At 38.5% G+C, this 57,671-nt stretch carries 37 protein-coding genes and 1 tRNA gene (1 of these 38 running past the window's edge); 15 read left to right on the forward strand and 23 right to left on the reverse strand.

Annotation, left to right across the window (positions count from 1 at the left end; all coding sequences use genetic code 11):
• Positions 1 to 37: 37 nt before the first annotated feature.
• Entirely contained in the window at positions 38 to 568 is a 531-nt protein-coding gene (locus tag QME58_02955; protein MDI6802791.1) for a hypothetical protein, read from the reverse strand.
• A gap of 256 nt (positions 569 to 824) precedes the next feature.
• Entirely contained in the window at positions 825 to 1,394 is a 570-nt protein-coding gene (locus QME58_02960; protein ID MDI6802792.1) for a 3'-5' exonuclease, read from the reverse strand.
• Between the two features lie 256 nt (positions 1,395 to 1,650).
• On the opposite strand from QME58_02960, the gene QME58_02965 reads away from it, so the two are divergent.
• Positions 1,651 to 3,702 (forward strand): hypothetical protein, encoded by a 2,052-nt coding sequence (locus QME58_02965; protein MDI6802793.1) that lies wholly within the window; start codon positions 1,651 to 1,653, stop codon positions 3,700 to 3,702.
• Positions 3,703 to 3,764: 62 nt separating this feature from the next.
• Here the strand turns inward: QME58_02965 and hemN are convergent, their stop codons facing one another.
• On the reverse strand, positions 3,765 to 5,153 hold the full coding sequence (gene hemN, locus QME58_02970; GenBank protein ID MDI6802794.1) for an oxygen-independent coproporphyrinogen III oxidase: 1,389 nt from the start codon (positions 5,151 to 5,153) through the stop codon (positions 3,765 to 3,767).
• 109 nt (positions 5,154 to 5,262) lie between these two features.
• Here hemN and QME58_02975 point away from each other — a divergent pair.
• Positions 5,263 to 5,335 (forward strand) — tRNA-Met (locus QME58_02975).
• A gap of 366 nt (positions 5,336 to 5,701) precedes the next feature.
• Here the strand turns inward: QME58_02975 and QME58_02980 are convergent.
• The 14 genes from QME58_02980 to QME58_03045 all read right to left on the reverse strand — a co-directional run bounded on the left by QME58_02980 (position 5,702) and on the right by QME58_03045 (position 33,478).
• On the reverse strand, positions 5,702 to 6,520 hold the full coding sequence (locus tag QME58_02980) for a carbohydrate ABC transporter permease (GenBank protein MDI6802795.1): 819 nt from the start codon (positions 6,518 to 6,520) through the stop codon (positions 5,702 to 5,704).
• Positions 6,517 to 7,434, reverse strand: coding sequence for a sugar ABC transporter permease (locus QME58_02985; protein MDI6802796.1), 918 nt, complete (start codon positions 7,432 to 7,434; stop codon positions 6,517 to 6,519). Before QME58_02985 ends, QME58_02980 begins: the two co-directional genes overlap by 4 nt.
• Positions 7,435 to 7,437: 3 nt before the next feature.
• Positions 7,438 to 8,715, reverse strand: a complete 1,278-nt coding sequence (locus tag QME58_02990) for a sugar ABC transporter substrate-binding protein (GenBank protein ID MDI6802797.1) — start codon at positions 8,713 to 8,715, stop codon at positions 7,438 to 7,440.
• Positions 8,715 to 11,363, reverse strand: coding sequence for a glycoside hydrolase family 2 TIM barrel-domain containing protein (locus QME58_02995; protein ID MDI6802798.1), 2,649 nt, complete (start codon positions 11,361 to 11,363; stop codon positions 8,715 to 8,717). The genes QME58_02990 and QME58_02995 overlap by 1 nt, the downstream gene beginning before the upstream one ends.
• Positions 11,360 to 14,524: a discoidin domain-containing protein gene (locus QME58_03000; GenBank protein MDI6802799.1), complete on the reverse strand. Its 3,165-nt coding sequence runs from the start codon at positions 14,522 to 14,524 to the stop codon at positions 11,360 to 11,362. Before QME58_03000 ends, QME58_02995 begins: the two co-directional genes overlap by 4 nt.
• Positions 14,521 to 15,912 (reverse strand): glucoamylase family protein, encoded by a 1,392-nt coding sequence (locus QME58_03005; protein MDI6802800.1) that lies wholly within the window; start codon positions 15,910 to 15,912, stop codon positions 14,521 to 14,523. The genes QME58_03000 and QME58_03005 overlap by 4 nt, the downstream gene beginning before the upstream one ends.
• A 308-nt stretch (positions 15,913 to 16,220) precedes the next feature.
• Entirely contained in the window at positions 16,221 to 17,795 is a 1,575-nt protein-coding gene (locus tag QME58_03010; GenBank protein MDI6802801.1) for a glucoamylase family protein, read from the reverse strand.
• Positions 17,796 to 20,270, reverse strand: coding sequence for a glycosyl transferase family 36 (locus tag QME58_03015; GenBank protein MDI6802802.1), 2,475 nt, complete (start codon positions 20,268 to 20,270; stop codon positions 17,796 to 17,798).
• Positions 20,188 to 21,192 carry a PorV/PorQ family protein gene (locus QME58_03020; protein MDI6802803.1) on the reverse strand — a complete coding sequence of 335 codons (1,005 nt, stop codon included), beginning with the start codon at positions 21,190 to 21,192 and terminating at the stop codon, positions 20,188 to 20,190. Before QME58_03020 ends, QME58_03015 begins: the two co-directional genes overlap by 83 nt.
• 14 nt (positions 21,193 to 21,206) lie before the next feature.
• Positions 21,207 to 24,476: a hypothetical protein gene (locus QME58_03025; protein MDI6802804.1), complete on the reverse strand. Its 3,270-nt coding sequence runs from the start codon at positions 24,474 to 24,476 to the stop codon at positions 21,207 to 21,209.
• A gap of 7 nt (positions 24,477 to 24,483) precedes the next feature.
• Positions 24,484 to 27,147, reverse strand: coding sequence for a TonB-dependent receptor (locus QME58_03030; protein MDI6802805.1), 2,664 nt, complete (start codon positions 27,145 to 27,147; stop codon positions 24,484 to 24,486).
• 70 nt (positions 27,148 to 27,217) lie between these two features.
• Complete coding sequence (locus QME58_03035) at positions 27,218 to 29,107, reverse strand: T9SS type A sorting domain-containing protein (protein ID MDI6802806.1); 1,890 nt, start codon at positions 29,105 to 29,107, stop codon at positions 27,218 to 27,220.
• 73 nt (positions 29,108 to 29,180) lie between these two features.
• Positions 29,181 to 32,399: a T9SS type A sorting domain-containing protein gene (locus QME58_03040; protein ID MDI6802807.1), complete on the reverse strand. Its 3,219-nt coding sequence runs from the start codon at positions 32,397 to 32,399 to the stop codon at positions 29,181 to 29,183.
• A 41-nt stretch (positions 32,400 to 32,440) separates the two neighbouring features.
• Positions 32,441 to 33,478 (reverse strand): LacI family DNA-binding transcriptional regulator, encoded by a 1,038-nt coding sequence (locus QME58_03045; GenBank protein MDI6802808.1) that lies wholly within the window; start codon positions 33,476 to 33,478, stop codon positions 32,441 to 32,443.
• Positions 33,479 to 34,088: 610 nt separating this feature from the next.
• Here QME58_03045 and QME58_03050 point away from each other — a divergent pair.
• Both QME58_03050 and QME58_03055 read left to right on the forward strand, forming a co-directional pair.
• On the forward strand, positions 34,089 to 35,279 hold the full coding sequence (locus tag QME58_03050; GenBank protein ID MDI6802809.1) for a glycosyltransferase: 1,191 nt from the start codon (positions 34,089 to 34,091) through the stop codon (positions 35,277 to 35,279).
• 229 nt (positions 35,280 to 35,508) lie between these two features.
• Complete coding sequence (locus tag QME58_03055) at positions 35,509 to 36,873, forward strand: sigma-54 dependent transcriptional regulator (GenBank protein MDI6802810.1); 1,365 nt, start codon at positions 35,509 to 35,511, stop codon at positions 36,871 to 36,873.
• A 28-nt stretch (positions 36,874 to 36,901) separates the two neighbouring features.
• Here QME58_03055 and QME58_03060 read toward each other — a convergent pair whose 3' ends face one another.
• From QME58_03060 to QME58_03085, 6 genes are all read right to left on the reverse strand, one after another.
• Positions 36,902 to 38,881: a glycosyl hydrolase family 18 protein gene (locus QME58_03060; protein ID MDI6802811.1), complete on the reverse strand. Its 1,980-nt coding sequence runs from the start codon at positions 38,879 to 38,881 to the stop codon at positions 36,902 to 36,904.
• A 187-nt stretch (positions 38,882 to 39,068) separates the two neighbouring features.
• Positions 39,069 to 40,637, reverse strand: coding sequence for a glycosyl hydrolase family 18 protein (locus QME58_03065; protein MDI6802812.1), 1,569 nt, complete (start codon positions 40,635 to 40,637; stop codon positions 39,069 to 39,071).
• Between the two features lie 335 nt (positions 40,638 to 40,972).
• On the reverse strand, positions 40,973 to 42,874 hold the full coding sequence (locus QME58_03070) for a hypothetical protein (GenBank protein ID MDI6802813.1): 1,902 nt from the start codon (positions 42,872 to 42,874) through the stop codon (positions 40,973 to 40,975).
• Positions 42,875 to 42,927: 53 nt separating this feature from the next.
• Positions 42,928 to 43,746, reverse strand: coding sequence for a sigma 54-interacting transcriptional regulator (locus QME58_03075; protein MDI6802814.1), 819 nt, complete (start codon positions 43,744 to 43,746; stop codon positions 42,928 to 42,930).
• Positions 43,747 to 43,754: 8 nt separating this feature from the next.
• Complete coding sequence (locus QME58_03080; protein ID MDI6802815.1) at positions 43,755 to 44,663, reverse strand: hypothetical protein; 909 nt, start codon at positions 44,661 to 44,663, stop codon at positions 43,755 to 43,757.
• A 6-nt stretch (positions 44,664 to 44,669) separates the two neighbouring features.
• Positions 44,670 to 45,368, reverse strand: a complete 699-nt coding sequence (locus tag QME58_03085; GenBank protein MDI6802816.1) for a polysaccharide biosynthesis/export family protein — start codon at positions 45,366 to 45,368, stop codon at positions 44,670 to 44,672.
• A 441-nt stretch (positions 45,369 to 45,809) separates the two neighbouring features.
• On the opposite strand from QME58_03085, the gene QME58_03090 reads away from it, so the two are divergent.
• From QME58_03090 to QME58_03140, 11 genes are all read left to right on the forward strand, one after another.
• Positions 45,810 to 47,156, forward strand: coding sequence for a Wzz/FepE/Etk N-terminal domain-containing protein (locus QME58_03090; GenBank protein MDI6802817.1), 1,347 nt, complete (start codon positions 45,810 to 45,812; stop codon positions 47,154 to 47,156).
• A gap of 48 nt (positions 47,157 to 47,204) precedes the next feature.
• Positions 47,205 to 47,987 carry a CpsD/CapB family tyrosine-protein kinase gene (locus QME58_03095; protein MDI6802818.1) on the forward strand — a complete coding sequence of 261 codons (783 nt, stop codon included), beginning with the start codon at positions 47,205 to 47,207 and terminating at the stop codon, positions 47,985 to 47,987.
• 189 nt (positions 47,988 to 48,176) lie between these two features.
• Complete coding sequence (locus tag QME58_03100; protein ID MDI6802819.1) at positions 48,177 to 49,685, forward strand: O-antigen ligase family protein; 1,509 nt, start codon at positions 48,177 to 48,179, stop codon at positions 49,683 to 49,685.
• On the forward strand, positions 49,678 to 50,472 hold the full coding sequence (locus tag QME58_03105; GenBank protein MDI6802820.1) for a WecB/TagA/CpsF family glycosyltransferase: 795 nt from the start codon (positions 49,678 to 49,680) through the stop codon (positions 50,470 to 50,472). Before QME58_03100 ends, QME58_03105 begins: the two co-directional genes overlap by 8 nt.
• Positions 50,469 to 51,965, forward strand: coding sequence for a flippase (locus QME58_03110; protein MDI6802821.1), 1,497 nt, complete (start codon positions 50,469 to 50,471; stop codon positions 51,963 to 51,965). The genes QME58_03105 and QME58_03110 overlap by 4 nt, the downstream gene beginning before the upstream one ends.
• Complete coding sequence (locus QME58_03115; GenBank protein ID MDI6802822.1) at positions 51,962 to 53,149, forward strand: glycosyltransferase family 4 protein; 1,188 nt, start codon at positions 51,962 to 51,964, stop codon at positions 53,147 to 53,149. The genes QME58_03110 and QME58_03115 overlap by 4 nt, the downstream gene beginning before the upstream one ends.
• Positions 53,146 to 53,727 (forward strand): acyltransferase, encoded by a 582-nt coding sequence (locus QME58_03120; GenBank protein MDI6802823.1) that lies wholly within the window; start codon positions 53,146 to 53,148, stop codon positions 53,725 to 53,727. The genes QME58_03115 and QME58_03120 overlap by 4 nt, the downstream gene beginning before the upstream one ends.
• Positions 53,717 to 54,589 (forward strand): polysaccharide deacetylase family protein, encoded by an 873-nt coding sequence (locus QME58_03125; protein ID MDI6802824.1) that lies wholly within the window; start codon positions 53,717 to 53,719, stop codon positions 54,587 to 54,589. The genes QME58_03120 and QME58_03125 overlap by 11 nt, the downstream gene beginning before the upstream one ends.
• 8 nt (positions 54,590 to 54,597) lie before the next feature.
• Positions 54,598 to 55,962 (forward strand): GNAT family N-acetyltransferase, encoded by a 1,365-nt coding sequence (locus tag QME58_03130; GenBank protein MDI6802825.1) that lies wholly within the window; start codon positions 54,598 to 54,600, stop codon positions 55,960 to 55,962.
• A 3-nt stretch (positions 55,963 to 55,965) separates the two neighbouring features.
• A complete protein-coding gene (locus QME58_03135) occupies positions 55,966 to 57,027 on the forward strand; it encodes a glycosyltransferase family 4 protein (GenBank protein ID MDI6802826.1) in 1,062 nt (353 codons plus the stop codon).
• Between the two features lie 6 nt (positions 57,028 to 57,033).
• Positions 57,034 to 57,671 carry the start of a class I adenylate-forming enzyme family protein gene (locus tag QME58_03140; GenBank protein MDI6802827.1) on the forward strand. Its footprint extends 934 nt past the window's final position, so 638 of the gene's 1,572 nt are visible here — the first part of the coding sequence; the start codon lies at positions 57,034 to 57,036; its stop codon lies beyond the right edge, outside the window.

A 57,671-nucleotide genomic window follows, 5' to 3' on the forward strand; every position in this document is an offset into this window, starting at 1 on the left:
TGAATTCATTCATTTAATATCATTTAAATTAATGACACTATTTTTTCTTCTTGGCGATATTCTTCGTTTTTGGAGATGACTTTTTAATTCCTGAATTTCCGTGTCCAGAACCAGGCATTGAAACGGCAACAAGGTTTTCTCCAACTGCATTTATTTCATATGCTCCTGTTCCAACTTTATCTACTAAACCGTACTCTTTTGCATTAACCAATATTACATTAGGGTTTTTTGGTCTTTCTCTATTTGCTTTTCTGCTTGCTTCCATCAAATCATCCTTTGTAATTGCATTCTTTTTTTCAGAAGCAGGAGCTTCAAACTTATAGTAGTATGCAACAGCAGCAACTAACTGATTTGCCGATGTTGGATTTTTTTCTTCAAGGAATGTCTTTATGTCCTTACCTCCAGATGTAGGAGGCGAAGTATTTGGAGCTGGAAGCGGAGTAATTGATTTGATTCCAATTCTCTCGCTTGCCCACTTAATTATTTTTCCCCTTTCAGTTTCATCAAAGGGTTCCAAAGCAATACAAATAGCTCTTACTGCTTCTAAGTCGTCTGGTTTCTGTGACATAAGTTTTGATTTTTTTTAAGTTAATTTTTCTATCGGAAGTTTCAAGTTAGCACTGTCGCCAACGTGCTTTGTAAAAAAGACGTCCTGCTTGCAGGGTGATAAACTGTATATATTCCTTTATTTTCATCTAACTATAATCTAATTAAATTTATCTCTTTAGTCAACAATAAGGCCTACCGTGGAATCACTATTTTTCTGGTGTGAAGCTGTCTAAAAATTCTTTGTCAACCTTTTCGTTCTTTTTGAGCTTTACAGGTCAAATTTTCCCAATTCGTTTCAATTCCCAAAAGCATTTTGCAGTAGCATTAATGTCCACAGCAGCATTATGAGATTCTTCAAAACTTGTCCGGAAAAGTTTGTAATGCAACTCTGAAAGTTTGGGCCACTTGTAACCATAAGGTCCGTCAATTGCACAAAATTTTGTTGTGCTTTCCATTGTGCAAATTTTTCTCTTTGTTGCAATACTGTTTTGCATCCTATTTCTTAAAAATTCGGCTCCAACAATCTTTTCGTCAAAACTCATATTATGTGCTACAAGATAGTTAGCTTCATTAATTAGCGAATTGAATTCTTGTAAAACTAGCAAAATAGATTTCCCTTCTCGATTAGCTCTTTCTGTCGTAATCCCGTGAATTCTTGATACGTCAGAAGGAATTGTAAATCCCTCTGGTTTAATAATATAGTCATCACCAGAAATTTTATTTCCATTTTTATCATAAAATAAAAAAGCTAATTGAACCATACGTGGCCAATTGTTTAGGTCTGTTACTGGTGCTTTCCAATTTCTTGGTAATCCTGTTGTTTCTGTGTCAAAAAATAGATACATATTTATGTCTTTTAAGTTTCTGCCTACTCTAATCGGTTTTCAGCATCCCCGTTTTTTCCTGCGCGGCATTCTGTTACGCTTGCACTTATCTTTTGAATCACGCAATGCTTCCGTTAACTAACTGATTATTTCCTTTATTTTTATCTGCCCATAATCTAATTAAAATTATTACTTTAATCAACAATTTGCATCATATACCGAATTTCCATATCTTTTTACACGAATTTACTAATCCAATATCATAGGAGAATAAAAAATGAAACATCTATTAACCTTTGGAGTTGTTGTGTTTTTATCCATAATTCTAATATCGTGTCAAAAGGAAGAACAAGTTATGAAGATATCTGAACAGACGATCCAAAAAGTAATTCAGGATTTGAAAACAAAATATCCCAACATTGATGCAGCGAAAATCGATAAAGGTGTAAAACAGGCAGCCCAATTTTGGCGACAAGAAGACGGCACTGAAGAAGATTTTGTAAAAGTTTGTAGCGACTACTTTATAGGCGACCCGAAGTTGTTAGAAGAAACCTTTACCCGCTTACAGAAAAATTTTGAACTTGTTTATGGCTATATGACTGAGTTGAGTCGCGATGTAAGCATACCGCTTCACGAAGATACCGGCGAGTTGCTCCCAGTAGATTATTTGTTCGGCGAGTTTTCTCCGTTTGCGCATCTTCAGGACGATTTCTATAAAACAAAAATTGCATTTGTAGTGCTATTGAATTTTCCGATTACTACACTCGAAGAAAGATTGGAATCCGGAAACAACTGGACACGCGAAGAATGGGCAAAAGCACGTCTTGCACAGATGTTTTCTAAACGTGTTCCCGCAGAAGCAAATCAAAAAACAGCGCAAGCTTACAACAACGCTGAAAACTATATAAGTTCTTATAATATTATTATGCACAATTTGCTTAACGACAACGGTGAAAGATTATTTCCCGAAGGGAAAGTACTTTTAAGCCACTGGGGTTTACGCGATGAATTGAAAGCTCAATACGCAAACGCCGACGGGTTACCACGTCAAGAAATGATACGCACAGTAATGGAAAAAATTATCCGTCAGGAAATACCAAAAGCTGTCATCAACAACCCCGATTTGGATTGGACGCCATCAACAAACAAGGTCGCTCCTGCCCCAAATTCCAAACCCGAAACTAAAGCCGATGATACGCCCGAACAAAATACCCGGTATGAAATGTGGCAAAACATATTCAAAGCACAACGCGAAATAGACAAATACTACCCGCACCTTCCGACTTTAATGGACAGAAGATTTAAGGAAGACCGCGAAATTCCTGAAGCACAATTTGAGGAATTATTAAAATCTATTTTAAGTTCACCGCATATTAAGCAAACCGGCGAAGTGATTGAAAAGCGGCTCGGTCGGAAATTAAAACCGTTCGATATTTGGTATAATGGATTCAAAGGACAAGGAAAATTTAATGAAGCAGAATTGGATAAAATCGTGAAGGCGAAGTATCCGCATGTTGCTGCGTTCGAAAAAGATATGCCTAATATCCTTACAAAACTTGGTTTTTCTTTTGATATGGCTCAATTCCTTGCGAGTAAAATTGAAGTCGATGCTGCACGCGGTTCAGGACACGCGATGGCAGCAGGCAGGTTGGTAGATAAAGCCCACCTGCGAACGAGAGTTCCGAAAGATGGAATGAACTACAAAGGATATAACATCGCCTTACACGAATTAGGACATAACGTCGAGCAGGTGTTGTCATACAATAAAGTAGATTATACACTGTTGCGCGGCGTCCCGAACACAGCCTTCACTGAAGGATTTGCTTTCGTTTTTCAATCGCGCGATTTAGAGTTGTTGGGTTTTAAAGAAAAAGATGTCAACAAAGAACATCTCGATGCATTAAATTCTTTATGGCAAACATACGAAATCAGCGGTGTCGCACTTGTAGATATGTATGCTTGGAGATGGATGTATAAAAATCCGGATGCAACTCCTGCACAATTAAAGGATGCGGTTATTCAAATTGCTAAAGATGTTTGGAATGAATTTTATTCGCCTGTATTTGGAGAGAAGGATGTATTTCTCCTGGCGATTTATTCGCACACGATAAACTCCGGTCTTTATACTCCCGACTATCCGCTGGGTCATATTATTGCATTTCAGGTTGAAGAGTATTTGAAGAAAGGAAACCTCGCGAAAGATATGGAGAGAATGTGTGTACAAGGCGCAATAACGCCGAACCTGTGGATGGCAAAGGCAGTAGGTCAACCGATTTCAACAAAGCCAATGTTAGATGCAGCGGAAAAAGCATTGGCGGAAGTAAAATAAAAATTCAGTTAACCTCCCGAAGGTTGAGCAAGATTAAACAAATCAAACCTTCGGGAGAGTTACTATACCGTCCTTGAAAATATCGGTTTTTCTTTTACCATTTTTTTAATGTAGGCATCGAAACACATTGCTATCGTTCGAAGAACAAGCCGGCCCATACCTTGAATCAATATTTTGTCGTTTGAATTTACAACAATCCCCTCATCGATAAATTGCTGTAGGTCCACCAACGACTCCGAAAAATATTCATCGAATTTGATGTTAAATTTTTTCTCAATCTGATTTTTATCAATTTCTAAATCACACATAAGCCGGAGTATTACAAACTTTCGGATTACATCATCCTCGTTCATCCGATAACCGATATGTATCGGGAATTTCCCTTCATCTATGCTCTTATAGTATTCTTCAAGTGTTTTATAATTTTGAGAATAAACAGTTCCGAAGTGAGAAATTGAAGACATTCCGAAACCGAACAAATCGGCTTGGGCATTCGTGGAGTATCCTTGAAAATTTCTATAAAGAGTTTTATTCTTCTGAGCGATTGCCATTTCATCTGTTGGTTTTACAAAGTGGTCCATACCTATGTACACGTAACCGTTAGTTACTAACTTTTCGATTGTCATTTTTAATATCTGAAGTTTCGTGTCGGCTGTCGGCAACTCGGATTGGTTTAACAATTTCTGATGAGGTTTCAACCACGGTATGTATGCAAAGTTGAAAATGGCAAATCTCTCCGGTGAAATCTCGATCGCTTTATCAAGAGTTTTTTCGAACGACTCTTGTGTTTGTTTAGGTAGTCCGTAGATTAAGTCGAGGTTAATGCTTTTAATTCCAAGTTCACGTGCCCAGTTGTAGGCGTTCATTGTAATTTCTTCGGACTGAAACCGGTTTGACGCAACTTGGACTTCTTCGTTAAAGTCCTGCACACCGATACTTACTCTGTTCATCCCTACTTCACGGAATGCTTTCATGTGTTCGAAAGTTAAACCTCGCGGATCAATTTCTACACCGTATTCGATGTTCTGTCCGAAGTTAAATCTATCCTTTATATAATTCCCTACGTCTCTGATCTGTTCCGGATGAAGATAAGACGGAGTACCTCCACCCCAATGAAGTTGAACAACTTGACGTTGATGTGAGATGTATTTTGATACGGTCTCAATTTCCTTTTTCAAGTAACCGATATATTTTTTAAGATGCTCACTATTAGGAGTTATGATTGTTGTACAGCCGCAGAAATAACAGAGGGTATCGCAGAAAGGAATGTGAAAATATAGAGACAATGGATGAGTACTGTTTGAATTGTTTTGAATTAAATCCTCTTTAAACCATTGAGGTGTATACTCTTGAGTGAATAAAGGTGCAGTCGGATAGCTCGTATATCGAGGACCGGGTTTATCGTACTTTTTTAAAAGACTTATATCTATATTTGCAAATATTGAATTCATTTGATTACTAATAATTTTTTGATGTATAAAATTAGGAATAAATTGAGTGAGAGGCAAATTTTGATATGACTATGTAATTTTGTATATTAACAACGCAAAAATAAAATATCGCGGGGTGGAGCAATTGGTAGCTCGTTGGGCTCATAACCCAAAGGCTGCAGGTTCAAGTCCTGCCCCCGCTACAAAATAAAAATTCCTCACTCCTAGTGGGGAATTTTTGTTTTTAGTGGATCAGGAAGGATTGAAATTAAGTTGAGTTCCGATTGCGTAAACAATCGGAACGAAATGCCGCCTTTTTTTTGCGGCATCCTGCCCCCGCTACAGGAAAAGCCGATTCTGAAAAGAGTCGGCTTATTTTTTTTATGACCCCGATATGATCCTGCAGCTTTATGTTAATCTATTTTAAAAGATTATTTTTGTTATTACGTGTTGGTCCACCGTGCCAAAGGTTCGTTTTAGCGCCACAAAAAACTATTTGAGATGGGCAACTAGGCTTCAAGTGCTCTGATTAGTTCTTCCTCCCTACCCAATTTTCACTCAAATAATATTTACTCTTTAACTGCACCAGCCATCAAACCGCTGATGTAATATTTTTGCAATGCAAGGAATAATACCATAACCGGCATGATGGTAATTACCGAGCCTGCCATCATCAGTTCGGTGTCTTGTACGTGCTCGCCGGCAAGGTTGGCAAGTGCAACCGGCAGAGTATACATCGAATCGTCGGTCATGACAATGAGGGGCCAGAGAAAATCGTTCCACGTTCCCATAAACGTGAATATCGCAAGCGTAATCAATATAGGTTTGCACAACGGAAGTATTATCGAACGATATATTCTGAAATCGCTCGCTCCGTCGATGCGTGCAGCGTCGATCAAACTGTCAGGAATCGAGAGAGCGTATTGACGTATAAGAAATATTCCAAAAATACTTGCCATACCTGGAATAATCACACCGAGATAAGTATTAATTAATCCCATCTTGTTAAGCATCAAGAATAATGGAAGCATCGTAACCTGTGCGGGTATTACCATTGTCGAAATGAGCAGCTTGAACAGACGGTTACGACCGGGAAACCGGTATTTAGCAAACGCGTATCCTGCCATCGAGTTAAATAAAAGTGAGATGAACGTAACTGCAGTGCTAATCAAAAAACTATTTATGACGTATCGCAGTACATCTAAACGTGTGAATAGCAAAGCGTAGTGGTCAAGTGTAACGGATTCTGAAAAAAATTTGGGCGGATACGTGCTCGCTTGTCCTGTCGGCATTACGGAAGCTGATAACATCCATAGAAGCGGCGTCAACGTGGCGACGGCAAGAATGACAACAAGAATAAACAGCATTGTTTTTAGAATATTTTTCATCCTTCCTCTCCCCGCTTTTGTAGTCTGAACTGGATAATTGATCCGATCAGAATTATTACAAACAGTACAAACGCCAATGATGCCGAGTATCCCATATTCCACCAACGAAATCCTTGCTGGTACATCAATAATACAATGCTGAGAGTGCTGTTAAGCGGACCTCCTTGTGTCATGACATACGGCTCTGCGAATAGCTGGAAATATCCAATCATTGTGATAATGCTGACGAAGAGTGTCGTGGGAGCTAACATCGGAATTGTGATAAAAAGAAATTGCTGCCGGGCATTTGCACCGTCGATGCGCGCGGCTTCATACAGTTCATCCGGGATATTTTGCAATCCTGCAATAAATATGATCATGTTATATCCGAAGTTTTTCCAGACCGCCAGCAGGATGATAGCAGGCATTGCATAAGTTGGATCGCCTAACCAATCGATAGGGGTAACTCCGAAAAAGCTTAGAAAGTAATTCAACAACCCAAACCTTGGATGGTAAACGAACCGCCAAACTACAGCGATGGCAACGAGTGTAGTTACGACGGGCGCAAAGTAAATTACACGGAAGAAGCTTTTGAAACGCACGAGTTTTGAATTGAGTAGTATCGCAGCGGCTAACGAAACGGCAACAGATAACGGTCCACCAACAAGCACAAAGTAAAAAGTATTTTGGAACGCCTGCCAGAAAAGCGGGTCGTTAAAAAGTTGTAAATAATTGCGGAAGCCGACAAAACGAACATACTGAATATTCCCTAAAGAGTAAATGTCGAAATCGGTAAAACTCATTACGAATGCCGCAATGACGGGTAAGAAGAAAAATATAAATATGGCTGCTAAAGCCGGTGTAAGAAAGAAATAAGCCGCGCTATAAAAACTTTTCGCCGATGAACTCGTTATATGTTTCGTTTCAATATACATGCATCACTTTCGGTTCAGCATCCACCTGCGTTTTTCTAAAATTATATTCACATCTTTGTCGAGCTCTGCAAGAGCTTGATTAACGGATATTTTTTGTGCCGATGCCATTTCAGCATACTGTTGAACTTTCATTGCAATTTGTTCCCACTCAGGAATTTTAGGTGTCGGTACAACGTGCTTGAACTGTTCATAAAAAGCTTTTACATAGACATTGTTCTTAAACAACGTATCGTTCCATGCTTCTTCAACAGCGGGAAGATTACCCGTTACTTTGTAAAATTCTAACTGCTGTTGCACTGCCGAAAGATATTCTATGAATTTCCACGCTTGTTCTTTCTTCGTCGAGTTGCGAAAAATCACTAAGCTGGCACCTCCGGCAAGTGAGATTCCCGGCGTATTCTTATCGGGACCGGGTAGCGGTGCTGTCATCCATTTATCTTGAAGCGCCGGCGGCATTCGTTTTTGAAACTCACTGATATTCCATGGACCTGTAATATACATAGCAAAAAATCCCTCAGCGATTCCCTGATAGATGTTTGTAACTTGCGTAATACCCACAGGCGCGAGCTTGTTTTGGTAAAATCGCATTATGTACTCAAAAGCTTTTGTAAACTTCTCACCGCTGAAATCGCCATAACGGTTGTCATTTTTCAACAACGTAGAGCCGTTTTGTAATCCAGCAACAACAAACGGAACCCATTCGTTTGTAGGCAGCAGAACGGCATATTTTTCTATCCCGCCTGCTAACTGTTTAATTTTCATCGAAGCATCGAACCACTCATCCCAAGTTGCCGGTGGATTTTTGTAGCCCGCCTGTTCTAAAATATCTTTACGATAAAACATTACCCGAGTGTCAACGTACCAAGGTATGCCGTACGGAATGTCGTCTATAACATTTGTTTCCCATATCCCTTCGAAATATTTTTCCTTCCTGACGATAGAAGAATTTTCAATCCAAGGATTTAAATCTTCTATCGCATTCAGGAGTGTGAATTCGGGAATCCAGGTATTTCCGAGTTGTGATACGTCGGGAGTTGAGTTTCCGGCATAAGCTGTAAGTAATTTTTCGTGAGCGGCGGTCCAAGGTATTGATTGGACTTTTACTTTAATCCCGGGATTTCTTCGCTCAAACTCAGGAATCAGTTTCTGAACATTTTCGCCTTCAGCACCCATCGCCCAAAATATGAGAACCGTTTCGGATGAAGGTGATGAACGGCAGCTTAATTGTGAGATGGTTATCAACAAGAGCGAGGCAATCAAGTATGTAACAATTCTATTCATTAAGAATTAACAGATTCTAAAAGATTCAATAAATATTGTTGTATTACCGGGTCAACACGGCGATCATAAAGTTGAGAAGGGCGAAATCGATTTACTAATCGTCCCCTCAACTGTAAGCGTGAAACAAGTACCTTACCTTTACCGATAGGAATTTCGAACACAGCCAAAGTTTTCAGTTTCAAACCGCACCGGGCAAATACTTTTGAAACACCGTCGGCTTTAACATCGTGTTGCGAGACAACTTCGCCACCATAGCCACCGTTAAACATTTTCAAATGTTCTTTCAATATATTTTTCCACAAATGATGTGAATGATCTTCTGCGAAAAGGTACGAATCGTAACCGCCGCGATCTGTATCTGAACGCTTCTCAATTGTCAATTGAATTCCGCTGGCTACAGGGACAACGATATTCTCTTCGATTCCATATTCTGGTTCGTTAATAATCAATGTACCGCCCGATTTAATAAATTCTGTAATTTCATTTAAATTCAATTGATACGTTTTATTCTGTAACGAACTTCGGTCAATAATCAATGTCTTGAATTTACTGAAATCTCCATTAAAAACAATATGAGGTATCGCTATCATACTTAAAAAATCAGAAATCTCTCCATCAGCTTCTAACAATCCGAAGGTTATCCCTTTCATTCGTTCTGAAGCTTGTGGTGGATCAAACACGTGAGCAATTTTCTGACTGTAAGCTAACGACATATTTTTATTACTGGCGAATAATTCTGCCCGGACGTAAAAAGTGCCTGGTTTTGGAGGCATTCTGATGACAATTGGATGTTCTACACAACTACTCCCTTCTACAGATACAACTTCATTTTTTTGCCAAAACCATTTTTCATTACCGTCTGTGATGCCGTAGAGTATCTGCCCATTTTGCTTTTCGTTGGTATCATTAAATATATAGAGTCGGATTGTGCATTCCTCGTTAACAAAGAAATGCCTATCCCATAATTCTAAACTTAATCCGAACGGAGAGAATACATTTTTTAAAGATTCAAGTACCGGCTTTGGCTTCAAATCTTTTATACTACCTGCAAACCAATGACCTGTCGGTCCATCATTATTGCTCAAATAGACAAACGGCTGAATTGCACGAACACGCATACGGCGGAATAATTCGACTAACTCCTGAGCAAGAAATGATTGATGCCTAATCAACTCTTCTTGTGTGTAATCTTTTCCGAGCCATCGCTCGATGACATCTTTTGTCAGCGCTGTCGGTTGAAAATTTTTATCCAACCACCACCATAGAAATTCATTTACTACAGAAGGTGTCGTTGAATGTTCAATTTCTTCTAATGGAACGGTGAAGCCGAATCTGCGTTCATTCAACACCGGACCGAGTGAGTAAATGTATGGATGCTGCTCTATAAAATCGACAGATTCCCACGGGCGTGTTGGATCTAGATCTTTCATCTTCGGCACGATTTCTTTCTGGACGACATCATCCGTTGATTCGTTTATCGGGTCCCAGATAATGATACTCGGATGATTCCAGTTATCTTGTAACCAACGAGTAAATTCTTTAGTGATTTGTTCTTTCGTTCCGGAAGTTGTCCAGAATTGCCACTCGTTTTGAATTAGTATCCCGTATTCATCCGCAATGTCGTACCATCGGTTGTACATTTGTCCGAGGTGATTTCGGAAAAAATTGAAGTTGTGTGCTTTCGGAATATCAACCATGATTTTCTTAATCCATTCAGAATTCCATGGGAGTAATACACGGTCAGGGTCGGAAAGAAAGCGATGAAAAGCAATGTTGCCGCCACGTAAAAATATTTGCTCCCCGTTTAAATAAAAATCGGAGCCTGATATTTTGAATTCGCGCATACCGAAAGTTGTAAACGTTTGGTCAACCACTTCACCTCCATCCTCAATGGCAATCTCAATCTCATACAGAAATGGATATTCGGGATACCAGAGTTGCATATAATCAATTGAAATTAAAAGAGTTACACTTGCCTCCGAGTTTGCCAAAACTGTTACATCAGTTGCAATAATGTTGGAGCTTTGAATTTTAGATTTCTTCTCCAAAATTTTTCCAACAATCCTAACCTCTTTATTTGATGTAAAACCGTTTTCGATTGTTACTCGAACTTCTGCTTGTTGTGAGTTAATGTGAGGAATAACTTGAACTAATTTAACTCTGGGATTACCCGATAAATTGATATACACATCTCCCCAGATGCCGGGAATATATATTTCTCGTTCTTGGTCTTTGCCAACTGCGCTCTCGAGCGGGAGCGTGTCACGAGAACCCACTCTCACTAATAGTTCATTTTCTTTGCCATATAAAAGTGCATCCGTGCAAATGTATTCCTGAGATGTGTAGCAAGCTATGTCGCCGCCGATGTGCTTTCCATTCAGCCATACTTCAGTTCCGGACATCGCCTGTTCGATGGTCAATACAGCAATCTGATATTGATAAGGCTCATCTACGCGAAATGTTTTCCGATACCAGTGATAATCGTATGATTGCCAGTTGTATTTTGGATCAGCGCTATCCACAAGAGATGGAACTTGGACTTGATGGTCCCACTTTGATGGTGAACTCTCTTTTTCACCGGGCTGTATTTCCCAAGAACCGTTGAGAGAGATTTTTTTTTTCGGTTGTTTAAAAAAATTTGTACTCATCTTGCGGATTTCAGAATAACGGTTGCCGGCAATGTTTTAATTTCGATACCGCGCTTGGTCTGCTTTACCTGTTTACCATTAATTTGGACTGAAACAATTGGATTGCTTAAAGGTGAACGGAGAATAATTTTACCGGGAGGGATTTGTATGTTGCCACCGATTTTTACAATCAAACTTTCGCCAGTTTTTTTCATACTATAATCAATAACACCGTAGTAAGTAGTTAGTTTTTTCACTTCAATGCCATCCGGTTCGTTCAGCCAATCTTCTGGAATACCCGCTCCGATAACAAGTGAGGTATCTTTCTCTCGCTCATAGGCAAACATACTTCGAACGGAACGAATAAAATCCGAAGCTACCCACGTGTGCGGCATATCGCCGATAAATCGTGGAGTATTCGGATTTTTCCACACGACTTCCGCCCAATGATTCCACCCTCTCGGACGCTGGTCTTCAAAAAAGAAATTCAGCAACTCGTGTGCGCGTTGTTTCTGACTCATAAAAACATAAGCACCGATTATACGAACTTCATAAGGAGTGTAATTCAGCCAATCAATTTTACCGTCGCGCCTGTCGGTAAAGAATTTGTAATAACGGTCGAATGTATTGATGAGTTGCGGTTCGGGAATATTGCCCAACTCGCCGATAGGATTTACACCAATAGCAGTTGAAGTGGCATCGAAATCACCAAGCTCAACACAACCGGGGATGTAATCAATATTTTTGTTTTGCATCGCAAGCCGCATCGAAGCGTATAAACAAATCTGAAAATCATCTGTTTCAGAGTTGAATTCCTTTTCAATATTTTTCTCACCCAAAATTTGTGCGATAGCAGTCGCATCTTTAAGCCCGCGCAATACCCAGAAGTCGTCCCAGTACGAGTGCATCGGTTTGGCTGAGTAACCCTCGTGGCTTATGGATTCGGGAACCAGACCAAACATAGCTCGTTGCTCTGGCGTGCCATATTTGAAGTCGTCAGTTTTACGTTGATTGCGGAGGAATTGTATATACCTGACTGCTTTTGTAATATTATCAAACTTTCCGCGTAACCAGATCGTGTCTTTTGTGAAATGAAAATATTGCATTACGAGATAAATAAATTCACCGTGACTGTCGTGCTCAGGAACCGGGTCAGCGCCGCGAGAATCGACAACGCAAGGAATTTTTCCATCGGGGAATTGGTACTTTGCATACCAATCTATATATTCACGCACTTCATCTGTTATACCCATATAGAGAAGCGCTGAGGAAGTTAGCGCCCCATCTCTTATCCAAGACCGCTCGTACGAACGAGAACCGGGTTGAATAGCCGGTCCATCCCGGTTTATCAGTATATAAGCAATATTCGATTTCAGTGTGTTTACAACTTTCTCGGCTGATTTGGGAAGTTTAAATTCAACCGCACTAAGTTTAGTTTCCCAAAATTTCTGAGTTTTATCCAACAATTCTATTGCTAATGATTTTGCCGAAGTGTCATCCTGATTAGTTCTGAAGTTCGTCAGTTTCTCGTCGAATGGAACAATCAGAGAGTTATCCTTCGAACTGCCGGATGGTAGAGCCAGGTCATATTCGAATGCAGCAGATGCATAACCGAAATGATCGGTGATATTACGAGTAGGTGGAACTTCTCCACGAGAAATAAATGATGTTATATCGCCTTGGTCAAATTCTGCCGCACCGAAAGCGTTATGGGTCGAGAGAGATAACACTTGCGTTACATCGTTAACTGTAGCTATCCCATTAGAATACTTTATTGAACGAATATTTGCCGTCCCGCCCACCATATTCAAATCTTGCGATGGCGGATTAACTTGAAATGGACGTAATGTAACAAATAATTTCCCATCAACCAGCATATCGCTTTTATTCTCTGCAGTGTAATTGACAATCAATACCGGCTTCCCCTCTACATTGGCGGCAAATGTTGTTGTCTTCAGAATGAAATCATTATATTTCCACTCGACGATAGGAATCGGCAGGTAGCTGCGGTCGAGCGATTGCGTAATGCTAACTTCATTCCAAGTAATAAATTTACCGTTGAGATATAAGAATGGTTCGAGCGAAAAACTCGCTTTATCAACCTCTATCATTCCCTCTTCATTTATCATTGCTTCCTTCGTATCGCCGCTAACGCCGACAATAGTCCAATACGACATTTGATTGGAAAAATATTTTGGAAAATATCCTCGAGGTGCGTCACTTGCAACTGTTATGATAAATGCATTTGGTGACGAACCGAACTCTACACTTTTCACATCAATATTTCTGATGCCGTAGTTTTTGTTGTTGATGCTCTTCTTTAGATTCAATCTGAGAAAACGAGTTTCCGCCTCAGGTAAATAGATATAATCGCGGTCTCCATTCCCACTCGTTACTCGATAGACCGTCGTCCAATTTTTTCCATCATCCGAAAAGGCAACATCATACTGCTCTGCATACTTTTCCTTTTCCCAGTCAATCACCATTCCACCAAACTCACGATCCTCTTGAAAATCGATAACCAACCACTGTTGTTCCGACTGTCCGCCGCTCATCCAAATTGTTGTATTATTTGCATCAATCGCAAATTGGGGTGAAGAATTTTTTGCGAATGAAGAAGCAGTTGCAACCAGTTTTAAGTTTGGTGTTGCTTCAGTAATTGGTTCGATTTTGAATTCATCAATGTAAATTGTTCCCTTACCGCCGCCTGTTCCGGCAGAGACGACAAACTCAATTTTATCTACATCTTTTATTTTACCACCGCCGGAAGGTCCCCAAGCAAAAGTAATATGTCGCATCTTGATTGTTCGCTTAGTCCATTCTTTTGAAAATTCAACATTCAGTTTCTTGGTCCAAAAAACGTTGCCTGCTGTGTCGAGCAGCTTAAATTCAAAATTATTTACCGGCGCATCACCTCGAAGATAAAATGTAAATTTATAATTTTCCGGCAAAAGAAGTTTGAGCCTCTTTTGAGCAATTGCATAACCTGAGCCGTGAAATTCAAATTGAAGCGCAAGTCCTTTTCCGCTATAACCTTGTGTTTGAGTGATATTCATCGAAGCGCCGTCGGAGACGATGGGCATCCAATATTTGATGTCTTCGTAATCATCGAGGACTCTCACTTGTGTAACCGCCGGATTCAGCAACAGGAAGAGCAACACAATTAGTTTTATGATTTTCATTTTCCTTCCAACCATCCACCTTTGAAACCGGCACGCTTCAATCCTTTGATGATGTACTGATTTTTTTTCATTACATTCCACACAAAACTGTTCCTGTAATTTTCAATCATTATTGCGATTGGACCTTGATCGATTCCCAGATAATCGTTATCGAACCAACCGTTTGGATGCTGTGGCGTTCGATAAGTCGGATTGAACGCATCTATAAAACCATACTTTCGGAATACGAGATTGTCATATTTATTTCTGAGTGCTTTTAATGTGGGAATGCATATTTCAGGGGCAAAAGGAATCGAACCAGAGGAGGCGGTTGGCGCGATAGTTCCGTCGTCGTTCGTCCAATCTATCGATGGTCCCCGAGCGGCATATCCTTCAAACTTTCTTCTTTTACCATCAATTATAAAGGATGTATCTTTTGGCCCGTCGCAAGCGGTGAAACCCCAGATTGTGTCTGAATAATCTTTGAACTTGCCGGGGTTTTCTTTTGCGTATGCTTGCTGCGAGTAAGTTGCGCGACGAGAATTCTCGAAGTAATCAATTCCTTTTCCCTTCATATACTCATCTTGAATCCCCTTGAAATCTATCCAACAATGTGAAAACTGATGACCGAAAAGGGGTGCGAAGCTAATGAATTCATATCCATAAAACTTTGCCCAAAGATATGGTTTCGTCCAGGCATCCCAAACACTTTCGGGAACAGAGTAGGTTGGAGAGCCGAGCGCAAGAATGTAGAGAATCATCGCCTCATCATAGCCGTCCCAGATATCCGAATGGAATCCACGCTCTGGTGTCCAACCGAGAGTAATCCCGTTTCTTCCAGCCATTGCCCATTTCCAATCAACTCTGCGATAAAGACTATCAGCAAGCTGACGAATTTCTTTTTCAATGTTCTTATCTCGATCAAAATAAGTTTGACAGAAAAGCACGCCAGCCATAAGTAAGCCGGTATCGATTGTGGATAGTTCGCAATTCCAGGTTCGCTTACCATTTTTGATATCAAGGAAGTGATAATAGAATCCTTTATAGCCGCTTGCGTCCGGCTTTTCACTTTGTTCAAGACTCAAAAGGAGTCGAATTGTATTCAATACCCGTTGTGCCGCTTGATAGCGAGTGATGATGCCGCGCTCAAAAGAAATTGGATATGAAGTTAGTGCGAATCCGATTGCTGCAACACTCGAAGGTGAAAACGATGCGGGCCAACGGTCGGGAGTTAAACCTGTAGTGGAATCTGTAACGTCGAGAAAAAATTGTAGTGTGCGACTTTGAAGTGTATCGAGAAAAGAATCCCATTGAAATGGATCATCGGTTGACTTGATTTGTTGGCTACATCCAATTGTAACGAATATTATTTGGATTAATATTATTATGATATTATTTTTAGTTTGCATACGGTTTGTAGAATTGCCACAACATTTTTGTCGTTGTTAAAAGTTTATTAAAATTTTATAGGTTTTGACCAAATTTATATTACTGACTGATGTTACGCAAACAAAGCTTAGGAGTACAAAAACATACGAGTCCTCTGGACTCGATTCCACACTCTTCCACATTTCTACAAACATAACAGTCCTACGGACTGTAAATGATATGTTCTGGAACACCCTGTCTCCGTAGGAGACAAATGTCTGTAGTTAACAACGAACGCAGTATACTCGACTCCAGAGGAGTCGAATGGAAGAGTAAAAAAGTAACATCATCACTTAATAAACAACATCCTTTTTGTCTGTACACCTTCACTCGTATTCAAACGATATGTATATACACCGCTCGGAAATTTTGCCGCATTCCATTCCACAGATTTATACCCGGCATCTTGGATTCCGTCAACCAATGTTGCAATTTCTTGTCCCAACAGATTAAATATTTTTAAACTAATGTATCCTCTTCGGGAAATATAATATCTAATAACTGTATTAGGATTGAACGGATTCGGATAATTCTGAAAGAGCATGAAATCCGAAATCGATACTGAAGGTTCATTCACATCGGTTACGGGTTCAAAACCTGCACGATGCAGTCCGACTTGAATGTATGGATTATTCATAAAACGATTCCAAACAGATTGAGTCCGATAGTTTTCTATCATCACGATTATCGGTCCTTGGTCAATGCCGATTACATCAGGACCCCACCAATTCACTTTTAGATTGAAAGCATCTCGGAAACCGTAGTTTGTCCAGAGTTGAGCGCGGTACGTTTTGTACAATTTATGAGCAACTGCAAGAGATTGTTCTGGAGTAAATGGTATTGAACTTAAAGCAGCAGTCGGTGTTATTGTTCCGTCGTCGTTAAATGCCGGCGGTGCACCACGGGCTGCGTATCCTGTTGGTCCGTCAGAAGCAGTGAGTCCCCAAACAGAATCGCTGTAACCGTTAAAGTTTCCCGGATTGTCAATGCAGTAAGCACGCTGAGCCAAAGTTGCACGGCGCGAGTTCTCAAAATAATCTATACCTCTCCATCGCATATAGGCATCGCGTATATTTCTGAAATCAACCCAGCAGTGCGAATACTGATGTCCGAAAAGGGGTGGGAAAGGGATGTAAGAATATCCGTAGTATGTTTCCCACGTATAACCGCTCGTCCATGCCTGCCAGGCGGTTGTGGGAACAGGTTTGGTTGGCGAGCCTAACGCAAGAATATATAAAATCATTGCTTCGTTGTAGCCAACCCAATACCCCATAGTACCGAATTGAGTTTCGGGCTTCCATTCCATCATAATACCGCTGCTAAAGTTACGCATCCAATTCCAATCGACACGGCGGTAGATAGAATCAGCATACGCACGGATGAGAGTTTCTATCGAGTCAGTTCCAGTAAAGTACTGCTGTGCGTCTAAAATTCCTGCTAACAACAACCCTGTATCGATAGATGATAACTCAGAATTCCAAGCCCGAGTTGCAGTTGTCATATCCAGGAAATGATAGAAGAAACCTTTGTAACCGATTGTACCTGATGCAGCGCTTCCCTGTGGCTTTTGCCAAAAAGTTTTAAGAGTCGTCAGCACACGGTCTTTTGCGGCTTCTCTTGCAACCCAACCTCGATCAACACCAACACAAATTGCCGATAGCCCAAAACCGACTGATGCGATGCTTGATGGCGACCAGGAAGTATTGCGGTCTTTTATCAGTCCATTCGAAGGATTGGCTTCGTACCAGAAAAAACGGAAAGCCGAATGTTGAAGGGAGTCTAACAGCTCATCGTCACTTTGGGCAAACAAGTTTGGTGATAAAATAAAATTGATAAGAAGAATTAAAACGAATGATTTCATCATTTACTTTCCGAGTGTAATTTTTATGGTGTGTGTTGAACCAACTTCAAAAACCGGAAGAACATTTTTAAGTTCAGCTGTTTTAGAATCATAAGGATTTCCATCAATCAGAATTTCTTTAACGCCGTATTCGACACTTGATGGATTGCAGACTTCAATCAAATAAGTTGCGCCGCGAAACTTTCGTTTAACAGAATATTTTTCCCACGTTTTAGGAATGCAAGGGTCAATAATCAATCCTTCAAAAGTAGCCCTGATGCCGAGTATCCAATCGAGCGTAACCTTGAACAACCATGAAGCAGAACCTGTGTACCACGTCCAACCGCCGCGACCGTAAAACGGAGATTCAGGTCCTTCGATGTTACCCGGTGTAACATAAGGTTCAGCTACATATTCGTCGGGTCTGAGTCCTCTGTTAATCGGATTAATTTTTGAAAACATCCGGTAAGCTTCGTCAGCGCGTTTAAGCAAAGCTTCTGCAACAACCGCCCATGTAGCTGCGTGTATATAAACGCCCCCGTTCTCACGCAGTCCGGGCGCATAGCGAGTAAGATAACCGATGAATGTATCTATAGTTTTGTATGCCGGATATAAAAGTAGAGGTCCTGTTTTATACCCAAGCTCTTTTTCAACCATATCCATTACCTGGTTTGCCCGATCATCGTCAGCAACCTCAGCAATAACCGACCAAGTCTGAGCATTTAGAAAAATTTTACCTTCAGTATTTTCATTGCTGCCAATCTTTTCGCCTGAATCTTTTGTCGCACGGTAATACCACTCGCCATCCCAACCAAGATTATTTAATTTTTCTTTTAATAATTTTGCCCGTTCAAGGTATGTTTTTGATTTTTGAGTATCACCATATCGCGAAGAAATTTCTGAGAAATCAATAAGTATCCGGTGAATAAAATGACCAAGCCAAACGGACTCGCCTTTCATATCAAGCCCCACAGCGCTCAAGCCGTCGTTCCAGTCGCCGCCGCCAATCAATGGCAGACCTCGTTCGCTGAACCTTTCGAGCGCCTTGTCAATTGCAAGGACACAATGATCGTAAAGTTTTACAGGTGTTGCATCATCTACAAAAGGTTCTTTACAATCGAGAATTGAAAAATCGTTAGTCTCTAAAAGAAAATTGTTAACAACGAACGGCATCCAAAGTAAATTATCTGAAATTTTTGATTTCAGGCCGATTTCAGAAATCGGATGCCACCAGTGATAAACCGTTCCGTCCTTAAACTGATGCCTGGCATGAAGCAGAATTTGTTCTTTGGTTTTTTCAGAATCAATTGGAAGGAAGATTTGACTGTCCTGCAATTGGTCTCTGAACCCGAAAGCACCTCCAGTCTGATAATAAGCTGTTCTTCCCCACATCCGTCCGGAGATTGCCTGATACTTCAGCCACGAGTTCATCATAATGTTCATCGCATCGTCGGGAGTTTGAACTTCTACCGTGTTGAGAAGTTCATTCCATCTTCCCCGAACATTTTGAAAAGCTTCATCGACATTATTAATGGAAGAATATTTTTTAATTAAATCGTGAGCTTGCAGTTGTGAGTCGGCAGCGCCGAGTGTAAAAACAATTGTGATTTCTTCTTTAGGCCCGAGTGAAATGTTATTTTGGAGACTACCAATAGCATCGAACATATTACCGCATTTTTTATGGAGCTTTCCTTCAGTAACCGCTTCAGGATTGCTCAACGAGCCGTAGTTGCCGAGAAAAGATTCTTTATCACAATCAAAAGAAGCGGGTTTAATGTTAGACGAGTGAAAAGCAACATAAGCCCAATCGGCATTCCAATGGCCTCTTTCAGCTGGAATTTCCCACATCCTTTTTGTAGCGAAGATTGCGTTTTCGTCAAACTTTGTTTCGATAAAAGTTTTGTGGAATTCCCTATGCCAGTCGGGCGATGCGCCAAGTCCCCACTCAAAATAAGTAAATGTTCGAAGCCGGCGTGGACGCCGAGTTTTGTTTTTAATAGTAAGCTTCCAAATTTCAAGCGGTTCGTTGTTCGGAACGAAGACAAGCAGTTCAGTCTCTATTCCGAAATTCGTAGAATTGATTTTAGTATAACCGATACCGTGATGACATGTGTAAGAGTCCGGTTCTCTACAAACCGGTTTCCATCCCGCCGACCAGATATTACCTTTCTCATCCCGCAGATAAATATACTTTCCCCAATCATCTTTAATTAAGTCTTGCTCCCATCGTGTGATTCTGTTTAACTGAGCGTGCGTGCGCCAGCTATAACCGCTGCCTGTTTGTGAAATTGTAATTCCATAATCACCGTTACTGATTACATTTATCCAAGGTCGGGGTGTTCTTGGTGTATTGATGATATATTCTTTTCCGTCCGGAGAAAATTTTCCGTACTTAGTAGCAAATTGTTTCATGTATTTAAAAAGATAATCCGATTGAAAACCGTTGAACACTTTCCAAACGACCATAGTCATTCCAAGCGTAATCCATTTTAAATTCATAACCACCGACGTCGAAATAAACACCGGCGCCTAATGTTAAACCTACTTCCGAATCTTGTTGAAAAAGGTTTTGATAACCGCCTCTAATAGCAAAAGTATTTCTGAACATCCATTCAGCGCCAAAACTAATACTCTCTGTGTTATCGTTCGGGTGAAAAGCATCAACAGCAAGTTGGAATTTATGATAATTTCCAATTTGTAAAGGCATACTTACACCTACACGGAAAAACACGGGTAGTGGGAATTCTTCTGTAAAAAATTGTCCAGGTAGAGCGCTATTGTCTCCATATCGTGTAGGATCTTTATCGAACTGAATACGCAAATCATCGCCGGAATATTTTGCCCTTGTACCGAAGTTTGAAATACTTGCACCAATGTGCAATCCATCCGGTGAGAGACGATAAATAGTTCCGACGTTGATAGCAAACGCAGAAAGAGAACTATGCCATATCATCTCCTGTATATACGTTACCTGAATGCCGGCAGAAAATCTATCCGAAATTTGTTTGCCGTAGCCAAGCCCTACTGCAAAATTTGATACCGTATAATGTTCACCCGTTCCGAGTGGCTGCGACACTGTTCTAACCTCGATCTCACCCAAATTTAATGATGTTACACTCGCAAAAAGATTTCCCCACTCACCGGGTTGAATCGAAACTGCCGCATAGTTATAAGCTATGTCAGCGAGCCAGACACTATGTGTGAACTGAACTTGATAACCCGATAGCATCCCTATTGCACCCGGATTATAATAAGCAGCAGAGACTTCGCCGTACATCGACGAACCTGCATTTCCCATTGCTGAAACGCGAGCGCTCGGTTCTATGAGAAGGAATTGACCTACAGTTGTTCCAGTCTTTGTTTGGCAATATGATGTCTGAAAAAATATTAAGACAAAAAATAATTTTAAAATCTTTTTCATAGTCTCTTTTCCTACTACTTGATAATAGAAAATTTTCCAATACTTGTGCCTACCTCTGGTGCATCCACGTGAAAAATGTATAGCCCTGGCGCAACATCGAGATTATCTTTAGTCCGTAGGTTCCAAGCAACATAACCGCTCGTGGAACCATCGTGGTAAAGCGTTTGTACAAGCTCACCTCTTATCGTGTAAATTCTAATAGTACAATTTTGTGGAATGTTTCTGAATTCAAGTCGACGTTCACCACGTCCGGAAACTGCGAATCGTTCCGGTTCAAAACTCGCTGAACCGACATAGGGATTAGGCACGACATACGGTTTTTCAGCAAACTGATCTTTCGCCTTTGCATTATCAATAAATTCTGCTTTGGTAATAAACTTAAAAGTATCTTGGGTACCATAAGGAATATCTATAACCAAATTATACATATCCCCTTCAGCGGGTGGGACAAGCGTGCCTCGAACAGATTGACCGATCGTATCGAGCTGAATCCTCCAAGTCTGTCGTGCTACAGTTGGAGCTGTTTTTGTATAAGTAATAATATCAACGTACTCATCTGCTCTACTAAGGGTACTATCTCTATCAACGTCATAAAATACAAATTTCATACGCATATTACCGGTATCGGTTTTAGCTGTAATTCTAAATTTGGCAGGGCGAGCAGGACGACCGACACCAAAAGAAATAGATGAATCCATAAATGTATTAGCAAACGTAATTGTTATATCATCAGGGAAACCGGGACGGCGTAAGTTGATTGGCAGAACATGTATATAATTTGTTTTAAATCGAGCATTTGTCGGGCTTGTTGGTGTGAATCCTGTTTGTAAGGTATCTAATACAACTGTCCTCGGAGTTGCGATAACCGGCAGCATTCCCGAACCCACCTGTCCGATTCCTTCTCCATCAAGGTCATATCCGTTTTTTATTACAACCTTTCCGGTAGTACTATCCGTTAAATTGTAAGATGATGCACGGATACTGTCAGGCGATTGTGTATTGAATGTAATATAAAAAGTATGCCCATCAGGAATCAACTTGGAATTTAAAATCTGTATATCTACAGAACCGATCCCTTCTCCGTTAGTTCGGACAGTGTTTGATGTGGTAGCAGGTGTATAACCGAGGGATTTCGGATTAGGTCTGACTTCAGCTACGTTAGAAGGAAGAATCACTCCGCCGCGTGGTGTGCGCGAGACGTTGATAGCATTTTCGGACGGAAAAAATTCTAATGAATCGGATCCGAAATCATACGATGTAACGGCATAGTAATAGAGTTGACCATTTGTTACCGTCGTGTCGATGAATGTATGCGTTATTCCCGTTTCATTGCCAAGGTAATATGCAACACCTTCTACAGTTTGTTTCGAGAAACCGCTGATGCCGTTTTTCAAATCGAATTGTGCGATGGGCTTACCATTACCGAATGGACCTGTTCCTCGCCCGGTTGTAATTACTTTCGGGTCTCGAAATTCAGGGTCTGTTGAGCGGTAAATTCGATAACCCTCGAAATCGTTTATGTTAGTAACTGGGTCAACACCCCGTTCGGCAACATCATCCCAAGTCAGCCGCACGTACCCATCTCCTGCTTCCGCTTTTACAGTTGGCAGTGGGGGCGGCACCGCGAATTGGTAATTTGCGTTATAAATTTGCTGAACAGTTTTAACTGTACTACGCAATTCGATGAGGTCAGCACCGTAACCAAGAGCGAGGCTGAAACGTTCGGTTTTGCCGGCTTTGAGTTGAAAAGTTCCGGAAGCAAATAAAAACCCGATGTTGTAGTTTAGAATAAGAGCAGAATCGAAATGATTAGAAAAGACAGGGTCGGTAAATTTCTGATAAAGCCGTTGTGGCCAATTTCGACCGTCATCAAAGAAGGCAATATTGTCTGTTTCAGTGCTCGGGTTACCAGCACCGGGGGCAATACGATTCATTTTAAAACCAGTAAGACCGATTTGATCAGATTCATTCAAGTCGGTTTTATCAAAATAAGGTTCACCATTTGTCGGAATCCCGTCTCCCTCACCTGTATCAAAAGTTTCCGGCACACCATCAGCGCCGTAGTCGTGTAAATCTGCTACCCAATCAAGGTCCTCATCTCCAGTCCACCATCTTCCGGCACTGTAAGCCGGGCGTTGATCTAATTTCCCGTATGCAGTCTCAAATTTAGCAAGGTTATAATTGGCTGCTACATAATTCCGTATCGCTAGTTGACCTTCAATCAACTGTCCCGGTCCACTATCTCGTTTTTCATCAGTTATTCCATCCTCATCGTTATCAATACCATCTGCTGCATTCCCTGGAGTTTCAAGATAGGCATAACCGAGGTATCCGGTTTTCGTGCAGTTGCCTGCTAAACTTACACCGTTTCCAAGTTTATCCCAAGTGTAAACCAGATTTAAACCAGAAGATCTATCGAAGAAAGCGTTGTCGTCGTCAGATTCATAAACGCCATCACAAGAGCGTGCTGAACCACCGACGCCGGCATCCATATAAATTCCAAAAATTATGTTGTCATCGTAATCGGTTGTTCCCTCGTTTGTAATATCATAATGCCAGAAAATTACATTACTTGCTTGCGGGTTAGCCCATTGAAATCCCCGCACTTCTATTCGCAAGCCAAGCCCGCGTCGTGTGGTATCGCGATTATCAGGATAAAAATCCCAAGCATCGTAAAATTGGTCATCCATCACAGTAAAACTCTCTAAGTCGGCGGCTGCCCGTTTGCCGAAGTAACCATTCCATTTACTAGACCAGCCCGGATCATCAATATCGTTTAATTTATCTTGCCATTTATCGGGCCAGGTTCTTGGGTCGTTACTCACAGCGGGGGAGCGACCACGGTTTATTGCTGGATCGGGTTGAAAGAATCCGGGGCGCGGTTCATATCGCATTATTCGGTTATGATATGGACTCAGCCCTTGCCGCTCGCGATAACCAGTTTCCATAATGTATGCATCGACTCCGTTTCGTTGGGTAATCTTTGCGAGAACAAAAGGAGTTATACCATCGCTGTAATTAAGACCGCTTCCTTTTGGTATTTCTACTGAATGAAACACACTTAAATCTACGTTTCCCGGATCCGGTGGATAGTCGCCGACCATTCCGAAATTATAAAAAATAGTTCTGATGTTAGCTGCATCGTGAAAGCCTGCACGCTCAGCATCTACTCTTCCTCTCAATTCAGGCGGGACTACAGGTTGAAGTTGTGCCTCTACCTCCAAATAATTATAAATGAAAATAAGGGGTAAAATAATTATGATTTGTCGACAATTTTTCTTCATAAGAAAATTAATCGTAATAAATTGTTAAACCTATCTCAATCCTGCGAGGTGGATAGAAGCGAGTTGGGTTTGCTAACATAGCCCGGTCGCCGATCGGATTGAGAGAATAATCGGGATTGCCAGTATCGGAGAAAACAAAACCGTTTGCAAATTTTGTATCGAACAAGTTAAAAACTCGGAAAAATACGCTGATCGGAAACCCGCTGAAAGTAAAGAATTTTTCACCGCGTAAATCTACAACTAAATGATTGGGTTTTCGACCTGAGTTTGCCTCAAGTCCTTGGCCGAATCCAGCACCGATAGCCGGTGTATATGGTTGTCCACTACCTAATCGTGAAACAGCGCTGAAAGAAAAATTCTTAGGATCCTGTAACATAACTGTGAGATTTAAAGTGTTCCGCTGATCCCAATTAAGTGGAACCTGTCTGGGTCTTGGGTCTTCGCCTGCAGCAGCTCTTGTGGCTGTCTCTCGTGGGTCGCTTGAATTGCCCTGCGCCATTTGCCAGGTATAATCTAATGATGTGCTTAAAAGTCCAATTCTTCGTTGATCTAAAGAAAAAGTAAAACCTATCACATTTCCAAAATCAACATTAGTTAAGCGGGCATATTCTGCGGCAGTATAAGTGGAGATGAACTCTACACCAAGTAGGTCTCTGATGTCTTTGTAGAACACACTGATGTCCATACCAAGGAAGTCGGTTAATTCGTTTTTATAACCAAATTCATATTGAATTGTTCGTTCGGGTTTTATATCGGGATTCCCGAGCACACCGTAGCTAACACCACCCGCTTGTAATTCTTTTAAAATTGTGTAATCGGAATTAGTGAATATTTGACCCAAACCCGGCAACTGATAGAAATGTCCATAAGCAAAAAAGAGAGCAGACCGTGTTGTTATCGGATACGACACACCCAACCGGGGTGCAACTGTGATTTTTTTTGTTGCTTTTATTGGATATGATTGTGGCGCACCCGCGATATTATTTGCCGGGTTTTGCAAATCGCTCGGGATAGTTGCGCGTGAGTCGAAATATTCCGAACGAGCGCCAAACCTAAGTGTAAGGTCTTGCCATTCAATTTGATCTTGTGCATAAGCCGAGATAGATAAAGGACGATAAAGCAATATACCAGGATATTCCGGCGGTTGTGAGAATTTAGGCCTCAGTACCATTACTCCGCCTTCGGTAGTTTGGAGTATATATCCGGGCGATCCAAACTCGACATTCGAATACTGCAGCTCAACTCCAGCTTTGAGTTGGTGGTCGCGGGTTACCTGACTTGTAACGGATGCCTTTATTACATAAGTGTTTGTCTGTTGCTTGAAGCGACTTAAATCGACTCCTTGTATAACTGCACCTAACTCGTATGTTCCATCCGATTGTGGGGGACCCGCATCAATATAGCGCGGGTCGAAAACATCTTCATAGACATAGTCAGTATATTTCAAATAATTTTGTCGCACGCCAATGTTGTAGAATGTTGAGTTAGAAAGTGTGTGCGTAACATCGATACCGTGCACAAGCGAAAATGTCTTCTGTGTAGGAGTACCATCGGGGTTTAGCCGCCAAGCAAAATTTGTACGCTTTGCTTCAATAAAATTTAGAATTGCTTGATAACTTATATTAAAATGTGCTACAGGTTTGTTTGTAATTTTAGCAAGACCCGACCATTCATTCGAATATCCTAAAGGTACTTTACTTTGATCGCCTGTCGGTGCAAAAATCTTTTTTTCAAAATCGGAACTATCAGTCGGGATAAAACGCCTTGTTCCATAAAAGTAATCATTACTGATAGATCGACGAGTATTGAATAAGAAATAGGTCTTTGGAATAGGTGTCGGTCCGCTGATTGCTATTTGGTAATTTTGAAGTGATAAGGGTCTGAGTTTGTAATCTATTAGTCGTTTGGTACTACCGGGATACAGAAAATCACCGGTATATAGTTCTGCATTCCATTTAAAATCTTCGGTTCCACTTTTTAGTACAGCATTTACAACTCCACTCATCGCTTGACCGTACTCCGCATCAAAAGTACCGCTAATCACCTGGACTTCTTGCAGCAACGATCGGTCAAGTCGCAGTATTGAAGTGTTATCAAACGAGTTGTTAACCGTTACACCGTTTACCTGGTATTGAACTTCACCCTGTCTTCCACCACGAAAGTGCCCGTCCACAACTCCTGCTTGCAGGTTTACTATATCGCGGATTTCTTGAACCGGTAAAGCTTGGATATCGTCTCCGGAAAGCGAAACCATAGAGCTCGTCAGATTGATATCAACGATTGGTTTTTGGGCAGTTACTAATACAGTTTTTTGTTCGAGCACGGTTTCTTCAAGCGCAGCGTCCAATTTCGTTGTCTGGTCAGTAGTTATCAGAACATCCTGTACTATTAGGGTTTGATAACCGACCAAACTAAATTGAATTCTGTATTTACCCGGCGGGATATTATTGACATTATAATAACCTTCAATATCGCTTGAAGCGCCGAGAGAGGTGCCTACAATTTGAATGTTGGCACTTGGCAGCGCTTCATTAGCTTGACTGATAACTCGGCCTGAGAGTTTTCCGGTAGTCCCTCCGTTCAGATTACCTGAGAAAAAAATTAGTAGCATAAATGGAATGACTAACAAAAAATAAAGATTCGTTCTTAAAAACTTGAAACTGGTTTGCATATTTCCAAATTTTAAAATGGATTAAAAATGAATTGGGGAAAAAACACTTTCTCCCCAAAATTCATAAGAATTATTTCAACAAAAGCATCTTACTGAATTGCGTAAGTAATATTTTATCACTTTGTGAATTATTCATCTGTAGTCGATACAAATAAACTCCCGTACTTAAACCTTCGGGATTGAACTGAACTTGGTGTGTACCCATTGTCTTGTAACCTAAAGTTTGTGTAATAACGTTTCTACCCAAGACGTCATATACTTTTAACTGCACATCACCTGCATAAGGCATCGTGAATTTAATTGTCGTTGATGGATTGAACGGATTTGGATAATTACCGAGCAGTGTAAATGTTGTGGGAAATCTATTTCTTGGCTCATCATCAACTTTAGTTATAATAGCCAATGGATCCATATATGCCCAGACTGGTCCAGCTGCACCACCGTGTTCTCGGAAGAACCAAGTGCGAGTTCCGTAATTGTCCGCAGCGCTTGCAAATGAATCGCCGTCGAAAAGCGTTATACCAAAAAACAAAATCCTATCACCTAATCCCGAGGGATAACCGAGCTTGGTTAAATCGATAGCAAGTTCGATTGTGTAACCGGAATCTACATCGTTATAATCGTTGATAGTTGTGCCACCTTTCATTTTAATCTCTGCCCACGCACCCATTAAGGTATCCATTAAATACGGTAAATACCCTTCCGCTATAAGCTTACCTGTCGAATCAAAACGGATAGTTAATTCACGTGGTAGCTGGATTTTATCAAGTACATCAATTGCTCCTCTATCATTAATCGAAAACCTAATTCCATCCCATTGATCGAAATTGTTAATTGACCATACTGCTAAGTCACGCACATCAACACCGAAGTATAATGTATCGTCTCTGAAGAAGTATTTAACTGTTGCATCAGCAGGGTCGAGAACCTGAGCTTTAATTCCACCTAATGCAGGTTGGAATTGTCCGCTGCGGTAAGGGCCTATACTCGGATATAACTCACGAAGTGCATCATCACCATATCGGATATCTAAACTTGGTGCGTACTTCCAGACATCTTCCGATAAATAGCCATCGATAATCGGGGGAGAGTAATTGATGCCGTTTTTAACAACTATTTCAGGCCCTATGATAGGTATTGGATCGGTATCAAGAGTGACATCGGGCTTTGCATAAATACGAACTACGTTGTAAGCGCTTGCGTTACCCCACGGACCTTGCCACCATACTCTGTTACCACTAAACTTCGCGGCGTTAAAGGGCCATTGCCAGTCGGCATCATAAATTGAAATATTAAATTCAATGATATCGCCTTGTGGACGTTTGACGTTGTATCCCCGTGGAATTAAATTGAAACAGAGTTCCATTACATATCCGGTGTCTGGTATAACTATCCCACCGGCACCTGTATCTTTATTAGCAATTCCCTGCACTGTGGTTTTAGCGTTCCAAACAGTTCGGTCGGTAGATGCCGAACCCATAAAACACGGTTCGGCACCCACATCTCCACCTGATGGTCCACAACCCCACGACTCAGTAACCCAACCATAAAAATACTCAAAAACCGGCGCGGGTCTATCCGGACTCGAATGATTACGCATATTCATCAGAAGTCCATCGAATTTATTGAACAGACCACCGCCTACGGAGCTATCGCGGGCAATAACCGCCATATACAATGAATCTCCTCTGACTAAAAATTTTAACGTCGCTTTTGTGGAATCAGATGCAGTAACACCCGCTTCAGGTTTCCATCCACTTCCTGGCATACCCGCACTTTGACCGAACACAACCAACACTGATTCAGCAACCGACCATGCCGGTTCACTCAGTTTTCCATCGAGTGTTATTGCCTCCTGTGTAACTGTACGCGCCCAGATTGCATCTGTCCTTTTAATCATTTGAGCTGATGTTAGTGTAACCACAAATGAAAACAAGAATAATATTTTAAACATTTTCATAATATGATCTCCTTTCTCACATTTTATTAGATGGGGTAACCGCAATTACCCCATCTATATTTTTTATGGAATGTTATTTGACGATAACCATTTTCTTTATTTCAACATAAGTTCCAGCTTGTCCAGAAGAGCTGGCTTTGGCAATAAGTCGGTAGAAATACATACCGCTCGATAATCCGCCTGAGGCAGACGATGCATTGAAATTCACCGAATGATAACCCACTGATTGTTCCTCATTTACCAAAGTTGCAACTTCCTGCCCGAGTGTGTTAAAAACTTTCAACAAAACGTGTGAGCGTGAAGGAAGCGCATACTTAATTGTAGTCGAAGGATTGAATGGATTCGGATAGTTTTGGGAAAGTGCAAAACTTGTTGGAACTTCTTTTCCTCCGTCAACATTTACAGTGGGTGATAGATATATTTTTCTCATCGCCGGTCCCCACTCACTTCCCCACCAAGTTTTGTGGTATGATCTTGAATCAGGTCCGATCCAAGGTTGACTACCTGTATGATATCCATCAGGATCAAAAATATTTATCATAACATCTAATGAATCGACACTCGATGTAAATCCGAGTGAATCTAACTTTATTTCCAGCTCAAGAGTGTAACCATTATCCATTTGAGTGGTGTCATATGGAATTGTTCCATCCGTTACAAGACCTACGCCTTTTCCGTAGGTAATCGGAATGCCGCCTGTTTCGTAAACTGCGCTATCAGCGCTCGCTGTATTGTGTCGGCCCGGTGCATTGTAAAAAAGTTTGAATTCCTTATCTTGTCCTGTTGCATTCTTTATCTTCATAAAAAGTCCATCGCCTTCCCAGCTATCGCCGAAGCTGCCAACAGATTGGTCTTCCGATTCAATTCCTATAAATAAACTCATATCTCTTCGCAAGAACTTTACAGTTGCATAACTCGGATCCCAGTAAGCCCCTCGAACAAGAGCGCCCCCAGTAACGGAAAATTCATCCGAACCAAGTAATGGATTTGGACCGAACCTTAAGTTGGGTTTTGCAGTTACCCAATCGGATTCGGAGAGTTTTCCATCCACATCAATCTCCTCGCTTGCGGCTTTGGCTACTAAAACTCTTGGATCATCATACGGTCGTTCTGGTTGTAAATATATCTTCCGATTTGCAGGACCCCACTCGCTGCCCCACCAAGTTTTGTGAAATACGCGTGAATCAGGTCCGACCCAAGGTTGAGTACCCGTATGATACCCATCGGGATCAAATATATTGATCATAACATCTAAGGAATCGATACTCGATGTAAATCCGAGTGAATCTAACTTTATTTCTAATTCTAGTGTGTAACCGTTATCCATTTGGGTGGTGTCGTACGGAATTGTGCCGCTTGTTACAAGACCTACACCTTTTCCGTAAGTAACCGGAATGCCACCTGTTTCATAAACCGCGCTATCAGCGCTCGCCGTACCGTATCTACCAGGTGCATTGTAATAAAGTTTGAATTCTTTCTCTTGTCCAGCTGCATTTTTTATTTTCATAAACAGACCGTCGCCTTCCCAACTATCACCGAAGCTGCCGACAGATTGGTCTTTCGATTCAATGCCTATAAATAAACTCATACCTCTGCGCAAGAATTTTACAGTAGCATAACTCGGATCCCAGTAAGCGCCACGGACGAGAACACCACCTGTTACAGAAAGCTCATCAGTAGTAACTGCCGGATTCGGACCAAATTTGAGATACGGTTTTGCATAACTCCAATCTGGTTCATCCATTTTTCCGTCAACTACAATGCTTCCCAAGGATGCTTTTGCCAACATAGTTGAAGGATCATCATAAGCACGCTGTGGTTCAAGATAAATTTTTCTGTTCGTCGGTCCCCATTCATTTCCCCACCAGGTTTTGTGAAATACCCTGCTGTCAGGACCAACCCAGGGCTGCGAACCTGAATGATAACCATCGGGATCAAAAATATTGATCATGACATCTAAGGAATCTATACTCGATGTAAATCCGAGTGAATCTAACTTTATTTCTAATTCGAGCGAGTAACCATTATCTAATTGAGTGGTGTCATAAGGAATTGTTCCACTCGTTACAAGGCCTATCCCTTTTCCGTAAGTAACCGGAATGCCGCCTGTTTCATAAACTGCACTATCAGCGCTCGCCGTAGCGTATCTGCCAGGTGCATTGTAATAAAGTTTGAATTCTTTCTCTTGTCCCGCTGCATTTTTTATCTTCATAAACAATCCGTCACCTTCCCAACTATCTCCGAAGCTGCCAACAGAATTATCTTTTGATTCAATACCCAGGAAGAGGCTCATTCCTTTTCGTAAAAACTTAACGGCCGCATAGCTCGGATCCCAATAAGCGCCTCGGACGAGAACGCCGCCAGTTACCGATTTTTCATCAGTAGTTACAGCCGGATACGGTCCGAATTTTAGGTACGGTTTTGCAAACATCCATTCAGGTTCATTTAATTTTCCATCGACAGTGATACTTCCCACCACTGCTTTCGCAGCCATTACGCGCGGATCATCATACGGTCGGTTGGGTTGTAGAAAAATTTTCCGATTTGCCGGTCCCCACTCTGTACCCCACCAGGTTTTATGAAATGTTCTAGAGTCAGGTCCAACCCATGGCTGCGCATCGAAATGATAACCATCGGGATCAAAAATATTAATCGTTACATCTAAAGTATCAACATTCGAAGTGAACCCGAGTGAATCAAGATAGATCTCAAGTTCAAGAAAATATCCGTTATCTTCTTGCGTAGTGTCATAAGGAATTGTTGTACCAAACACTAATCCAACTCCTTTTCCGTAAGTAATCGGAATGCCGCCTGTTTCATAAACTGCGCTATCAGCGCTTGCCGTACCGTATCTGCCAGGTGCATTATAATAAAGTTTGAATTCTTTCTCTTGTCCGGCTGCATTTTTTATCTTCATAAATAATCCATCGCCTTCCCAACTATCTCCGAAACAACCGACAGATTTATCTTTTGATTCGATACCAAGAAAAAGACTCATCCCTTTTCGTAAAAATTTCACAGAAGCATGGCTTGTATCCGAATATATACCTCGGACGAGCGTACCGTTTGTTATAGGCTGTTCATAAGGTGATAGAATCGGGTCAGGTCCAAATTTCAAATATGGTTTTGCCGCTCCCCAATCGGTTTCATCGAGCTTGCCATCAATAACAATATTTCCATCTGCTAACTTTGCCACCATTACTAGTGGGTCGTTAGCCTGTGCTTTAGTTTGTGGTATAATAATTAAAATACCAGCCAACAAAATCATCACTAATATGTAATTATGTTTCATAACACTCTCCTTTTAATTTGTGAATATAATTTGTTATTTGTTTATGGTTGTTTCCTGTAAAAAGGAATTATATTAGGTTTCGGACAGCCACACGACTCTCTTGGAATAATATCAACCGAAACCAATGTTTTTTGTTTAATGAATTTGTTTTTTTCATGGATAGCTTGAATTAATCTGTTAACAGCTAAAATTCCTAACTCATTAATACTAACACGTACTGAACTTAACGACGGTTTTACAAATTGCACGATCGGAATGTCATCAAATCCCGCTAATGCTATATCTTCGGGAACCTGGACGCCAGCTTCTTGTATAGCACTCAAGGCACCAATAACCATTGAATCGTTTGCTGCAAATAATGCGGTGGGTCTGGTTTTCTTTTTAAGCATTGTCTTCGCTGCATCGTATCCTGAAGCTTCTGAAAAATCGCCAAGGTATTCAAGTTCTGAATCAATTCGTACTTTGCCATCACTCAGTGCTTGCCGGTATCCGCGCAGCCTTTCCTCAGCATCATGATTATTCACGGGTCCTTTAATAATGGAGATGCTTTTGTGCCCGTGGCTTATAAGATGACTCACCATCTGATAAGCCCCGAAATAATTGTTTATGTTTAGTGAATCGTATGATGTATCGTCAACTTGACAATTTAAAAGAACGATAGGGAGAGATTTAGGAAGGTTTTTATTTATTGTTCGAACGTCTATATCGGCAGACATGATTATCAAGCCATCGACTCTACCTCGAATCATTTGTAGGGCAGCTTCAATTTCTTTACGGTCATCGTGTGAACTGGAAACAAGGAGATGATATTTATGATGCTGTGCAGTTTGATCTACACCGCGGATCACCTCAGAGAAGAATTCCCCGAATAAATCAGGGAGTATCAAACCAATTGCCTCCGTACGTTTTAAACTTAAACTTCTCCCGAGTTTATTCGGCAAGTAGCTCAATTCCTGAATTACCTCTTGCACACGTTTTTTTGTAACCTCCTCGACGATATTACTGTTATTGAGTACCCGCGATACCGTTGCTATAGAAACGTTTGCACTCTTCGCTACATCTTTAATAGTTACACTCATATGTCCAAATTGTTTGTTTTACTTTTGTAAAGTCAAAACCCAATAAATGCCTATGTAAACGTTTACATTATAATAAATTTCCCATCATTTGTCAAGTTTTTACCTGAAGTATTTTTAAAAAAATATTTTTTAAGAGATTTTTGGGAGATACGACTCAGAAACTCAACTTATCGTAACTAAAAATTTTTTAAAAAAGGACGTTTTAAAGACACATTTCTGTAATGATAAATCGTTCGCCTGGGTGTCAGAGGTTCGCATTGTTCTATTGATACCACTCAGTAATTCCAGCTTCCAAGTGTGATTTATTGAGGGAAATCTATCATGTGGCGGGATAGAAAATATTAATTCAATCCCATTTTACACAGCACCTCATCTCCCGATTCACTGAAATTGAAATATATATTGTTGGGAACATCAGTTTTTATTCGAAAATCGTGGTTATAAAATTGAGAGTCATTATTAGTCCTGCCCCCGCTACAAAGTATGGACCTCAATTTCTCTGGGGTGTTTTTCATTTTATGCCATACTTCATCTATGTTATATGGAGCGGGGAAAAATTCCAATTAACTTGCATACAAATTTTCATTTCATTAAATTTGCTACGAAAGAAATGAATATCAAACTTCATAAAAAGAAAATGCCTGATAGTAAGAGATCTTATTTCTTCCTGATTCTTTCATGTTCCGGAGGAGCTGGGCATATACGAGCCGCAGAAGCTCTGCACCGCACCGCACCATTGACACATCTTCCAATCAACACTGAGCATTACAACGTGCTTGATTTTACATCAAAGATTTTTAAAAGGTTGTACTCTGAATCTTATCTCCAAATGGTAAACCGTGTACCGGAATTATGGGGTTATCTATATGAACATTCGGAACGAAAACCATACCACAAGAAAGGCATCATAAAATCTTTCGACCGACTAAATTACAAGCGCTATCTAAGAACACTTCTTAAATTAAAACCGGATGCAATTATCTGCACACACTTCCTCCCATACATTTCCGTATCGAGTGAGTTGCGGAAGAATAATATTACAGCACCGGTCTTCGCTGTAACAACCGATTTTGATATTCACCAGTTGTGGGTCGATCCGATTATTGAAAGGTATTTTGTTTACCATGAAGAGTCTGCATGGCAATTACAGTCAAAGAAAGTACCGGCAGAAAAAATCACTATAGCTGGGATACCTTTAATGCCTGAATTCCGGTCGAAAGGAAAACAGAAAAACGTCCGCATTAAACTCGGTATTAATCCGGATCAGTTTACTGTGCTGGTGCTATCGGGTGGTTTCGGTATTGGACGAGTGAAGGAAATAGTCGAACAGACAGCTACGACGCTTGCTGAATTCGATAGAATGAATTTCAACTTACTAATTGTTTGTGGAAAGAATACGAAAGTCCAGGCAGAAATTCAGGCGGTCAATTTTCCGTGTAATATCAATCCATACATTTATGGGTTCATCGACAATATGCACGAATTTATGGATGCCTCCGATCTTCTTATCTCCAAAGCCGGCGGACTAACATCATCGGAAGCAATGGCAAAATCATTACCGATTCTCATTATCGATCCGATTCCAGGACAAGAGAGTCGAAACACTGATATTATAGTTGAATACGGTGCCGGTTGGAAAGCAATCAATCTTCATAATTTATCTTATAAACTCCGGCGAATTCTTAAAACCCCGGTTATACTCAGCCGAGCACGCAAAGCTACTCAACGCCTCGGAAAACCGAATGCTGCTTCTACAATACTAAAGAATGTTTACGAATATCTTCGTCTAAAGGAGAAGTAATTAAAAGCGAGGAAGGTTACACTCCAACTTGATTTTGCAAATATAATGAAAATATATTCTCTGGAGCAGAAAACAGGCAAAACAATAGATTTTCAGAACCATATAGTCGATATTTAAAAGGAATAAATTAGATTTAGGAACATTAATATTACAAATGTGGTTTATATCACATGTTTTGATTATTTTATTTATATATTTGTAGCAAGAAAATATTACTGGGGTTTAGAACTTGAATAATTATAACATACTTTTTTTATCGTTGAACGGTGAGTTGAGTTCAACTTTAGCTTCAAAGTTGCATCGAACTGGTATCTCTATTAAAAATTTTACATCTATTCAAAAAGTAGAAGAGGAATTAGCATCAAAACAATACCGTGTGTGCATTGCACGTTGTGATAGTGTGGATGATAATTTATTAAAATTAACTCAATTTATTAAACAACAAAAACTACCAGTCGAACTCATAGTAAGCTCTAAAACTGGTTTCATCGAAGATGCAATTCGTGTTATCAAATCGGGCGCAACTGATTTTGTAGTGGGAGACTTGTTCGATCCAAGATTAGTAGAAGCAATATTAAAAGGATTAACAAATTATGGTGGATATTCTACTGAAACAGATTCTGAAAACGATAAAGCATATTATGAATCTGGCGTAGCACTTATTGGACAAAGTTCTGCGATTTGCGAAATCCGTTCAGCAGTTTCTTTGGTTGCGAAATCACAAACAAACGTTTTGATAACCGGTGAAAGCGGAACAGGAAAAGAAGTTATCGCTAAACATTTACATTTATACAGCGATAGAGCAGCAAAACCATTTGTCGCACTGAATTGTGCGAGTATTCCTAAAGATATTATCGAAAATGAATTATTCGGACATGAGAAAGGCGCGTTTACAGGTGCTTTGCAGAAAAAACTTGGAGCCTTCGAAATAGCTGATAACGGAACTCTTCTGTTTGATGAAATTGGAGAGATGAGTTTAGATACGCAAGCAAAATTACTCCGAGCAATTGAAACTCAAAAATTTAGAAGACTTGGTGGTAAAGAAGAAATTAAAGTTGACGTCCGGATAATCGCAGCTACAAATAGGAACATTACAGAAGCTCTCCAATCGAAAGAACTTCGCGAAGATCTGTACTATCGACTAAGCGTTATCGAAATTTATATCCCCCCATTGCGGGAGAGAAAAGAAGACCTTCCGTTACTTGTTGATTATTTCTTAAAAATGTTTGCAAAAAAGTATAATAAATTTATTCATAAATTTTCAGACGAAACATCGGGGCTATTATTTGCCTATGACTGGCCAGGGAACGTAAGAGAATTAAAAAATATTGTTGAACGAGCGTTGGTGATTTGTCCGACTGAAGTTATCAGTTCACATTATTTGCCTAAAAAATTACAAAAACCAGCACAAAATCGAGAATCAATTAATATTCCGATCGGCTGTTCAACACAAGAAGCTGAACGGATGATAATTTTACAAACACTTGCATCCACGGGAAATAATAAAGCTAAAGCTGCAAAAATTTTAGGAGTCAGCCGGAAAACACTCCACAACAAATTAGCAATTATCCAACAAACAGGACGAGAGAGATAAAATCGGAAGAAATTAAGTAAGGGGGATATTAAAAAGTATTAGCGTTAAAAATTATTAAGCCCGGCTGCGAGAACTTTACCCAATAACCATACCCAGGTTTTATTCTATCAGTTTTTTGATACTCTTGATTTAAGTACCAGAAGTCGGATACCACATTACCCGGAGGAGAAATTAAAATATTGCTCACTGGTACTTCTCTACTCACTGAACCAATAAGATTCCACCCCGCATTAACCTCCACTGTATCAATTAAAAAAGTATCCCCTGCAAACAATAAATTTTGCGGTGAATTAAATTTGGCAAAATAACCTTTACCATATTCTAAAGTATTAACAACAGAGTAACTACCCGTAAAACCGAATAATGATGAGATAGCTGTGGGAAACACATTTTTTGCATTAATATCCTGTAATTTCACTGGCAGAGAAACGAGGTTCCATCCACCCGATAGAATAACTTCAGTTACATCATTTGCAAATAAACCAAAATTACATACTATACTATCAGTAGTTGTAGTAATTGATACGTTATAGGTTCCTGAAGAAATTGGCAATGTTAACTGCCAAGGTGGTTTGGATTCAAGACTTACAGTATATGAGCCGGTTGTTAATGAATCAAAACTATAAATTCCCATCGCATCGGTTAAAAAATCAATCGTATCCGAACCACGCAAATAAACTTTCCATCCTGCTACTCCGGGTTCGTTAGTATCACGAACTCCGTTTGAATTTTTATCGAAAAAAATTTGCCCTTTGATTTTGGGGTTAGTCACGTTTGATGGTTTTGGACCAACAGCTTTTTTTACAAACTGAAGCATTCTGTCCCTATTAGGATATTTGCTTGGAAGATATGCCTCGCCGATATTCCATAAAATTACACCACCCATACTCGAATCTCTCGCATATTGGATAATGCGATGTATCTGGGTTGAATCTGTATAACTTACCTTTACTTCGTTTGCGGGATTGCCATCGTTCGATAATATACTTAAATATGCCGCCTGTGCTTCTGTATCGTATCGCTTTGTAGCAGCAGTTGCTGTATCTAAATATGTCGCAAACATAACATCAAAATCATAATCCCACGTAAATGTCGGGGTTACTACCCATCTTTGTTTCGGTTCGTGAACACCTTTTAAAACATCGTTCAAGACAGTTCCACCTCGATATAACGTCCCGTTAAAATCAATTCCAATGCCGTATTTACTTCTATTCTTCCCACCCCTTTTATACATTTGGTCTAACCAACGTGTTTGGATGGATGTGTAATAAAGGTTAGTTCCTGTAGGAGGTTGTGGACCATATATTGCGTTATTATGCCAGGTTCTATCTACACCCCAGCCTAAAGATTGTGCCATATCATAAGTCATTATATTGATCTGGTCAAATAAATGCTCGTGTTTAGCCCACCACTCCCCAGCCCATCCAGGCAATATGGCTGTAGTCAATAATGGCTTTTTTGTCGGGTCGAGATACTGACTTCTAACTTGAAGTGAATCGTATAGTCTGCGAATGAAGGGACCGATACGAGTCGTATCATTAATAGTGCCGGTATTTCTAAACGGTTCAATATCCAAATCAAGTCCATCGTATTGACTTGTATCTAATTCAGCTAAAACATTTTTTAAAAAAGTATTAATGTTTGTCGGACTGCAAGCTTCGCCCCAACCTTCTCCACCGGCTCCTCCGATAGCTAATATGACAGGTCTGCCGTTAGAACGTGCAATTATATTAAACGGTTTTCTTCTTGATGGTAACAAATTACCATAACTCAAAGTCCCATTCGTATTAGCACTTGCTGCAAACATAATAACGTGTGTAAAGGCAGTCCAATCAATGTTTGCAATTGGTAACTGTCCATAATTTGATGGATTAGGCCATGCTCCCATATGAAGTTCCCAAGAAGGTAAATAGGCACTTACCCAAAATTTTTCCTGAGCTTGGAAATATGAACTGGGAAGTAAGGTAAGGATAATTAAAAACATTATTTGAATTATTAATCTATTCATACTATTCCTTTCGTAATTATACTATTGACCAGATGATCGGTTTCAATATAACTAACGAAATTTTCATTTACAACAAATACAATATTAGTTTGTCGTGCTCGGATATACTCATATAAAAACAAAGAGATTATATTAAGTTTTTTAACTTAATATAATCTCTCGGTAACTACATTAAATAATTTTTTGATTATTTTATAATAGTCATCTGCTTAACCTGTGTAAAATTCTCTTGTGGGTTGTATAACGAACTCATTTCAATCCGATAAAAATATGTGCCAGAAGTTACTAATTGACCTTTACTGTTGATTCCATTCCAAATTACCGATTTATTTCCCGGGTTTTGGACTTCGTTTACAAGAGTAACGAGTTCTCGACCGACTATATTGTACACTGTCAATTTTACTCTACTCTCAAACGGCAGTTGATAATGAATTTTTGTTGTTGGGTTAAATGGATTCGGATAGTTTTGTAACAGTGAATAATTTGAAATATCAGCCGTGTGTACTGGCTCATCTGCCGAGAGAATTTCTGTACCCACTACTGCATTTTTTACAAACTGAAGCATTCTGTCCCTATTAGGATATTTGCTTGGAAGATATGCCTCGCCGATATTCCATAAAATTACACCACCCATACTCGAATCTCTCGCATATTGGATAATGCGATGTATCTGGGTTGAATCTGTATAACTTACCTTTACTTCGTTTGCGGGATTGCCATCGTTCGATAATATACTTAAATATGCCGCCTGTGCTTCTGTATCGTATCGCTTTGTAGCAGCAGTTGCTGTATCTAAATATGTCGCAAACATAACATCAAAATCATAATCCCACGTAAATGTCGGGGTTACTACCCATCTTTGTTTCGGTTCGTGAACACCTTTTAAAACATCGTTCAAGACAGTTCCACCTCGATATAACGTCCCGTTAAAATCAATTCCAATGCCGTATTTACTTCTATTCTTCCCACCCCTTTTATACATTTGGTCTAACCAACGTGTTTGGATGGATGTGTAATAAAGGTTAGTTCCTGTAGGAGGTTGTGGACCATATATTGCGTTATTATGCCAGGTTCTATCTACACCCCAGCCTAAAGATTGTGCCATATCATAAGTCATTATATTGATCTGGTCAAATAAATGCTCGTGTTTAGCCCACCACTCCCCAGCCCATCCAGGCAATATGGCTGTAGTCAATAATGGCTTTTTTGTCGGGTCGAGATACTGACTTCTAACTTGAAGTGAATCGTATAGTCTGCGAATGAAGGGACCGATACGAGTCGTATCATTAATAGTGCCGGTATTTCTAAACGGTTCAATATCCAAATCAAGTCCATCGTATTGACTTGTATCTAATTCTGCTAAAACATTTTTTAAAAAAGTATTAATGTTTGTCGGACTGCAAGCTTCGCCCCAACCTTCTCCACCGGCTCCTCCGATAGCTAATATGACAGGTCTGCCGTTAGAACGTGCAATTATATTAAACGGTTTTCTTCTTGATGGTAACAAATTACCATAACTCAAAGTCCCATTCGTATTAGCACTTGCTGCAAACATAATAACGTGTGTAAAGGCAGTCCAATCAATGTTTGCAATTGGTAACTGTCCATAATTAGACGGAGTTCCTGAACCCATATTAACTTCCCAAGAAGGTAAATAGGCACTTACCCAAAAAGTTGTACTCCCACGGCTTGATTGACCAAAAGATACGGATATTGTCAAAAAAACGTTCAATATAATTATAGCTAATAGTTTCATATCATTGTTTCTTTTAAAATTTTTTAATATTCATCGTTTCATTTAGCTTTTGATATATATCATACAATAAGAGTGCCAGCCGGCACAATTAAGTTGATTTGATGTATTTTCAATAGATTATAGTCATAACCTAAATTAAATCCTAATGGAGAATAGGAAATAATTACATCAAGATTATAATGATTACAATATAGGGAATTTGATGGGATAACAACAAATACAGAATTATTGGATAGGATGTGGTTTTTAAAAGAAATTTTACAAAAACAATTTTTCCAATAAATAGGAAATATATTCTTATTTAAAAATTTAGGTAGGGAACCCCCGACGACCTTCTAATGCATCATGTTTTGCATTGATGATTCGGATTTATCGAATGTAAAAATCTGTTGATTATATTTTGAATTCACATTATAGGACTGTAATTCTTCTATTCCGATTTTGGGATACCGTATTTTTATACGGTGGGCGTTTGCAATTTTGACTAATCTTTTTATTACTTCTTGTTGAATGTTATCATTAAAGTAAAGAATTTCATCTACGGCGATTGTTTTTAATATTTGCGGAAGATTCCAATGACTACCAAGAATTTTAAAACCATTTATTCGCTTCCCTAATAGATGAGGATCATCATCAAGAAGACCCACAGGAAATATATTATAAAATGAATTTTTAGTAATCTGTTCTATTATCTTTAATCCATCGGCGCCCGCTCCATAAACCAATACTTTTTTTCTACCATTCGGATCATCATTGTGCGATAAATAATTAAGTATATTAAACAACAACCTGCCCCCAAGAACGAATGTAGTTAGCAAGTAAAAATTTAAAAGTAAAAAACTTAAATTTAAGTAACTAAAAGATTGATGCGCTATAGAAAAAATAAGCCAAGTAAAGAACACCGCAACGATTATCGCTTTCAGTATCTTCAATAAATCACCTAATCCTAATTGTTTCATTGTCAGTTTATAAATTCCGCCGAAGAATAATATTGAAAACTGTGTTCCGGATATAATCGCAAGGTCTTTGTAAAATGATTTGTCATACAAAAAATCGGCTTGATAGATTATCGATGTTAAATAATAAGTAATTCCAAAAGCAAGTGAAATAGATACAAGATCAAGAAAACCATGGAAAAGACTGCTCTTGAAAAATGGTTTTTCATAAATGGGCAATAATGTTCCATTACGCAAAAGCGCCATTTCTTTGTAACCCAATTGGCTGACACCTAAAAATGTTGCCAGTCCGATTATTATCAAAATCGGAATAGCAATTATCGTATTTGCAATGGTTATAGCAAAAGCACCGACACTAAATATGATAGAGACTACATAAAGTATGATTACAACTTTGCGGTCGGATATTCCGAAAGACATTAAGCGATGGTGCACATGACCTTTATCAGGATAAAATATAGAAACGACCTTTTTTATGAATGGTCTGGAATCTTCATAATCTCCAACAATTGATCGCATCGACCTGCGTAACATCGAAAGTAATGTATCCATAATCGGTAATCCTAAAATGAGTATTGGTACGATTATAGAAAATGCTGTCGAACCTTTGGTCGTACTCATCATCGAAAGAATTGCTAAAGCAAAGCCAATGAATAAACTTCCCGAATCACCCAAAAATATTTTCGCCTTATTAAAATTGTATCTCAAAAAACCTAAAGTGGCACCTATTAACAATAAAGAGAGAAAAGAGGAAGTCAAATCATCACGTAAAAGTGATAACGAAAACATAGTTATTGAAGCAATCAAAGCTATACCCGACGCAAGTCCGTCAAGCCCATCAATAAGATTGAATGCATTCGTAATACCTACAATCCAAAGTATAGTAGCGGGGTAATCAAATATACCTAAATTCATTAACTCAAGGTCGAATGGTGAAGTAATAGCCGAAATCCTAAAACCAGCAAGATAAACTAGCGTGGCGGCGAGCCACTGTCCGATAAATTTTTTACCCGGGCTAATCTGTTTTATATCGTCCCAAATGCCTAAGATTAATACCAAAGTTAATGAAACGAGTAACATAATACCCGTTGATGGATTAATAAAATTTATAGTAGGATTGAAGTATATACAAAGCACTAACGAGATAAAAAAGCTCAAATAAATAGCCAAACCACCTAACCGGGGAATAGGAAATTTGTGAACTTTTCGTTCATTGGGAATGTCCATCGCCCCCGCATACTTCGCAAGTGAGATTATTGCTGGTGTCAAAACTAAAGACATCAATAATGGAATTGTAAATATGATTATAAATTGATATAACATAAAATAATAGTTTAAATAGATGCTACAATATTTTCATTACAGGATGATGGCTGTGATAATTGAACATCTCGTAGATATTCCGGTAAGTGTTTAGCCAAAATAACCTGATTGTTGCACAGAGATATAGAATGATCCACGACAGAGAACAATTGTTTTGTATTGCCAGGCCAATTATAATTCACCAATAATTCAAGGGCTTCTCTTGAAAAACCCTTTATAGCTTTTATCGCAGCAACATTCGATTCTCTTAACATTTTTTCGACTAAAAAAGGTAAATCTTCTTTCCTTTCTCGAAGAGGAGGTATATTAACACTAATCGGACATATTGAAGAATGTACCTCTTTTTTGGGTGGATAGAATGATAATTGAGTAGAATCTTTTTCGGTTGTTCCGCCAATAATTCTAAAACTTACATTTAACTCCTCGACACCATTCAATCTATGATAATGCTTATTTTTCAGCACGCTGCCAATTTTTGCTTGAATGTCCAATGATATTGAAGAAATATTTTCTAAAAAAAGAGTTCCACCGAAAGCCACTTCCAACAACCCTTTATTGATTGCTACACCGGAGACGGTGAGTTCTTCGAATCCAAATATTTTTTTCTCAAGTTCAGCAGCCGGTATACTGTTACAATCAAACATAATAAAATTATTATTTTTCCGACTGCTTAAATCATGAATGATTTTTGCGAGCCCTTCCTTTTCAGTTCCTTGTTCCCCTACAATTAAAACCCCGATGCCACTCATAGATATTAGTTCAACGGTTTGGAAGATGTGGGTCATAGCAGGGCTAACATAAAAGCTCGATAATTTTGTTTTTGTTGGCATAACTTTTTTTATAAATTTAGTGCAATCGAAAGATACATTTCCTGGTTTGTTACTTTTTGAGGAAATATCGAGTAATCGATTGAAAATATTTTTGTTTGGATTCCAACCCCGATGGTCGCAAATCGTAAATTATTTTCTACTATGTATCCCCCTCTGAGTACCAAAAAATTTGTAACGTTCATTTCTAACCCACCTTTATACCGAAGGCCGGCTTTCCCAAAAATCTTTTCGTTTGCTAACGCAAATGAAAACAACTGATTCTTCATATCTGACGGGAACTTCATTGTAATACCAGCTTGAAGACTGTGAGCTAATGTGATTCGGTTGAGCTGAGTTGTACCTTTATCAATAGAATAGTCGATACCATTTCCGATGCTATTCAGAACTAATCCATAACTAATATTTTCAGCAGGTGAATAATTTGCACTAACCGAAGTTCGAACAGACCATAATTGTGAAACATCGCTTTTTGCAAACCTAACACCTACTAAAGTACCAATACTTAAAGAATGTAAAATTTCGCGGGCATACCCTACATCAGAGCATAACTGCCATAATTTAAATTCAGTCGGAGAATTCTTTCGTATATACCCTGTATGGATCAATGACAAGCCAATTGCCATAACTTCACCGGTTTTTAAGCTAATTGGTATAGCAATACCCTGACTCATTCCATTTATAGATTTTTCCTGCATATGGTTAAACAGTATCGAGTAATTTCGTAATTTCGTAAGCCCTGCCATATTCCAATACATTCCGTTCACATCGAAGGCATCAGAAACAAACGCCTCGGCAAGGGCTGCAGATCTGGCACCAAGTACTGTCGATGTTTTGTTGAAATAATTTGTTTGGGCATTTGCACAAGCATAAATCGCAAACAAGAATAGAAATAGATATTTAATGTTTTTAGTCTTCACGATTATTCAATTAAAGAATCTAAAAAAACTGAAAATAAAAATTGCTTCTCTCATGAAATCGGATAATTCTCTTATCACATTGTTCTTCTTGGGTACATATACCGTGTCGCCTGGGCGAACTATCGGTATTGCAGAAATATTTCCATTTTCGATGTAAGAGACAAGGTCGACTTCAATGGGTAGTGTGTTCAAACCTCCCCGCAATATCTTGATGCTGCGTAGATCAGAGTCCACTGTAATACCGCCGGCAGTAGATAGAATTTCGATTAATGATAATTCACTAGTGATCGTATAATTATCTTGTCTTGAAACTTCGCCGAGAACAGTAACTTTTTGAACAACAACACTTGTAATATTCAATGAAACCTTTATTTCACCTTGGATGTAAACAGATAATTTTTGTTTGAGTTGTTCGATAAATTGGTCTTTTGTAAGTCCGGCAACAACTATCTCACCGATAAGGGGAACCGTTAATAAACCTGTTTCCTTAACGGGTCCTTGAAAATTAAACTCAGGATACCCCCAAACTATTACTTGAATTTGATCGCCCAACCTAATTACATAATTATCAGCTTGTGAATCACCATGCATCGGCTGACTGCCTGATCGAATTATTTGTGTCAGATTATCTTTTGCTATATCTGCCGAAGAAGAACAGCCCACAATTAATAAAAAAGATAAGAAAACAATTAAGATTAGTTTCATTACGAAGTTTTTTAATGTTCGTTAAGTTGTTAATACCATTATTATTTCATTCATATGTTTCAAAGGCTATGCCATCATATATGACTGCAAATTGACAATTATTGGGCGATTTTTAAGCGATTAACAAAATCCATAATTAATTTTCACTTAAAAACAAATAGTTTTAACACCTTTAGTTGAATAAAATTGTGAAAAGTGTAACCTTCTTACACACTTAACTCAACAATTAGAAAGCGATATGCTATATTTATAAAATGTGTAAAATAATTACACACATATTACTCGATAATTTTGAAATCAAGTGTAGAATTGAAAAATTTATGAATAGCGTTACTTAATAATTAAATAAATACAAAGAAATAGGGATTAATTTTTCATGGCATATAAATTGCAATTTTTTTAGATTACTTATAAAATATTTAATAATCAAGGGTAAATAATTTGAATTCAGCTCAACTTACAATTTTCGAAATGATTTCACTCTTTCGGAGAAGAAAGATTTTTTTATTAATTCCGATTGTAATTGTTACTACGGTGAGTATAATTGGGGCTTTTATACTCCCAAAATCTTATGAATCATCAACAACGATTTTATATCAACGGGATGAAACTTCTACTCCTATATTAGGATTGGAAATCAGGTCTTCATTAGGGACAGAAGATAGGTTGAATCTGTATAGAGAAATACTTTCGAGTCGAACCATTTTACAACAACTGATTGACAGTCTCGGACTCAAAGAAAAAGCATCCACTGAGAAAGATCGGCAAGCATTGATTGCTTCTCTTGCAAAGAAATTTGACATCGAGAACAAAGGTTCTGGTTCGTTCACGATAATATATACCGATGATGAAGCTTTGAGAGCACAAAAGGCAGTCGAAGTTCTCACGCACTTATTGATTGAAACTATTTCTCAAGTTCAGACACAACAAAACGACCAATCTGTTCAATTTTTTGAAAATAAACTGAAAGAGACTCGTGAAAAATTTGAAGAAAGTCAACGCAAAATAATTACACTTATCGGAAATCGTGTAAGCACATTACCGGAACAAAGCAAAATTCAATATACCCAAATAGAAAATGTTGATAAACAGATTAACGATTTGGATGTCCGTTTAAACATTTATCAACAGGCTCTTAACATATTGCAATCTGTTTCGAAACCGCCACGAATCGAAAAAAATAAAGAAACACTATACAACCTAACGAGAATGGACATCCCATTTGCCTCTGATCTGAATTTATTTTTAAAAAAGTATGACGATTTTTTACAAAAATATACTCCACAATATCCGGAAGTAAAGAATGTTGAAAACCAGATTTCTGAATTACTCATTCGTATACAAAATGCACTTGAATCAGAAATTGGCAAGAGAAACCCGCAACGAATGGAATTTGAAAATAAGCGAGCTCAACTGCTGGAAAATGTGCAACAAACATTTATTAGTGGTCATCTAAATGCAGAACAGGAATCCGATTTTAACCTATACCGGAAATTATATGATGATATGAAAGTGCGTCTCGAGCAAGCCAAGTCAACTCGAGACCTAGGATACAAAACAGGGCATCAATTTGTTATCCTCGACCCACCGCTTTTACCAACAACAGCTACAAAACCTAAAAAAATCCAATTGATCCTTGCCGGTTTGGGTATCGGAATATTTTTAGGTTTTATATCTGTTATTATGCGGGAACTCTTTGATACCACAGTCAGAACACAGAGGGATATTGAGATTTATCAAAAGCCAATTATTGCTTATATCTCAGATGGAAACGACGACCGCACTTAATAAAAATAACATCAATAATTAATTTAGAATCAAGATTGGAAAAATAGAGTGGCAATATCAGATAATCGCATTGAGATCGTCGAAAATCCCGAAAACGAAAAGAACGGCAAAATTATCCGTTTAATAAAATCCGTAATAGTAAATCAGGAAACAAGTAATTACATCGACAATTCGGTTATTAAATATAAATACTATAACTCTTTTAATTTTTCGCTTCTTTCACGGGAACGTCAAAACCTAAATTTCACAGTAGGTATAACGAGCCCTCAAAAAGGCGAAGGAAAAACGCTTATCGCAAGTAATCTTGCTGTCTCTTTCGCTCTGGGCTCACAAAAAAGTACAATATTGGTCGATTTAAATATTGCTAATCCGCGTTTACATAAGATATTCGGAGTTCCCCTCTCACCAGGTTTGACCGAATCTCTGAATGATAGCAATATCAGTGTTTCGAAAACAGCTATCGAAAATCTTTCGGTACTAACAGCGGGGAAAAAAGTAATTCTACACGAAAAATTATTCCCAAAAACATCAGCCGATGGAACACGACCACAACCAATTCAACCATCGCTCGGTTTAGAACAGCTTGCCTCATTCCGTGACGTCTTATATTCTCTTGAACAAAAATATGAGATCATTATCGTTGACATGCCGGCAATTAATTCTACGACAATTCCATTGTTATATACAAACCAATTACAAGGACTAATCGTTGTTGTCCAGAGCGAAAGAACTAAAAAAGAAGATATAGATAAATTATTACAGCGAGTTAATGAACGGAATGTTCTGGGATTTGTTATGAACCGGTTTTCAGATAAAGATCATAAGGGATAAAGTCAGTATGCTCTCTGTCATAGGCACATTAAGCCTAATTATGTTTGTGATAATCCTGAGTAAATTTAAAAAAGAATTACGATGGAGCGGGTACATTCAAATATTTTTTATTGCTTTACTTCAGGTTTGTATAGTCATTCTTGTGATGTACGCACTGGAAGTTCCGTTAATTAAAATCCCGAGATGACGATGGAAGAATTGTACGCTAATAAATATAATCAAAATAAAAAAAATAATTTGTTTTGGATTCTTGGAATTGTTCTAACTTCTATTGCAATATCATTCATGTATGTAATTAGCGAAGGGAGTGCTTTTACATCTGTTGCCATAATTTTGATTGCTTTGATAATTACGATCACATTCTACAGAATAGATTGGGGTTTTATTTTGTTTGTAGGAATGGTGTTGGCTTTCGACCAATTTCCACCGCGAGGCTACGGAATCACGATAATCGGCCAAGAATATTTTCAAAATTTAAAATCACTGAAATATTTTTCCAAAATCGATTTTGCTGTAATCAATCCTCTTGAATTGCACATTTTTCTGATATTAACAGTTTGGATTATTTTGATTTCTACCGGTAAAAAAGTAAATCTAATGCGTGTACCGGTTTGGCTATCGACAATTTTATTTTTTGCATGGCTTTTTTTGTCATTCATCTACGGAATGTCAACCGGAGGTAGTTTTTTGCCCGCACTCTGGGAATTAAGGGCATTATTTTACTTAGGAATTATTTTTTTTCTAACACCTCAAATTATTCAGTCAAGAGAACAAATTGTCAATCTAATTTGGGTTTGTATCGGAGCAATTGCGTTCAAAGCAGTTCAAGGTTTGATTCGTTTAGTTAGATTAGGTTTCAATTTTGGATCTCGTACAGAATTGACAAATCACGAGGACCCACTATTTTTCGTTTCATTATTAATTCTTTTATTGGGATTAATCTTATTTAAATATAACTCCAGGCAAAGACAGGTGCTATCCTGGATAAGTTTACCCCTTTTGTTTGTTTTTGTGCTTTCCCAACGACGAGCAGCCTATGCAGCGTTAGGATTTGCAATAATAACTTTTATTATACTTCTTCCAAAATTAGAACGATTAAAGTTAATAAAAATACTTATTCCTGTAGTTATATTATTTAGCATCTATACAATCAGCTTATGGAATAATGAAAGTACTTTTGCAATACCCGCACAATTAGTTAAAACAATTTTTGTCGAACCAAAATCGAAAGACGACTTACGATATTATTCAAACTTATATCGGGATTTTGAAAATTATAATTTAGCTCAAACAGTCAAGAGAGCACCTGCAATCGGAATTGGATTCGGGAATAAATACGACCAACCCGTAATGCTCACTAAAATTCCTTTCCCTTTGCAAGAATATATACCACATAACGAAATATATTGGCTGTTTGTAAAAACGGGAGCCATAGGTTTCTTTCTCTTCTGGCTTTTCATCGACTCATATATTCTTCGAGCTGCTTTTATTTTTAATCGACTAAAGGATTTATACTTCAAATCACTGTGTGCTGTTATAATCGTCGCCATTGTAGGTCAAATTGTAGTTTCCTTTTATGATTTACAATTTACTTACTATCGCAATATGGTTTTTTTAGGAATGTTGATGGGATTGCTTCCTGTGATTGATAAACTTGATAAACTTGAACATGAGATTAAAACTAACATTAATGTATAAAGCGAATATTTTAAATATTTCCGACACCCCGAAAAATAATTCATTAAAAATTCTTAATGTCAGGATAGATAATGTAAAAATGTCGAATGTTCTTGATATAATCGATAAAATGATTATCAACAAAAAGTGCCATCAAATCGTTACGGTTAATCCTGAATTTGTTATGGAAGCTCAGAAAAATTTAAAATTCCGTGAAGTGTTAAATAATGCTGCACTTTCGCTGCCCGATGGGATCGGAATCGTGCTCGCGTCAAAATTAATATCTCAACCATTAAAAGAACGTGTTACTGGAATCGATACTGTACAAAAGCTCGCTTGCCTAGCCGCTAAACAAGGATGGCGTATCTTTTTCTTAGGAGCGGCTCCAGGTGTTGCCCATCAAGCAGCCATAAAATTGCAGATATTATATCCGGGATTGCAAATCGCCGGGACTTATTCAGGTTCACCTAACGTACAAGAAGAGGACGAAATTTGCTCGTTGATAAAATCTGCCAAACCTCAAATACTTTTAGTGGCATTCGGGGCACCAAAACAAGACTTATGGATAGCACGAAATTTAGAGAGACTTGGTGTTCCGGTCGCGATTGGTATAGGAGGAACTTTCGATTTTATCGCTGGTGTTGCTCGTCGAGCCCCTCTTTGGGTTCAAAAAATCAGTTGCGAATGGTTATTTCGATTAATGAAAGAACCTCGCCGTTGGAAAAGAATGTTGGCTTTACCAAAATTTATTTTTTTGATTTTCAGTTCTCTCATATCACTCAAAACCATAAATAAGGAAAAATCTTGAACAAAGAAATTGCAAAATCGATTGCAAAAAATACAACTGTATTAATGGGTTCTCAATCAGTTACATGGACCATGAGTTTTTTGCTATTGCTTTTCCTCCCCCGCTATTTGGGTAGTGTAGATTATGGAAGGTTGTATCTTGCAAATTCAATATTTGCGATATTTATGTTATTAATTGATTTTGGAGGCAGATACTCAATAACAAAAGAGGTTGCCAGATCACGGGAATCTGTTGGTTCTATTGCTGTAAATGCAATAGGTATCCGAATAATTTTTTGGGCTTTCTCTTTTCTAGGGCTCGTTATATTCACCTTTCTATCCGGTTATCCGCCTGTACTGCAGATTCTTCTTGTATTATATGGAATCAGCATGTTATGGGAAAGCACACGCAAAGTCTTGTGGAGTTGCTACCAAGGATTTGAGCAAATGAGATACCCATCGATCGCTGCAATTGTCGAACAGATTTTTATAACAATATTCGCTATAACAGCATTATTGCTTGGTGCAGGTCTTTTAATAATCGGTACGATTATGGTAATTGGGTCACTTCTAAATTTTGGAATTCATGTAAAGTTTGCAAAACAAATTATTTCTACATTACCCCGATTTCAGTTTAAAGAATCATTAAAACTTATAAGAAAGGGCATCCCCTTTTTCCTCTGGTCAATTTTTGGATTGATATATTACCGTGTTGATGCTGTAATGCTCTCATTTATGACACCTGAATCAATTGTCGGTTGGTATGGTGCTGCCTATCGATTCTTCGACATTTTGATGTTCATTCCAAGTATTTTCAGTGTAGCGGTTTTCCCTATTCTGTCTCGAATTTGGAAAGATAAAGAGGGTTTATCATTAACAACAAGCAAAAGTCTCGATTTCATTATAGTTGCCGGAATACCGGTAAGCATTAGCTTATTTTTTTTCGCACACGAAATAATTAATCTTTTTTATGGTTTAGCCGGGTTTGGTCCCACAGTTTTAATTTTAAAAATCTTCTCCGTCGGAATTCTCTTAGTATATATTGATATGATTTTAGGAACTGCGATATTAGCTTCAGATAAACTACGCCAATGGTCACTTGTTGCTCTTGCTGCAGTTTTCATAAACATCGGATTAAATTATTTTATGATTCCATATACTCAAGTAAACTATGGAAATGGTGGGATAGGAGCTGCCATTGCAACGATAATCACTGAATTTTTTGTTATGCTTTTTGCCCTGTACCTAATTCCAAAAACAACATTGGCTATTGCGCGTCCGAGCGTCAGCATTAAAGCGATTACAAGCGGTCTGTTTATGGTCGGTGCATTGTATGCGCTTTCATTTTCTCCTCAACCCTGGGTCATAGAAGCAATCGTCGGTATTCTCATATATGGGGTCATATTACTAATTATAAAAACACTAGAACCAGAAGAACTCGATTTTTTTAAAGAATATATTACTTTTAAAAACTTAAAAAATATAATTATCCCTTCAAAAGGAAAGGAAGAATGAAGTTACTACATATAATGCCATATTCTCCAGTGCCACCAACTTTTGGTGGTGCTCTTCGAATTTACAATTTACTTCGCCAGATGACAAAAAACCATGAAGTTACACTTATTACTTTTGGTAATTCGAACACTGAATTTGAATTACGTTCTCATTTCGACACTAACCTGAAAAATATACACGTATTAAATTATCCTTATCTAAAGCCGTTCAAACGTTTTAACCAACTTTTCTCTCTATTTAATAAGAGCAGTTTTGCATTCCGAAGAACATATCATCAAGAAACGCAGAGATTGATTGATGGAATCGTGACTTCTGACAACTTCGACATTGTGCAAACCGAATTTCCACACATGGCATCATACAAAATCAATTCTGATGCAATCAAAATTATGGATGCACATAATGTCGAATATTCAATACTTAAATACCAATGGCAGCACACATCTTCACCATTACGGAAGATTTTCTATCACAAAGAATTTCAAAAAATTTTTCATGAAGAAATCACCGTTTGCCGGCGTCAAGACGCTCTTTTGGTTACTTCAGCTGACGATAAGAATACATTAGATAAAGATGTACCGGACGTTCCAAAATATATTGTACCTAATGGTGTGGATACTAATTACTTTATTCCTTCGACAGAAAAACCCAAGCCACACACATTAGTTTTTTCAGGCGCGATGTCGTATATACCGAACTACGATGGTATTCTATACTTTCTTGATAATATATTTCCGCTAATCACAAAATCAATTCCAGATACAAAGTTGTACATTGTAGGAAACATGCCACCTAAGAATTTACTAAAGCGAGCCTCTGAAAATATTATAATAACCGGTTACACTGATGATGTACGACCTTATATATGGAGATCGAGTGTATATATCGTACCACTACGAATGGGAAGCGGAACTAGATTAAAAGTATTAGAAGCTCTCTCAATGAAAAAACCTATCGTTACAACTACCATCGGTTGCGAAGGCATTGATGTAGAAAATGGACGAACAGCCATTATTACTGATGAGCCACAAGCTTTTGCAGAAGCCGTAATAAGAATTTTGAAAGATCCATATCAATCAAAAAATTTGATTGATAACGGTTTTGAACTAGTTAAAAAGCGATACGATTGGTCCGTAATTGGTGAAAAATTGGATAATGTTTACAATTTATTAATAAAAAAATGACAATATCTGAATACATAAGATTTGTACGCTCACGTTTGCACCGTCATACAATTATTGAACACATAAAAGGATTATGGTTTAAACGTAAGTTTACTAAAGCGAAAATTATAGTTGTCGCCGGAGGATTTCCTTTCCCTAAAATAATAAACGAAGGTGGAAAAATATTCGCTGATAATTGCCAATTTTTTCCCGGCGTTCGATTGGAAGTCGGTAAGGATGCGTGTATTAAAATCGGCAAAGGAACTTACTTGAATCGGAATACCGTAATTGTATCACAAAAGCAAGTTGAAATTGGAAACAATTGTAAAATATCCTGGGATGTTGTGATAATGGATTCAGATTTACATCCTCTCCCTGGTAATACAAAAATAATTTCAAAACCAGTAGTGATAATGGATAATGTATGGATTGGCTGTAGAGTGATTATTTTAAAAGGGGTTACGATTGGATCTGGAGCAATTATCGCTGCTGGTGCAGTAGTCACAAAAGATATTCCGGCTAATTCGATTGCTGCCGGAGTACCGGCACAGGTATTATCATTTAATAATAAGAAGAAGAAGGAAGGAAATGCAGAATAATTCAAAGAACGGGAAGAAACATCCAGGATTAGGGAACTCTAATAAAATTAAAGTTCTGATGTATCATATTGTCACAGATGATAAAAGCTTTTGCAGTAAAAACAGAAATATCGCAGTTCACGTAAGCGAGTTCCGCAACCAAATGAAATTTCTTGATCGCTGTGGATTTGTAACTATTACTTTCGAAGATTATTTGCTTTATATGAACGGAGAATTAAATTTACCCAAAAAACCTATTATATTATCGTTTGACGATGGTTTTGCTGATGTTCATCAATATGCATTCCCAATTTTACAAGAATTTGGTATGCGGGCAGTTTTATTTATTTTAGGCGACAGAAAAATTAAAACAAATAGTTGGGATCATGCTTCCGGAATCTCACCCAAACCACTGCTCGCCGACTATCAAATTATCGAAATGCACGATGCCGGTTTCGAAATTGGCTCCCATGCTTTAACTCATAGTAAACTTACAAATATTCAACGAGAAAAAGCTTGGGAAGAAATATCTCGCTCGCGAATGTTATTAGAAATTTTTCTCAATACTCAAGTTAAGTCAATTGCCTACCCTTTTGGAAGCGTTAATAAAACTTTAAAAATATTAGCAGAGGAAGCCGGCTATCAAATTGGATGTGGCAGCTATTCAGGTCCATTAGTTTTCGGAAAAGATCGTTTTGAAATTCACCGAATAAACATTCCCGGACAATTGACTATTTTTCAATTTGCACTCCGCCTATCAAGGCTTCATCATTATTTGGAATGGACTTGGTGGCGATTGATGAAAAATGGTAAAATAAATAAAAATCGGTTATCAGTTTTTAGTTCTAGTAAAGGTGAGATACAAAATAATAATTATCACTAAACATATAAATGAAAAATCCACACACAACAATAAATTCAAATCATTCATTTATTCAACATCAGATGGAAGATGCATCCAAAGCAAAAAACTTAAAGTTACGTTTCGTCACGAGTGAAGAAGAATTCTATGCACTTCAAAGCGAATGGGATAATTTAATTCAACAAACTAATGCAAAGATATATCAAACTTTCGAATGGCTTTCGAATTGGTGGAGATTTTATGGCGACAAAAAAATTGATAAATTACATTGCTTACTTTTTTACCATAACGAAATATTAGTAGGAATTGCCCCTCTGTATATTCGTCATAAATATTTTTTAGGGTATAATTTTTATCGCCGTATTTATTTTTTGGGAGGAGATACATCGGTCGGTACATCTTTCGGTTTATTTTGTGATGGAGGTCCAAGTGATTATTTAGATATCATTTCGCTTCCACATTACGAACACAGTATCGCTGTAGCATTTCTTCAATACATTCAAGAAATTAAACCCTCCAATACCCAATTGGTTCTCGTCGACGTCAGAGCTGATAGCAATTTGTATCTGTATTTTCTACCAATATTGAGGAAAAGTGATTTATCTTTTAAAATTTTAGAAGCCGACAAAAGCCCTTATATAGTTACACCTGATTCATTTGATGATTTTCTCAAAAGCCGTTCTAGCAGCGTTCGACGAAGACTTCAGCAATCATGGAAAGAAGTAGGAGAAAAATCGCTTTTCACACTTAATGATGAAAAAGATGCCAACGACTTAGATACTGCAATAGGCAATATTAAACGGTTGCATCAAAATCGATGGAATTTCTTAGGTTATCCAGGTTTTTTTGGCGATCCACGTTATGAAAAATTTTTTGAAAAAGTTCTACAATTATTTTTTCAAAGGGGCTGGTTGTGGTGTAAAACCATAATGGCTGGCGATAGATGCCTCGCTGGACGTCTGGCATTCAGGTATAAAGGTGAATATTACGATTACCTTTCAGGTATCGACGATAAAGCACCTGAAATGAAACGAAGACCCGGACTTGTACTATTACTTGCCATGATTCAAGATTCTATAATGGAAAAGGCATCTGTGATTGACTTACTTAGAGGTGAAGAATCTTATAAAAAAGATTTTACCGTAAATATGATTTCTAATTGGAATGTATTAATAACTCTTGATAATAAAAATAATCGGTTTAAATCAATTTTTTTGAACTTATTTCTGGGTTTAAAGTTTTTAGCTTTTTTAATTGACCGTGAATGTAAACTATTTAAAGTAACACATAATTATAAACGCTTCCCGATTTCAATAATATTTTTTATAAAATTTCGAACACAATCTTTCATAAATAAAATCAAGGAATTATTAAACAAGAAAAGGACTAAATAAATTATGAAAGTATTGACACTTGTTTCTTTAGGAATGGGCAGACCCGATCGCGCGACGCTTTTGGAAAAAGAGGCAACAGATAAGTACCCTCGTGTATCGTTGTATGAACAGATCTTAAACTCGGACATGCTTGATGAAAAATATTTAGAAAAAATTCCTGTTTGGCGAAAACTATTATATAAACCATTTCCGATCTTCATAAAACAGGTATTTGAAGCATTTTTCATCTGCCATAAATACGATATAGTAGTGTCTTGGGCAGAACGTCTTTGTTATCCTTTCGCGTTATTATTAAAATTAACCGGAAGACGTATACCGCATATTACATTAAATAGTTGGGTTTCACATCCAAAAAAAGTTAAACTTTTAAAATTCACACAATCTCATATTGATAAAATATTGTTGTGGTCCAGCGTTCAGAAAAACATTGCCATTAACCAAATTGGAATACCGGAAACCAAAATTGAATTTATACGAAAATTTGCAGACCAGCAATTTTTCCGTCCTATAGATATTAAGACCGAAACTATTTGTGCTGTCGGTTCCGAAATGCGGGATTATCCAACATTAGTTAAAGCGATGAATGGTTTAGACATACGCTGTCACATCGCAACTGGTACAACACGTGGTAAATTATTCGATACTGTAAAAGCATTGTATGATATCGATAATTTACCGGCAAACATTACAATCGGGGCAAAAGGATATTTTGATCTCAGAGACCTTTATGCACGTTCCCGCTTTGTGGTTGTTCCTGTTCTGCCGACTGATACAGACAACGGTTTAACTTGTATTTTAGAGTCGATGGCAATGGGTAAAGCTGTAATTTGTTCGAGAACTCAAGGACAAGTTGATGTAATTCAGGAGGGAATAACCGGCATTTTTGTTCCACCTCAAGACCCACAAGCATTGCGCGAGGCAATTCTAAATCTATGGAATAACCCTGAACTCGCGGTACAAATGGGAAAAGCCGCCAGAAAATATTTAGAAGAAAATCATACACTCGAACAGTTCATCTATCGAGTTAAACAAATAATTGAAAAAAGTTATCAAAACAAAAAATAATTAGATATGGAACTCATACATAAATATTTAATCGAAACGGTGCAAAGCTATCCAGGGAAAAAAGCTATCATATCAGATAAAAAAGAAATTTCTTACGGCAATTTATTAAAATACGTGGTAACACTCTCTGATACACTAATTTTAGAAGGCTTGCACCGCGGAGACCGTATCATCGTGATGTTGAGTGATCCTATAGATATGATTACAGCTTGCTGTGCGGTTAGCAGATCCGGTGGAATTGTAGTTCCTATTCAAACCACACTCCCTGTTTCTGAAATTTTAGACATTGTAAATCGTTCCTCCCCGTTTTTAATTATAACAAGCCGCAGCGATTATGAGAGGATGGCGAAACTTTCTACTGGTACGAAACAAATTACTATTTTTTATGACGACGAGTCTCTTTCAAATATTGCTTCGAGTTCACTTTACCATCATCTGAGGGAGTTTAAAGATGAAAATTGGAACAAGGTATTACAGCTAACTAATTTGAAAGAATTCGATATCACCTTCATGGATTATAATACAATTACAAAAGAATTAAGTGTTTTCACTCATCAAAGCATACTTCATTCAGCACGTATAATAAATCCATTGACAAGTTTACTTACTGACTCTATCGAATTCATTACTACTCCGATAATTAA

This window comes from Bacteroidota bacterium (assembly GCA_030017895.1).
In the GTDB taxonomy this organism is placed as follows: Bacteria; Bacteroidota; Ignavibacteria; order UBA10030; family BY39; genus JASEGV01.

What these genes read in the sequence shown, in the direction of transcription:
- QME58_02955 (MDI6802791.1), bottom strand. Translation starts at nt 568, where the DNA reads ATGTCACAGAAACCAGACGACTTAGAAGCAGTAAGAGCTATTTGTATT.
- QME58_02990 (MDI6802797.1), bottom strand. Translation starts at nt 8,715, where the DNA reads ATGAATAGAATTGTTACATACTTGATTGCCTCGCTCTTGTTGATAACC.
- QME58_03070 (MDI6802813.1), bottom strand. Translation starts at nt 42,874, where the DNA reads ATGTCTTTAGTTTTGACACCAGCAATAATCTCACTTGCGAAGTATGCG.
- QME58_02960 (MDI6802792.1), bottom strand. Translation starts at nt 1,394, where the DNA reads ATGTATCTATTTTTTGACACAGAAACAACAGGATTACCAAGAAATTGG.
- QME58_03120 (MDI6802823.1), top strand. Translation starts at nt 53,146, where the DNA reads ATGACAATATCTGAATACATAAGATTTGTACGCTCACGTTTGCACCGT.
- QME58_03065 (MDI6802812.1), bottom strand. Translation starts at nt 40,637, where the DNA reads ATGAAACTATTAGCTATAATTATATTGAACGTTTTTTTGACAATATCC.
- QME58_03105 (MDI6802820.1), top strand. Translation starts at nt 49,678, where the DNA reads ATGTATAAAGCGAATATTTTAAATATTTCCGACACCCCGAAAAATAAT.
- QME58_03035 (MDI6802806.1), bottom strand. Translation starts at nt 29,107, where the DNA reads ATGAAAATGTTTAAAATATTATTCTTGTTTTCATTTGTGGTTACACTA.
- QME58_03115 (MDI6802822.1), top strand. Translation starts at nt 51,962, where the DNA reads ATGAAGTTACTACATATAATGCCATATTCTCCAGTGCCACCAACTTTT.
- QME58_02985 (MDI6802796.1), bottom strand. Translation starts at nt 7,434, where the DNA reads ATGTATATTGAAACGAAACATATAACGAGTTCATCGGCGAAAAGTTTT.
- QME58_03010 (MDI6802801.1), bottom strand. Translation starts at nt 17,795, where the DNA reads ATGATGAAATCATTCGTTTTAATTCTTCTTATCAATTTTATTTTATCA.
- QME58_03040 (MDI6802807.1), bottom strand. Translation starts at nt 32,399, where the DNA reads ATGAAACATAATTACATATTAGTGATGATTTTGTTGGCTGGTATTTTA.
- QME58_03015 (MDI6802802.1), bottom strand. Translation starts at nt 20,270, where the DNA reads ATGAATTTAAAATGGATTACGCTTGGAATGACTATGGTCGTTTGGAAA.
- hemN (MDI6802794.1), bottom strand. Translation starts at nt 5,153, where the DNA reads ATGAATTCAATATTTGCAAATATAGATATAAGTCTTTTAAAAAAGTAC.
- QME58_03005 (MDI6802800.1), bottom strand. Translation starts at nt 15,912, where the DNA reads ATGCAAACTAAAAATAATATCATAATAATATTAATCCAAATAATATTC.
- QME58_02995 (MDI6802798.1), bottom strand. Translation starts at nt 11,363, where the DNA reads ATGAGTACAAATTTTTTTAAACAACCGAAAAAAAAAATCTCTCTCAAC.
- QME58_03045 (MDI6802808.1), bottom strand. Translation starts at nt 33,478, where the DNA reads ATGAGTGTAACTATTAAAGATGTAGCGAAGAGTGCAAACGTTTCTATA.
- QME58_03085 (MDI6802816.1), bottom strand. Translation starts at nt 45,368, where the DNA reads ATGAAACTAATCTTAATTGTTTTCTTATCTTTTTTATTAATTGTGGGC.
- QME58_02980 (MDI6802795.1), bottom strand. Translation starts at nt 6,520, where the DNA reads ATGAAAAATATTCTAAAAACAATGCTGTTTATTCTTGTTGTCATTCTT.
- QME58_03135 (MDI6802826.1), top strand. Translation starts at nt 55,966, where the DNA reads ATGAAAGTATTGACACTTGTTTCTTTAGGAATGGGCAGACCCGATCGC.
- QME58_03100 (MDI6802819.1), top strand. Translation starts at nt 48,177, where the DNA reads ATGGAAGAATTGTACGCTAATAAATATAATCAAAATAAAAAAAATAAT.
- QME58_02965 (MDI6802793.1), top strand. Translation starts at nt 1,651, where the DNA reads ATGAAACATCTATTAACCTTTGGAGTTGTTGTGTTTTTATCCATAATT.
- QME58_03000 (MDI6802799.1), bottom strand. Translation starts at nt 14,524, where the DNA reads ATGAAAATCATAAAACTAATTGTGTTGCTCTTCCTGTTGCTGAATCCG.
- QME58_03050 (MDI6802809.1), top strand. Translation starts at nt 34,089, where the DNA reads ATGAATATCAAACTTCATAAAAAGAAAATGCCTGATAGTAAGAGATCT.
- QME58_03060 (MDI6802811.1), bottom strand. Translation starts at nt 38,881, where the DNA reads ATGAATAGATTAATAATTCAAATAATGTTTTTAATTATCCTTACCTTA.
- QME58_03025 (MDI6802804.1), bottom strand. Translation starts at nt 24,476, where the DNA reads ATGAAGAAAAATTGTCGACAAATCATAATTATTTTACCCCTTATTTTC.
- QME58_03075 (MDI6802814.1), bottom strand. Translation starts at nt 43,746, where the DNA reads ATGCCAACAAAAACAAAATTATCGAGCTTTTATGTTAGCCCTGCTATG.
- QME58_03020 (MDI6802803.1), bottom strand. Translation starts at nt 21,192, where the DNA reads ATGAAAAAGATTTTAAAATTATTTTTTGTCTTAATATTTTTTCAGACA.
- QME58_03030 (MDI6802805.1), bottom strand. Translation starts at nt 27,147, where the DNA reads ATGCAAACCAGTTTCAAGTTTTTAAGAACGAATCTTTATTTTTTGTTA.
- QME58_03125 (MDI6802824.1), top strand. Translation starts at nt 53,717, where the DNA reads ATGCAGAATAATTCAAAGAACGGGAAGAAACATCCAGGATTAGGGAAC.
- QME58_03130 (MDI6802825.1), top strand. Translation starts at nt 54,598, where the DNA reads ATGAAAAATCCACACACAACAATAAATTCAAATCATTCATTTATTCAA.